This is a genomic window from Streptomyces gelaticus (genome assembly GCF_014649535.1).
In the GTDB taxonomy this organism is placed as follows: domain Bacteria; phylum Actinomycetota; class Actinomycetes; order Streptomycetales; family Streptomycetaceae; genus Streptomyces; species Streptomyces gelaticus.
The window spans coordinates 284,919-342,589 of record NZ_BMTF01000007.1 but is presented as its reverse complement, the minus strand read 5'-3'; the positions used below and the strand labels follow the sequence as shown (position 1 = coordinate 342,589).

Here is a 57,671-nt window from a genome sequence, read left to right as displayed (position 1 = left end):
ATCTGTCACCTTGTCGGTCACATTGCCCGGTATTCCTGCGGAGAAGCCGCCGTCGACACCCGATGACCGCTTCTTTCCGTCGGGCCCTTCTTCTACGGTGTTGCGCCAGTCCGGCTGCTTTTCGTCTGCTTCGAAGGACGAGCTGAACGTCCGGTCCCCCGAAGAGGGCCGGCCCTTTTCCTGTGGGGTGGCCGGCTGCGCGGCGGCCACGGCGGGGGCGGTCACGACCAGGACCAGTGAAGCCGCGATCAGTGCGGCCGTACGGCTCTGTCTCTTGCGAGAACCATGTCGGGGCTGCATGTCGAGCTGTTCCTCCCGGGGGAAGTGCATCTGGACAACGTTGTCAGAGCAATGCGCAAGGTCCAGTAGGGAGTCAAGTGCCAGGTGGTGTCAAGGGCATTGGGTGGGAATGGCAAGCCGAATCGACCGGAATGCGGAAATCGTTACAACCGGATCGGAAGCGTGCGCGGGCCATGTATCCGCGAGGTCTCAACTCGGGAAAGACTGCTGTTCAAACTCGCATTCGATCTTGCTCAGTCGGCCGTGAGTGGACTATACCTGTCGGCGTCTGCACAGCCGTTCCGGCGGCGCGGGCAAGGGGGACAAGGGGGAACGGTCGAGGACGGCACGACGGGTGCTTCCGACGCCCGATCCTCCTGAGCCCCCCACTGCACCTGGCTAGCCTGAAATCAGCACCACCCAAGCGCAACTGACCGCGGTGGCGGGGCCCTTCGCCTGAGGCGAATATCGACGGGCGACCGGTACACACCGCCTGAGTCCTGGAGAAGGCGAGGACTTGAGCATGGGATCCACCTCCGCCCACAAGAATGAGGGCCTCGGCCGTCGCGATGTGATCAAGCGATCGGCCGCACTCGGCCTGATCAGCGTTCCGACGATGGGCTTCCTGTCGGCGTGCGCCAGCGGCGACAGCAGCAGCGACAAGAAGGTCGAGAAGGGCAAGGTCACCAAGGCCAACCCGCTCGGCGTCAATGAGACGGCCCCGCTCGAGGTGGTCATCTTCGACGGCGGCTTCGGCCAGCAGTACGCGATCGACGCGGAGAAGAAGTACAACGCGGCCTTCCCGAAGGCGCCGAAGGTCAAGCACGTCGCGACCCAGAAGATCCAGTCGCAGCTGCAGCCCCGTTTCAACGGTGGCACCCCGCCGGACCTGATCGACAACTCCGGCGCCGAGCAGATGGACATGGGTGTCCTGGTCGGCAAGAAGCAGCTGCTCGACCTGACGCCGCTGATGGACGCCCCCTCCATCGACGACCCGAGCAAGAAGGTCCGCGACACGCTGCGCCCCGGTGTCCTGGAGATGGGCCAGTTCGACGGCGACCCGGTCTGGATCATGTACTACGCGTACACCGTGTACGGCGTCTGGTACTCGCAGACCGCGCTGGAGAAGCTCGACGCGCAGTACCCCGAGACCTGGGACGACATGCTCGCCCTCTGCGCGAAGGCGAAGAAGCAGGGCATCGCGGGCTGGACGTACGCCGGTAAGTACCCGTACTACCTGCCGTTCTCGCTCTACCCGTTCATCGCCAAGATCGGTGGCCGGGAGGTTCTCGACAAGATCGACAACCTGGAGCCGAACGCCTGGAAGGACCCCGCGGTCAAGGCGGCGTTCGAGGCGTACTACGAGCTGTACAAGAAGGGGTACATCCTCAAGGGCACCCCCGGTCTGACCCACATCCAGTCGCAGACCGAGTGGACCAAGGGCAAGGCGCTCTTCCTCCCGAACGGTTCGTGGGTGGAGAACGAGGCCGCGCCGACCACGCCCAAGGACTTCAAGATGATGGTCGCGCCGCCGTCCGGCCTGGACGCGTCCGACAAGATGCCCTTCGGCACCATCTGGGCGTCCGGCGGCGAGCCCTTCATCGTCCCGGCCAACGCGAAGAACCCCGAGGGCGGCATGGAGCAGCTGCGCATCATGCTCTCCGAGGAGTCCTCGAAGAACTTCACCAAGCAGGTCAAGTCGCTCAGCGCCTTCAACGGCGGCACCGACGGTCTGACCCTGTCGACCGCCATGCAGTCCGGTGTCGACGTGCTGAAGAAGGCCGGCGACAACGTGGTGAACCCGCGCCTCCAGGACTGGTACGTGAAGCTCCAGAAGGAGCAGATCGGTGTCGCCGGTATCGGCGAGATGATGGCCGGCCGTGCGACCCCGGCGGAAGCCATCAAGAAGATCCAGGCCTTCGCCGACGCGGCGGCCAAGGACCAGTCCATCAAGCACTACAAGCACCAGTGAGCAACCGTCACCAGCGGCGGCACCCGCGGAAAGATCGGGGTCGGTAAACGATGCAGCACGGCAAGTACCGTTTCATCGTGGGATTCTTGATACTCCCACTCGCGTTGTACGCGGTCTTCGTCATCTGGCCGTTCATCCAGTCCATCTACTACTCGTTCACGGACTGGACCGGCCTGAGCCCGGACTTCAAGATGGTCGGGTTCGACAACTACACGAGGATGCTGAAGGACGACATCTTCTGGAAGTCGTTGCAGCACAGCGTGTTGCTCGTGCTGCTGCTGCCGCTGGTGACGCTGGGCCTGGCGCTCTTCTTCGCCTTCATGCTCAATGTCGGAGGCCGGCGGCGCAAGAACGCCGCGGTCTCCGGCGTGCGGGGTTCGAGTTTCTACAAGATCGCCTATTTCTTCCCGCAGGTGCTCTCGATCGTCATCGTGGCCCTGCTCTTCCAGTTCGCTTTCAACCCCACCAGCGGGATGCTGAATTCGACGCTGAAGTCGATCGGTCTGGATTCCGTACAGCCGGACTGGCTGGGTGATCCGAGCCTCGCGCTGGTCTGCGTCATGACGGTGCTGGTCTGGTCGACGGTCGGTTTCTTCGTCGTGCTGTTCTCGGCCGGAATGGCGTCCATCCCGAAGGACTTCTACGAGGCGGCGCTCCTCGACGGCGCCAACCGCTTCACCACGTTCTTCAAGATCACCCTTCCGCTGCTCTGGGACACGGTGCAGTCGGGCTGGGTGTACATGGGCATCCTGGCCCTCGGTGTGGAGGCCTTCACTGCCGTACAGGTCATGACCGTGGGCCCCGGCGGCCCCGACTACTCGACCACGGTCCTGCCGCTGTACGTGTACCAGACGGCCTTCCGCGACGGGCAGGCCGGCTACGCCACGACGATCGGTGTCGGACTGCTCATCGTCACCATGGCCTTCGCCGCCATCGTGATGCGACTGGGCCGGCGCGATCGGCTGGAGTTCTGATGCTGCGATTGACGGGAGACGGTCCCCGGACCCCCAGCAGGCACCACAGGTCGGCCTCCGTGTCCGGCTCGACAGTACGAGGTGAGTACACGTGAAGACGACTGACACCCCTGCCGCCGCACCGGCCGCCGACCCGGCCCCGGTGGCCAAGGCGCCCGCACCCGCCGCCAAGGAGAAGAGCGGCGAGGGCCAGGTCCTCAACGTCTTCTCGCACGGCGTGCTGATCATCTGGGCGATCCTCGTCGTCCTGCCGCTGCTCTGGGCGGTGATGGCGTCGTTCAAGACGGACGACTCGATCCTGTCGACGCCGTGGGCGCTGCCCGACAAGCTGCACTTCGAGAACTGGTCGCGTGCCTGGAGCCAGGCGCACATGAGCGACTACTTCTTCAACACGGTCGTGGTGGTGGGTTGTTCGCTCGTCGGCACCCTGTTGCTCGGCTCGATGGCGGCGTACGTACTGGCGCGGTTCGACTTCCCCGGCAACCGCTTCGTCTACTTCCTGTTCATCGGCGGGATGAGTTTCCCGATCATCCTGGCGCTGGTCCCGCTGTTCTTCGTCATGAACAACATGGCCCTGCTGAACACGCGGCACGGACTGATCATGGTCTACATCGCGTACTCGCTGCCGTTCACCGTCTTCTTCCTCACCTCGTTCTTCCGGACGCTGCCGACCTCGGTGGCGGAGGCGGCGATGCTCGACGGGGCCTCGCACACCCGGACGTTCTTCCAGGTGATGCTGCCGATGGCGAAGCCCGGCCTGATCAGCGTCGGCATCTTCAACTTCCTGGGGCAGTGGAACCAGTACATGCTGCCGACGGTGCTCAACACCGAACCGAAATACCGGGTGCTCTCCCAGGGCCTGGTCGAACTGGCCACCAGCCAGGGGTACAAGGGCGACTGGTCCGGTCTCTTCGCCGGTCTGGTGATGGCGATGCTGCCGGTCCTCGCCGCCTACATCATCTTCCAGCGCCAGGTCGTCGCCGGGCTCACCGCGGGCGCGGTGAAGTAGCAGCCAGGCACTGCCCCGTACACACGAACCGCCCGTCGGCCACGCGCCGGCGGGCGGTTCATGCGTGTACCGGGGCCGTTGCGGTGCGGGCTACGGGCTCATCCGGGGCTTCGCTTGCTCAAGGTCTTGACGGGGAGTACCGCAAAACGCTCAGCTTGGAGTTCACATGTTGGAGAAAACGGTAGGAGTGAGAGAGTCGATGGAGACTCCGGGGTCGCAGACATCTCTGCATCGCGCCAACCTCGAGCGGGTCGTGCGCGCGGTGCGCATGGCGGGCTCGCTCACCCAGGCGGAGATCGCACGGAGCACCGGCCTGTCAGCGGCCACCGTCTCCAATATCGTTCGTGAACTGAAGGAAGGCGGCACGGTCGAGGTCACCCCCACCTCGGCGGGCGGCCGCCGGGCCCGCAGCGTCTCGCTCAGCGGCGACGCGGGCATTGTGATCGGGGTCGACTTCGGCCACACGCATCTGCGGGTCGCGGTCGGCAACCTCGCCCACCAGGTGCTCGCCGAGGAGGCGGAGCCGCTGGACGTCGACGCCTCCTCGGCGCAGGGGTTCGGGCGGGCCGAGCAGCTGGTCAGGCGGCTGATCGAGACGACCGGGATCAGTCCGGACAAGGTGATCGGGGTGGGGCTCGGTGTTCCCGGCCCGATCGACGTGGAGTCCGGCACGCTGGGCTCCACGTCGATCCTGCCGGGCTGGACGGGCATCAACCCCAGCGAGGAGCTCGCGGGCCGGCTCGGTGTGCCGGTGCACGTCGACAACGACGCCAACCTCGGCGCGCTCGGCGAGCTGGTCTGGGGGAGCGGCCGCGGGGTCAAGGACCTCGCCTACATCAAGGTCGCCAGCGGTGTCGGCGCCGGTCTGGTGATCGACGGGCGCATCTACCGGGGACCGGGCGGCACGGCCGGCGAGATCGGGCACATCACGCTCGACGAGTCGGGCCCGGTGTGCCGCTGCGGCAACCGCGGATGCCTGGAGACCTTCACGGCGGCCCGGTACGTGCTGCCGCTGCTCCAGCCCAGCCACGGCCCCGACCTCACCATGGAACGGGTGGTCGAGCTGGCCCGCGAGGGCGATCCGGGCTGCCGTCGGGTGATCGGTGACGTGGGGCGGCACATCGGCAGCGGGGTGGCCAACCTCTGCAATCTGCTCAACCCCAGCCGGGTGGTCCTCGGCGGATCGCTCGCAGAGGCGGGCGAGCTGGTGCTCGCGCCGATCCGGGAATCGGTCTCCCGCTACGCCATTCCGAGCGCCGCCCGGCAGCTCTCGGTGCTGCCCGGGGCGCTGGGCAGCCGGGCCGAAGTACTGGGCGCACTGGCCCTGGTGCTCTGCGAGATGGGGGATTCGACCCTTTTGGGGAGCGCTCTGCCGAAAGGCACTGCTGCCTTCACTTAGATAACGGATGGCACCGTTGTCATCTCGTTAAGGATTTACTCCTTGACGCTGACGTCGCAGCCGAGTTGACTTCCAGCCACCTCGGCCGCGACGTCGCGGCCACGTCAGGGAGGCAACCCCGCATGAACGCAACGACGCGACGCATCGTCATCGGCGCGGCCGCACTTTCCATGGCCGTGTCCCTCGCCGCCTGTGGCAAAGCGGGTGATGACAAGGACTCCGGCAGTGGCGGGGACGGGAAGACCATCGGTCTGCTCCTGCCGGAGAACAAGACCACTCGTTACGAGACCTTCGACCGCCCCATCATGGAGGCGAAGATCAAGCAGTTGTGCAGCGACTGCGAGGTCAAGTACAACAACGCCGCGCAGGACAGCGAGACCCAGAAGAAGCAGTTCGACGCGCTGGTCACCCAGGGTGTGAAGGTCATCATCCTGGACACCGTCGACTACAAGGCCGCGAAGTCCTGGGTCCAGCAGGCCGCGAAGAAGGACGTCAAGGTCGTCGCCTACGACCGTCTCGCCGAGGGCCCGATCTCCGCCTACGTGTCGTACGACAACGAGAAGATCGGCCAGCTCCAGGGCGAGGCCCTGGTCAAGGCGATGGGTGCCAAGGCCAAGGACAGCAACGTTGTCATGATCAACGGCTCGCCGACCGACCCGAACGCGCCCTTCTTCAAGAAGGGCGCGCACAGCGTCCTCGACAAGCAGGTCAAGAAGGTCGTCTACGAGCAGGACATCCCGGACTGGTCGGCGGACGAGGCCAACAAGAAGATGGGTGCGGCCATCGACTCCCTGGGCAAGGACGGCTTCCAGGGCGTCTACTCCGCCAACGACGGCATGGCCGGCGGCATCATCACGGCCCTGAAGAAGCAGGACGTCAAGGTTCCGGTCGGCGGTCAGGACTCGGAGCTCGCCGGTCTGCAGCGCATCCTCGCGGGCGAGCAGTCCTTCTCGATCTACAAGCAGATCAAGCCGGAGGCCGAGACCACCGCCGAGATCGCCGTCAAGCTGCTCAAGGGCGAGAAGATCGACGACCTGGCCCCGGTCAAGGTCGACAGCCTCTCGGGCGAGTTCAAAGGCATTCCGTCTCGTCTGTACGACGCCTCGGTCGTGACGAAGGAGAACATCGCCTCCACGATCGTCGCGGACAAGGTCTACAAGGCCGAGGAGATCTGCACCGCCCAGTACAAGGCGGCCTGCGACGCCGCCGGCATCAAGTAGCCCCGCCGGCAGGCGTCACCCCGGTCCGGTCCGGCACCCGCCCCGTCCATGCCCCGCAGCAGGGGCGGGTGCCGGACTTCTCACCGGTCCCGGTCACCGCACGCGGCCGTCCTCCGGGAGCCCACCCGGATCCTCCGGCCGGCGCGCAACCCCCTCGCGGCACGGTCCCGGCGCGTGGTCGTCCCCCGGCGACGACGTTCCGGGGCGGACCCCGCAGACGTGCCGGCCGTCCCGGCGGCCCGGTGACCGGCACCGCCCCCTGTGCTCAGCAGTACCATCCCCGCCGGTCAGGCGGCGAAGGAGATGATTCACGTGTCCGCTACGCCCGTGCTGGCGTTGCGCGGAATCTCCAAGCGGTTCGGCGCCGTCCAGGCGCTCACCGATGTGGACCTGGAGATTCGTTCCGGCGAAGTGGTCGCCCTGGTCGGCGACAACGGCGCCGGCAAGTCGACGCTCGTCAAGACCATTTCGGGTGTCCACCCGATCGACGAAGGCGCCATCGAGTGGGAGGGCAGGACGGTCCGGATCAACCGGCCCAACGACGCCCAGGACCTCGGAGTCGCGACCGTCTACCAGGACCTGGCCCTCTGCGACAACCTCGATGTGGTCGCCAACCTCTTCCTCGGCAGCGAGCTGCGCAAGGCATCCGTCCTCGACGAGATCGCGATGGAGAAGCGCGCCAAGGAGCTGCTGGACACCCTGTCCATCCGGATACCCAGCGTCCGCATCCCGGTCGCCTCGCTCTCCGGTGGTCAGCGCCAGGTCGTGGCCATCGCCCGCGCTCTGATCGGTGACCCCAAGGTCGTCATCCTCGACGAGCCGACCGCCGCCCTCGGCGTCGAGCAGACCGCCCAGGTCCTCGACCTCGTCGAGCGGCTGCGCGAGCGCGGTCACGGCGTCATCCTCATCAGTCACAACATGGCCGATGTGCGCGCCGTCGCCGACAAGGTGGCGGTGCTGCGGCTGGGCCGCAACAACGGAGTCTTCGACGTGGCGACCACGTCCCACGAGGAGATCATCTCCGCGATCACCGGTGCCACGGACAACGCCGTCACGCGCCGCCAGGCCCGCACAGCCTCGAAGGAGGACGCGAAGTGAGCGACCTCGCCAAGACCCCCAGAACTCCTGAGTCCTCCGAGACCCCTGAGACCCCCAAGGTCTCCATCGAGAAGCCCGCCGCGGCTGAACCGTCGGCGGCGCCCGTACCCGCGGTGGACCCGCGCCTGCTCGTCCGCGAGGAGGGCTTCGCGGGCTACTGGGCCGAGTTCACCCGCAAGGTGCGCGGCGGCGAGCTCGGCTCACTGCCGGTCCTCGTCGGCCTGATCGTCATCGCGATCGTCTTCCAGTTCCAGAACAGCAACTTCCTCTCCGCCAGCTCCCTGGCCAACGTCGCCGTCTACAGCTCCGGCCTCGGCATCATGGCGGTCGGGATCGTCTTCGTACTGCTGCTCGGCGAGATCGACCTGTCCGTCGGCTCGGTCGCCGGTGTCGGCGCTGCCGTCTGGGCCGTGCTCAACGTCAACCACGGCTGGAACGACTGGACGGCGGTGCTCGTCGCCGTCCTCTCCGGCATGGTGATCGGCGCGCTGCACGGCTTCTTCTTCGCCAAGATCGGGGTGCCGGCCTTCGTCGTCACCCTGGCCGGATTCCTCGGCTGGAGCGGTCTGCAGGAGTGGATGATGGGCGGTGAGGGCTCGATCAACACGCCGTCCGGCAGCATCGTCGAGAACCTCACCAACTACTTCTTCGAGGACAAGGCCGTCGCGTACGGTGTCGCCCTGGTCGCCGTCCTCGCGTACGCCGCCTCGCTCCTGGTGGACAGCCGGCGCCGCGCCGCCGCGGGCCTGCCCTCCCGGCCGACCACCGAGATCGTGCTCCGTACCGGGATCGTCGCGATCCTGTGCTTCGCCGTCGCCTACGTCCTGAACGAGCCCTCCGGCGCCCGCGGCCTGCCGCTCGCCCTGGTGCTCTTCCTCGCCGTGCTGGTCGTCGCGGACTTCGTGGCCCGCCGGACCACCTTCGGCCGCCAGGTCTTCGCGGTGGGCGGCAACCCGGAGGCGGCACGCCGCGCCGGTATCGACGTCGACCGGATCCGGATCACCGTCTTCGCGCTCTCCGGGATGCTGGGCGCCTTCGGCGGCCTCTTCATCGCCAGCCTCTCCGGCGGCGCCACCAAGAGCGCGGGCGGCGGAAACACGTTGATGCTGGTCATCGCGGCCGCCGTCATCGGCGGCACCAGCCTCTTCGGCGGCCGGGGCAAGGTCTGGTCCGCGCTGCTCGGCATGATCGTGATCCAGTCCATCCAGCAGGGCCTGAACATGATCGGCATGGCCAACGCCATCCAGTACATGATCACCGGCGCGGTGCTGCTGGCCGCCGTGGTCATCGACTCCGTCTCCCGCCGCACCCAGAAGACCGCGGGCCGCGCCTAGGAACCACGGACACCACCGCGCACGGTCCGGTGCCCGGCGACCCGCATCGGGCGCCGGGCACCTCCGGGCGCCGGGCACCGCGTGGGACAACAGCACATTCCATGCCCGCTGCCCGCGCGGACGGGCGGAACATTAGACTCATCGGATCGGCATGCTCGACCAGCTCAAGACGCAAGGAGGCACGGGTGGCTCTGCTGACCCGCATCGGTGGACCGCGTGACCTGGACCGGCTCACTCCCGAGCAGCTGGACCAGCTCGCCGAAGAGATCCGGACCTTCCTCGTCGACGCCGTGTCGAAGACCGGCGGCCACCTCGGCCCCAACCTGGGCGTGGTCGAGCTGACCATCGCCCTGCACCGGGTCTTCGACTCGCCGAAGGACAAGGTGCTGTTCGACACCGGTCACCAGAGCTATGTGCACAAGCTCCTCACCGGCCGCCAGGACTTCTCGAAGCTCAAGAGCAAGGGCGGCCTCTCCGGTTACCCCTCCCGTGCCGAGTCCGAGCACGACATCATCGAGAACTCGCACGCCTCCACGGTGCTCGGCTGGGCCGACGGTCTCGCCAAGGCCAACGAGGTGCTGGGCAAGGACGACCACGTCGTCGCGGTCATCGGTGACGGAGCACTCACCGGCGGCATGGCCTGGGAGGCGCTGAACAACATCGCCGCCGCCAAGGACCGCCCGCTCGTCATCGTCGTCAACGACAACGAGCGCTCCTACGGTCCGACCATCGGCGGCCTCGCCAACCACCTCGCGACGCTGCGCACCACCGATGGCTACGAGCGCTTCCTGGCCCGCGGCAAGGACATCCTGGAGCGCACCCCCGTCGTCGGCAGGCCGCTGTACGAGACGCTGCACGGGGCCAAGAAGGGGCTGAAGGACTTCATCGCCCCGCAGGGCATGTTCGAGGACCTCGGTCTGAAGTACGTCGGCCCGATCGACGGCCACGACATCGAGGCCCTGGAGTCCGCGCTCCAGCGCGCCAAGCGCTTCGGCGGACCCGTCATCGTGCACTGCCTCACCGAGAAGGGCCGCGGCTACACCCCCGCCCTGCTCGACGAGGCCGACCGTTTCCACGCCGTCGGCAAGATCCACCCCGACACCGGCCTCCCGGTCGCCACCTCGGGGCTCGACTGGACCTCCGTCTTCGGCGAGGAGATGGTCAAGCTCGGCAAGGAGCGCGAGGACATCGTCGCGATCACCGCGGCCATGCTCCAGCCGGTCGGGCTGACCAAGTTCGAGAAGGCGTTCCCGGACCGGATCTACGACGTCGGCATCGCCGAGCAGCACGGCGCGGTCTCCGCGGCGGGCCTCGCCACCGGCGGACTGCACCCCGTCTTCGCGGTGTACGCCACCTTCCTCAACCGCGCCTTCGACCAGGTCCTGATGGATGTCGCGCTGCACAAGTGCGGTGTGACCTTCGTCCTGGACCGGGCCGGGATCACCGGCACCGACGGCGCTTCGCACAACGGCATGTGGGACATGTCGATCCTCCAGTGCGTGCCCACGCTCCGGATCGCCGCCCCGCGCGACGCCGACCAGGTCCGTGCCCAGCTCCGCGAGGCCGTCGAGGTCGACGACGCACCGACCGTGGTCCGCTTCTCCAAGGGCGCGGTCGGCCCGGCGGTCAAGGCCGTCGGCCGGGTCGGCGGCATGGACGTGCTGCGTGAGCCGGGCACCACCCGGCCGGACGTCCTTCTGGTCTCCGTCGGCGCGCTCGCCCCGATGTGCCTGGAGATCGCGGATCTGCTGGAGGCCCAGGGCATCTCGACGACCGTCGTCGACCCGCGCTGGGTCAAGCCGGTCGACGAGGCGATGGCCCCGCTCGCCGAGCGGCACCGGGTCGTCGTCACCGTCGAGGACAACAGCCGGGCCGGCGGCGTCGGCTCCGCCGTCTCCCAGGCCCTGCGCGACGCCGGGGTCGACGTACCCCTGCGTGACTTCGGCATCCCGCCGCGCTTCCTCGACCACGCCTCCCGCAAGGAGGTCATGGCCGAGATCGGGCTGACCGCGCCGGACATCGCCCGCCAGGTCACCGGCCTCGTGGCCAGGCTGGACGGCCGCTTCGAAAGCGGCGACGACCCCCGCTCCGTGATCGAGCCCGCCCGCGACTGACGCCGCGACCGGGAGCCCGCGAGAGCGCGCACCGGTACGGCCGATGGGCCGGTCGAGTCACCCTGTACGGGTGGTCCGACCGGCCCATTCGCGTGAAATCGTCCGATGCGGAGCCCGGCGCCGCCGGTGCGGTCCCAAATCATGGCGTACACGACGAGTGCGTGGAGGTACGCCGGTGACTGCCCAGCAGGACACACCACCCAGCAGCGACGGACTGTTCCGGACCAAGACGGTCGAGCAGTCCATCCGCGACACCGAGGAGCCGGAGCACGCGCTCAAGAAGTCCCTCTCCGCTCTGGACCTCACGGTCTTCGGAGTGGGCGTCATCATCGGCACCGGCATCTTCGTCCTCACCGGCAAGGTGGCCAAGGAAACGGCGGGTCCCGCCACCGCGCTCGCCTTCGTGGTCGCCGGCGTCGTCTGCGCGCTGGCGGCGCTCTGCTACGCGGAGTTCGCCTCCACCGTCCCCGTGGCCGGCTCCGCCTACACGTTCTCGTACGCCTCGCTCGGCGAGCTGGTCGCCTGGATCATCGGCTGGGACCTGGTGCTGGAATTCGCCCTGGGCACGGCGGTGGTGGCGGTCGGCTGGTCCGGGTACGTCCGCTCCTTGCTGGACAACTTCGGCTGGCACATGCCCGTCCTGCTCTCCGGACCGGATGTGGCGAAAGGATTCGGCTTCGACATCCTGGCCTTCGCCCTGGTGCTCGTACTGACCGTGGTGCTGGTGCTCGGCATGAAGCTGTCCGCCCGGGTCACGACCGTCGTGGTCGCCATCAAGGTCACGGTCGTGCTGATCGTGATCGTCGCGGGCCTGTTCTTCGTGAAGGCCGCCAACTACTCGCCGTTCATTCCCGAGGCGCAGCCGCAGCCCTCGGGGGCCGGACTGACCGCGCCGCTGGTCCAGCTGATGTTCGGTTACGCGCCCACCAATTTCGGCGTCATGGGCATCTTCACCGCCGCCTCCGTCGTCTTCTTCGCTTTCATCGGCTTCGACGTGGTGGCCACCGCGGCCGAGGAGACGAAGCTCCCGCAACGTGACATGCCACGTGGCATCCTCGCCTCGCTCTTCATCTGCACCGTGCTCTATGTCGCCGTATCGCTGGTGGTCACCGGCATGGAGCACTACAGCCAACTGTCGGTGGAGGCCCCGCTGGCCGATGCCTTCAAGGCCGTAGGCCATCCCGTCTACGCCGGACTCATCAGCTTCGGAGCCGCGATCGGCCTCACCACCGTCTGTCTGATCCTGCTGCTGGGACAGACCCGGGTCTTCTTCGCGATGAGCCGGGACGGGCTGCTGCCGCGGTTCTTCTCCAAGACGCACCCGAAGTTCGGCACGCCGTACCGTCCGACCGTCCTGCTCGGTGTGATCATCGCGATCGTCGCCGGTTTCACCAGCATCAACGAGCTGGCGACGCTGGTGAACATCGGGACGCTCTTCGCGTTCGTCGTGGTCGCCCTGGGCGTGATGGTGCTGCGCCGTACCCGCCCCGAACTCCACCGCGCCTTCCGCACCCCGTGGGTACCGCTGATCCCGATCCTCTCGGTGGCCGCGTCGGTGTGGCTGATGCTCAACCTGCCCGCGGAGACCTGGCTGCGTTTCGGCATCTGGATGGCCATCGGCGTGGTCGTCTACTTCGCGTACGGGCGGGGGCACAGCCGGATCAACGAGGGCCTCGGCCGGCCGTAGCCCCGCCCGTACGCGACATGTCCGCCGGCGGTCGACGCAATTGCCGCGTCCCGGCCGCGCCTCCCGCTTCGTCAGCCGCCCATGGCGGGGGACTTCTTCGCGGACTCCGGGATCGTGCCGTCCTTGCGGATGGCCTTCCAGAGGTCGTCGGCCTGCGGCTGGGCCGCCACCACGCGGTTGGGGTCCTGCTTGTCGTACGCCACCGGCAGCATGATCGTCTCCATGGTGCCCGGGTCCACGCCGTTCATCGACCGCGCGAACTCCGCGAGCGAGGTGAGCGAGGCGAGCCCCGCGTCGGTGGTCAGCGACTTGGTGGCCGAGCTGGCGATCTTGTAGGACTTGGCCGGACTGCCCAGCAGGTCCTGCGACTTGACCTCGCTCAGCAGGGCGAGGAGGAACTGCTGCTGAAGCCCGATCCGGCCGAGGTCGCTGCCGTCCCCGATGCCGTGGCGGGTACGGACATAGGCGAGGGACTCGGTGCCGTCGAGCTTGTGCGGGCCCTTGGCGAGGTCGAGACCGGACGACTTGTCGTGGATGTCCTGCGGAACATCGACGGTGACGCCCCCGATGGCGTCCACAAGATCCTTGAACCCGGCGAAGTTGATCTCCAGGTAGTGGTCGATCCGGACCTCGGACATCTTCTCGACGGTCTTGACCACGCAGGCCGGACCGACCTGCGAGTAGACGGAGTTGAACATCACACGGTTCGCCGACGGCACCGTGGATCCGTCGGCCTTGGTGCACTCGGGCCGGGTCACCAGGGTGTCACGGGGTATGGACACGGCGACCGCCCTGGACCGGCCCTCGGGTATGTGCACCACCATCGCGGTGTCGGACCTCGCACCGCTGACGTTGCCGCCGCCGCCCAGCTCCTTGTTCTCGGCGCCGGCCCGCGAGTCGGAGCCGAGCACCAGCAGATTCTGACCGCTGGTCGGCAGCTTCTCGGGGCGGTCGTCGCCGAGCGCCTTGTCGATGTCCACGCCCGTGATGTTTCCGTCGAGGCGGCTGTAGAGCCAGTAGACGGTGCCGCCGGCGGCGAGCAGCAGGATGAGCAGGACGCTGAGAGTGATCTTGAGGCCGCGGCGGCGCTTGCGGGGTGACCCCCGCCGCTTCCGTCCGCCACCGGAGGCCGGACGACCGTCGTGCGTGCCCTGTGTCATGGCGTCGTGGCTCATCCTGGTCGAGTCCTCAAATCTCATGGCCCGAGGTGGGCTGTGAAGTGCGTGGGACTCGGGTGGGGGGTGTGGCCGGTCCGTGCATGCATGACTGAGCGTGCACTATAGAACAGAGGATCGTGCGAATGGGTGTTTTGATCCCTGGAATCATGATCTGCGCTGCTCGAACTACTATTCGCTCATGACTTGGTTGATCACGGGTGGAGCGGGCTTCATCGGGGCGCATGTGGTCCGCGCCATGCGCGAGGCCGGTGAGTCGGTCGTCGTGTACGACGACCTCTCGACGGGCGACCGCGCACGCCTGCCTGCGGATGTCCCGTTCGTCCAGGGGTCGACGCTCGACGCGGCCCTGCTGCGGAGCACCCTGACGGAACTGCCGGTGCGGGGCGTGGTCCATCTCGCCGCGAAGAAGCAGGTGGGGGAGTCCGTCGAGCGCCCGCTGTTCTACTACCGGGAGAACGTGCAGGGCCTGCAGACCTTGCTGGAGGCCGTGGCCGACAGCGAGGCGCGGGCGTTCCTCTTCTCCTCGTCGGCGGCCGTCTACGGAATGCCCGACGTACGGGTGGTGACGGAGACCACTCCGTGCGCCCCGATCAACCCCTACGGCGAGACCAAGCTGACCGGCGAGTGGATGGTCCGCGCCGCCGGAAAGGCGCACGGCATCGCCACCGCCTCGATGCGGTACTTCAATGTCGCCGGCGCGGCCGCCCCGGCCCTCGCCGACACGGGCGTTCACAACCTGGTTCCCATGGTTTTCGAGAAGCTGACACAGGGGGCGGCCCCGGTGGTCTTCGGCGACGACTACGACACCGAGGACGGCACCTGCGTACGCGACTTCATCCACGTCGACGACATCGCCTCGGCGCACCTCGCTGCTGCGCGAGCGCTCCTCGACCGGGAGCCCGGCACCGATCTGACCGTCAACATCGGCCGGGGCGAGGGCGTCTCGGTGCGCGAAATGATCGAACTGATCGGTGAGGTGACGGGATACGGAGCAGATTCGGCGCCGGTATCGGCGCCGCGCAGAGCGGGCGACCCGGCGAGGGTCGTCGCCTCGGCCGACCGGATCCGCACCGAGCTGGGCTGGTCCGCACGGCACGACGTGCGCGAGATGGTCGCCTCGGCATGGGAGGGCTGGTGCCTCAGGCACCCCGCGGCGCGCCGTCCCGCCGCCGCGGCCACCTCGACCTGAGCATGGCATGGCTTGTTTATGATGTCTCGATCCAGATGCCCGTGACCTGCGCGGGCCTGCTCACAGGGGAGGGTGACGAACGGCGATGCGCAGCACCTCCCCACGTGAAGCCGAGCAGCGGAGCGAGCCCGTCACGGAGGCGTCCGGGCGGCTCGCCCACGTCCTGGGCGGCCCCTGGCTGCTGACCGGGCACGACGGCAGGCTGACCGCGTACGTCCATGTCGACGGTGCCGTGCTGCGATGGACCGAGTCCGCCCCCGGCGGTCGGCGGTGGGCGGGACCGGACGTCCTGCCCGCGAAGGACATCGACCGGCTCACCGTGGTGCAGGGGCAGAATCGTTACGCCTATCTGCTGGGGCGCCGGGTCCGGCAGCGGGCCGACGGCTGGACGAACGTGGACATCATGTACGCCACGCAGTATCAGACGGGCCGTCCGGTGACGCAGTGGCGCTCACTGGGCAACCCGTTCAAGGAGATCGACCGGGCGGTCGAGACAGGCGCCCCGGCGGGCACCGTCACGAGCGACGGCGCACTGCACGTCTGTGTCCCGACCGGGCCGGGCTCAGTGGCCCTGCGCCGCGAGGACAAGCGTGGCCGGTGGGAGGCATGGACGCAGCTCCAGGTCTCCGGCTGCACCGACGGGCCCGCGCCCGCGGCGACCTCGTCCGGCCTGGTGGAGGTCCTGGTCCCCACCCGCACCGCCGCGCTCCAGCTCCGGCAGTCGGAGCCGGGCGGCGCCCTGGTGCGCGGATACGACGTGCCCGTGCCTCCCCTGCCCGGATCGGTGACCGCCCTGGCGACCGCCCCGGGCAGGCTGACCCACTACCTCACCGACGCCCGGGGCTCCGGTGCTGTCGCGATCCGGGCGGGCAGCTGGCCCGTACCGCTGGGGGGCAACCCCGGGGACGGCCGGATCGCCGCGGTCCGCACGACGGTGGACGGCTTCGACTGCACGGTGCTCGCGGTCCGCGGGGCCGACGGAACGGTCCACCTCGGTGTCTGTGCGACCGAGGGCGAGCAGGCCGGATTCTGGTGGACCGGCACCGGAATGGTCTGCACCGGCGATCCGGCCCTGGCGGCCGACGGTCACGGAAGAGCGGTTGTCGCGGCCGTCGGCGCCGACGGCCGCCTGGCCGTCGCACGCCAGGAGGACGGCCAGGGGCTCACCCTCGGCGACTGGAGCCTGGTATGAGTGCCACGGGTCCGGCGCAGCGCGTGACGATCGTCGCCATCGGCCCTCGCGAGGCGGTGGAGCTCGTCGCGGCGCAAGGGGCCGGTGCCGAGCTCACCGTCCTGTGCGTCGAGGAGGGCGGCAAGGACGGACGGGCGGCACTGGACCGCGCGCTCGCGGACGCCGGACGGCGCGGCTGCAAGGTCGTGGGTTCCCCGCGCACTGTCGGTACGCAGGACGGCGGCGACGGGCTGCTCCGGGAGCTGCGGGCACTGCGCCCGCAACGGGTGCGGCTGGCGGATCCCGATCCGACGCATGTCTCGTACGACGAGGAACGCGATGTCCCCGTGCACGACGAGCCGGCCGGGAACGCCGACGCCGCGCTCGCCGCGCTGACCGCGGCCCGCGCGTACCAGCTGGAATCCGGGGCCCCGGTCTTCGTCGACTGCCACCGCGCCGGTGCGGGCCAAGGGCCCTGCGCCGCCCCGCAGCCGCGCTACCCGGACCCGGCGCACTGGCTGACCGAGGGATTCGACGGCAGGCTCACGGCCTTCCTGCCCTCCGCGGCGGGCGTCGTGCGGTGGACGCAGCGCGAGCCGGGGGGTGCGGCCTGGCAGGGACCGGAGCTCCTTCCCGGCCCGCGGCTGATGCCCGGCCTCCGGGTGGTCCGGGACGCGCACGGCTTCCCGCATCTCTTCGCACTGCGCAGGACCCCGCTCAAGGACGGCGGCGACGACCTCGCGGTGGTGCGTGCCGCCCAGTACCGAACCGGCCACCCGCTCACCCCGTGGCACTCGTTGGGCAGCCCGAATCCCGGCAACAGACACCGGAGCCGGGAGGTCGGCTTCCCGGCGGCAGCGTTCGACGGCGCCGGCGGCCTCTTTGTCTTCGTACGCAACTTCGGCCACAGCGTGAGCTGCCGGCACCAGGGGGCCGACGGTGTCTGGACTCCGTGGCAGCACCTGAGGGGCGTTCGTGTCGCCGACGAACTCGTCGCGGTGACCACGGCCGGCGGGGAGGTCGAACTCTTCGCGCGGGCCCGGGACTCCGCCGCGGTGCTGCGCTGGCACCGCTCGGGGCCCGACGGTGCGTGGACCGAGGACCGGTCGGTGCCGCTCTCTCCCCGTCCGGGATCGATGGCGGCCGGGCCGGAGCCGGGCACGATTCTCTTCCGCGACCTTGGGACCAACGAGCCCTGCGTCTGGTGGCCCGGCGCGGCGGGCCCGGTGCCGCTCGGCGGCACCGAAGGAGCGGGCCCCGTCACCGGCACCCGGGGTGTCGAGGTGGACGGCTGGGCGTACTCCCTGCTGATCCGTTCCGGTCCGGGGGGCACCTGCGCGGTGGGGATGCATGTCGAGGGCCGGGCCGACGCGGGCGTGTGGTGGAACGAGGTCCCCGCGGATTCTGCGGTGATGCCCGCAGTTGTCCAGGATCGTGCGGGCATTGTTACTTTGGCGACGCTGGCCGGATCACAGCTGGCGCTCTCTCACAGAGAGTCACCGTCCGGCGGGTTCGAGTTCATTGACTGGTACACAGTGTGACGGTTCGCGTCTCTTGATGATTTTTTTAGCCACAAGGTTGGCCGAAACCTGTTCAGATTTTGATAAAGTCTGTGAATCTTCAATGTGAAGGGTTCGGGGGAGTCTCGTGAACATTCGACTGCCCCTCGGCTCTGTATGGATGGACGGGGGCCTGCCGCTGTCGTTCTCGTGACTGAGGGGTTATGGCCAAGCTGTCCTTGCGTGCTGTCCAGAAGCTCACCTGCAAGAAGCGTGACGCGTGGTGGACGGTGATTCTGGTCGACCCCGTGGCCACGCGGATGCTCATCGTGATGGCGCGGTTCAACTTCATCACGCCCAACCGCGTGACGTGGGCGGCGCTGTTCGTCGGCCTCGGTTCCGCCGGATTCTTCCTCAAGGGCGACACACAGTCCCTGATCATCGGGGCGGCGCTCTACCACCTGAGCTTCATCCTCGACTGCATCGACGGGAAGCTCGCGCGGCTCAAGGGCAACGGCACCGTCTTCGGTGGCTGGCTCGACTACGTCTTCGACCGCATCAGGGTGCTCTTCTGCGCCCTCGCCCTGATGGGCGGGCAGTACCTGCGCAACGGTGATGAAAGGTTTCTGCTCGCCGCGCTGATGGTCGTCTTCCTCGACATGCTCCGGTACGTCGACGCGCTGCAGATCTACAAGATGCGCATGTCGATGCGGACGAAGATCGAGAAGGTCACCCAGGAACGCCGCGAGGCGGAACGCGCGGCCGCAGGCGAGAACCAGGCCGAGCCCGAGGCACAGCAGATCCGGTTCATGGAGGACCTGCTGCGGGAGAACCCCGAGGCCGAGGCCGAACTGCTCAAGGAACAGGCGGGCGCCGGTCAGGTGGTCGACCTGCACGCCCAGTTCCGCCACCGGTTCCCCTGGTACCTGCGGGTGCGGCAGGCGCTGCTGCGCAGCCGTATCAGGCCGCACCTCATCAGCGGCATCGAGTTCCAGATGTTCGTCTTCATCGTGGGGCCCCTGATCGGTCGGATCCTCCTGACCACCGTGGTCTCCGCGATCCTGCTGGGGATCTTCGAGCTGATCATCATGTACAAGTTCTGGCTCTCCACCCGCGACTTCACCCGTGTGATGGCCGAGCTGTCGCAGACCCCGTCCGGCGCGGGCTCCATCGCCCCCCACCTCCACCGGGGCCGGCACCGCCGCGGTGTGCAGGGCGACCCGCTCGCCGACCCGGCGTTCCAGGCACCGCCGCCCTACGAGGACCCCGGATTCCAGCCGTACCCCGAGCCCTACCCCTCGTACGGGACGCAGGTCCGGCCGGCCCCGGAGCAGCCGACGCAGATGTACCGGCCGCTGGGGACGCAGGGGCACGACCACCCGGCACAGGGGCAGCAGCAGGTCTACGCCCCCTATGCCGTGCCGCCCACGCATGGATACCCGGGCGATCGAGGGGGCGTCGGATGAACCACGAACAGGACACGCCTGACGTCTGGGTCACGGTGGTCATCCCCGCGTACAACGCGGCCACGACGATCGGCAAGGCGCTCCAGTCCGCCGTCAACCAGACGTACGAGCTGGTCGAGGTCCTCGTCGTCGACGACGCCTCCACGGACAACACCCTCGATGTCGTCAAGAACTTCGCCGGGACCAACCACCGTGTCCGGGTGCTCCGCCGGCCCACCAACAGCGGCGGCGTCGGTGCGCCCCGCAATCTGGGCATAGCCCAGGCCGCCGGCCGGTACGTGATGTTCCTCGACGCCGACGACGAGCTGCCGCCCCGCGCCTGCGAGCTGCTGCTGGCCGGCGCGCTGGAGAGCGGCAGCGACATCACCGCGGGCAAGGCCGTCCGGGTCAACCGGGCCACCGGCGAGAGCGAGGGCTGGGCCCCCGAGGTGTACGCGCTGGCGCGCACCGTGCCCGGTCTGGTGGAGTTCCCGCTGATGCTCGCCGACCCGATCGCGGCGGCCAAGCTGTACCGGGTCGACTTCCTCAGGTCGGGCGGGGTCTGGTTCCCGGAGGGGGTCTTCTACGAGGACACGTACTTCTCCACCGTGGCGGGCTGCCTCGCCGACGGGATCACCGTCATCACCGACCCCGTCTACCGGTGGATGTGGGAGCCCGAGGGCGGATCGATCACCGGCCGCACGGGCGAGCTGCGCTCCATCAGCGACCGGGTCGCGGTGCACCGGGCGACGGACGCGTTCCTGCTCGACCGCGGCCTGTGGCAGCTCAAGGTCCGAAAGGACTCGAAGTTCCTCGCGCACGACCTGCGCCTGTACATGCGGGCGCTGGCCGAGGGGGACCCGGAGTTCCAGCAGGGCTTCGCCGAGATCGCGAGCAACTACCTCTTCTCCATCAGCGACGAGGCCTTCGAACTGTGCGACCCGGTCGACCGGGTCAGGGCCTACCTCGTCATGTACCAGGAGATCGAGGCCGCGCTCACCACGCTCGACTACGTGCAGCGAAAGAGTGTGCTCTCCTCCTTCCTCGTGGAGGAGGACGGACGGGTGTACTGGTCGGGCGACCATCTGCACCTGCCGGACGCCCGGCGCATGCTCGACGTGACGGAGCTCGGCCTCTCGGCGGCCAGGCTCGCCCAGGAACCGCTCTTCGCCCAGCTCGACGAGTGGTCCGTGCGCGACGGGAAACTCCGCTTCGAGGGCAGGCTGGTCAACCGCTTCGGGCGGATCGAGCCCGGACACGACGTCAAGCTGACCCTGGCCGTGCGCAACCGCCATACGAAGAAGGACGTCACGGTCCCGGTCGACGGCACCGAGATCGGCGAACGGTACGTCCACTTCGGGGGGACCGTCGACCTGCCCTCCGTCCTCGGCGACGAATTCTCCGAGAGCACGGTCTGGAACGTATCGGTCGTCGTCGAGTGGAACCGAGCCAGGTCCCGCTCCCCGCTCAACGTACGGGACGTGGAACTCTCCGGGCTGGCCTTCTCGGCGAACGGGGAAGAGCTGGAGGGCTACCGCACGGTCAGCGGCAACCTCGCCCTGCGGGCGGCGACGGCGGGACGCAGGACCTTCGAGTCCGCGCAGAACGACCCCGACGCGCCGTGGATGTGGTGGCGCGACCGGCTCCACCCGCCGATATACCGCCTCGACCACCCCTTCGAGATGGCCGTCGTCGTGCCCTGCTACAACGTGGCCAAGTACCTCGACGACTGCCTCGGCTCGATCGCGGCCCAGGAGGGCTTCGCCGCCACCCAGGTCATTCTGGTGGACGACGGCGCCACCGACGAGACGCCCCGGATCCTCGACAACTTCGCGCAGTACTACGCCAACGTCACGGTCGTCCACCAGACCAACGGCGGACTCGGGAACGCCCGGAACAACGGCCTGGACCGGGTCACCGCACCGTATGTGACCTTCCTCGACTCCGACGACATCCTCGGCGAACGGGCCCTGTCGCACATGCTCCAGGCGGCCTGGCGGGACGGCTCAGAGCTGGTCGTGGGCGACCTGGTGAACTTCCCCGACCGGCCCTACGGACCCTGGAAGCAGTACTTCGGCCAGGGCGACCGCCTCATCGAGGACTTCGCCTCGGTACCCGACCTGATCTTCAGCGGATCCGCGTGCAACAAGCTGTTCAGCACGCAGCTGCTGCGAAGGCTCGGGGTGCGCTTCGGCGAAGGAGTCCACTTCGAGGACTCCTGGGTCACGCTGCCGAGCATGCTGCGGGCCAACGCCATCAGCCTGGTCGACCGTCCGGTGTACTACTACCGCGGGCGCCCCGACGGCTCCTCCATCATGGACTCCCTGTGGAGCAAGCCGGCGAACTACCGGGACCACCTGCGGCTCAACCACTTCCTGCTGGACTACACCGCGGCCGAGCGGGCCGACATCCGGCACATGTTCCAGCGCTATGTGACCCGCACCTACAAGGGCTTCCTGTGCAACGCCCGTAACGTCATGGGCAGGACACAGCTGGAGGAGATGTTCCCGGACATCTGCCGCCACTACGCGCAGATACCCGACGACGTCATCCTCGAATACGCCACCAACCCCGCTCAGCAGCTCGACCACTACGCGGCCAAGAGCGGGAACTTCGAGCTCTTCTGCAACCCGGAACCGGCGCTGGAGAACGCCCCGCTGGCGCTGGAGATCGACGACGACGGCTTCCACCGCACCTTCCCCGGAGGCGCCCGGAACACCCGGACCGCCCGCGTCAACGACCCCAACGTCGTCGTCGAATCGGTCCGCACCCGGGGCGATGTGCTGGTCGTGGAGGGCTGCCTGGCCTTCCCCGGCATGAACATCAGCGGCCCCATGGAGAACCCGCTGGAGTTCGTCTACCAGACCGCGCACGCCAAGATCGTCGTGCCCCTGTGCCAGGTCGCCCGCCGCGACCTGTGGAACACCCGCAACGGCCGTGACCTGTACGCCGGCTGGTACGCCGAGATCCCGGTCAAGGACCTCGCGCGCAGCGGATTCGGGGTCGGCGACTTCCGGCTCCGAGTGCACCGCGTGGATCATTCGAGGCAGCGCAACGTCGTCATGAAGGCGCGCCTCCCGCTGCACCGGCTGAAGGGCCCCGGCCGGATCGCCGGCTACCCCTACATGCTGACCATCGGGGGCCAGGACGCGCTGCACCTGCGCCTCGTCGACCGGAAGGCCGGCGCGCGGGCGAAGCACCTGCTGTGGCGGATGTCCCGTGAGATCCGCATTCTCAGGACCCGCAACCCGGGCTGGCGGATGCGTCTGGCCTACTGGCTCGTTCATCCGTTCCTCAACCGCCGTGAGATCTGGCTCATCGGCGAACGGTCGGACACGGCCCAGGACAACTCGTACCACTTCTTCAAGTGGATGCGGACGCACCGCAAGCGGCGCAAGGCGTACTACGTCATCGACGGGAACTCGCCCGACTACAAGAAGGTCGCCCCCTACGGCAGGGTGATCAAGCTCGGTTCCTTCAAGCACCGGATGTATCTGCTGCATGCGACCAAGCTGATCGGCTCGTACGACTCCGAGTCGTACCTGCTGCCCGAGGGCTATCGCAAGGTGCTCTTCCTGCACCGGTTCGGTGAGCTGCTGAAGTACCAACGGGTCTTCCTCCAGCACGGGATCATCTACAACGACGTGACATCGGGTGTGGACCAGCGGATCACCAGTTACGACATGATCGTGACCACGGGCCGTCAGGAACGCGCCTATCTGGCGCGCGAGGCCGGCTTCGGCGACCGCGCGGTGCTGGCGGGCCTGCCCAGGTTCGACGCGCTGCGGCGCGAGCCGAGAGAGCGTCCGCGCATCCTGCTCATGCCGACCTGGCGGCAGTGGATCGTCACGGCCTCCTACAAGAAGTCCGCGGGTCCGGCCAAGACGGCCTTCACCCAGTCCGAGTACTTCCGGTTCTACCGGTCGCTGCTCTCCGACCGGCGGCTCGTCGCGGCCCTGGAGCACTTCGGCGTCGACCTGGAGTTCTTCCCGCACTACGAGATCCGGCCCTACCTGCACAACTTCCGGATCGATTCCCCCGCGATCGAGGTCGCCGACCCCGGGACGCGCAATGTCCAGGAAGCCATGAAGGAATGCTCCCTCATGGTCACGGACTACTCGTCCGTCTTCTTCGACGTGGCCTACATGGGGATCCCGCTCGTCCATGTGCCCTTCGACGAGGAGGACTTCTACGGACGGCACTACAAGCGGGGCTACTTCAACCTGACGGAGCACGGCTTCGGCCCGGTCTGCCGTACGGTCGACCAGGCCGTCGACGAGATCATCGCCTCGATGGCCAGGAACTTCACGGTCGAGAGCCCCTACCGCGAGCGCGCGGAGCAGTTCTTCGCGCACCGCGGAGCGGGCAACTGCCAGCGTGTCTACGAGGCGATCGACGACCTGGGGACGGCGAGCGCCGCCGATCTCGGCCCCTCGGGGCCGGTGGCCGCGCTGCCCGCCGCCCGTGTGCACCCGGACGACGACACGCGGAGCGCACCGGACGCCGGCCGGACGGCCGTGCACACGGCGGGCCGAGGGACGTACGAGGAGGGGTGGGACCGTGCGGTCTGACTGGCAGGGCGGGCCCCGCCGGATCTTCCTCGCGGGCGACTCCGCCGCGGTGACGCGGGAGGCGAGCAAGGCACCCATGACGGGCTGGGGCCAGGTGCTCCACTTCTTCCTCAGCTCGCAGGAGGTGGAGATCGTCAACTGCGCACGGGCCGGAGCGAGTGCCCGCACCTTCAGCGAGCGGGGCAGGCTCGACTGGATCCTCCGGCACATCCGCCCCGGGGACTACCTGTTCACCTCCTTCGGCATCAACGACGCCAAGCCGGAGGAGTGGCTCCGCACGGAGGCCTACGGCGACTTCCCGCACCATCTGCGCAAGTTCGTCGACGGCGCGCGCGAACGCAATGCCCACCCGGTGCTGATCAGCCCGCCGGAACGGGACACCCACGATGTGCACGGCAACATGCCGAGGAGCATCACGGAGTACCCGATGGCGATGCGCGACCTCGCGGCCGAGTGCAGCGTTCCGTACATCGATCTCTACGGCCAGAGCCACAGCTGGTGGGAGGGGCTGGGGCCGGAGGGCGTACGTCCCTTCTTCATCCACCTCGAACCGCAGGAGCACCCGAACTACCCGGAGGGCTTCCACGACCCCGGTCACATGACGCCGCAGGGGGCCATCGCGTGTGCACGCTATGTCGCCTACGCGCTGGTGGAGCAGCGGATCGTGCCGCCGCACTGGGCCATCAACCTCGACCGCGCGGACTTTCCTCCGGAATGGGTGACCTGGCTCGACGAGGAGACACATGCCGAGCTGACCAAGTCACGCACACTGGGCTCGAACTGAGAGTCGGACGATCATGAGCACCTTCACCCTCACCGGAATGCGCAGCGTCCAGCAGGACAATCCCTCGGTCGTGGCGCACATGGAGCTGCGGTCCGACGCGGACCCCCGGCTGCCCGTCGAGCCCGGCCGGCAGATCGACTTCGAGTGGATCCTCACCCCGCAGGGCGACGGCACCCGCTACTACGGGTACCTCATGGCCGACTCCTTCGACTCGGTCGCCACCATCGAGAACATGGCGGGCATGAGCCTGCTGCCCTCGGGCGACCGGTATGCGACATCGACGGGCCCCGGTGTCGAGCGCGTCGCCCGGTTCACGCTCCGGGTGAACCGGCACGTCGCGCCCGACGCCTTCCTCGTTCCCGTCCTTCGCGCGGGCATCATCGCCGACGGCGGAAAAGGCCTCACCTCCACCACGTTCTCCCTGAAGAACTACGGGTACAGGATCGCCCCGCTGCCTCCGCAGGGACGGAGCATGACGGTGGTGCCCGGACACCGGGGAGTACTGACCGACCTCACCGCCGGGATGGGCGAGGACGTCCGGCTGGTCGGTGTCGGACCCGCCCGGCACGGGGTGACGAGTGCCGAGGTGGACGGAGCGGTGTCGTACCAGCCGTTCTCCCGGCATCTGGGCTACGACTGGTTCGACTATGTGCTCGACGCCGGCGGTGGACGCCTGGTCTCCGGCCGGGTGACGGTCCATGTCGGAGACCTCGGCGCGACACCCGGAGTGCTCGGAGGGTGGGCACCGGCAACGTGAGGCCGCACCGGGAACGCCTCGTGCGGTGGTGCGCGGTCCTGCTGGCGCTGGCGGCTGTCGCCACCGGCTGCACCGGGCACGGTCCCGCCCGGCGCGACGACCTGCCGGGAGCGTCCCCGTCCCCGTCGGCCGGGGCATGCGGGCAGAGCCTGCCGTGCGGGGTGGAAGCGGAGTGGACCACCCGTCGGCTGGCGGACGGGGCGCAGGTCTCCATCGGCACGGTGACCGTCCGCCCGTCCGCCCGGGTCACGGTGAGGCCGGTCGTCGGCGGCCATCTCGCGACCACCGAGACCGTGCACCGGATGGCGCGGCGCGAACGAGCCGTGGCCGCGGTGAACGGCTCCTTCTTCGACACCGCCGACTCCCCGGTCTTCAGTGGCTATCCAGGAGATCCACTGGGCGTTCTCGTGGTCGACGGCCGGCTGCTCAGCGAGGCGGCGAACGGCCGGACCGCACTGATCCTGCCCCCTCCCGGCGGCCGCCCCCGCATCGACGAGGTGCGTTCCGTGATGGGGCTGACCGCCCCGGACGGGGCGGCACGCGAGCTGGACGGGGTCGACCGGGTACCGGGCAGAATCGTCGGCTGCGGGGGCACCGGCGGGGACCGGTCGGCCGCTACGGGGCTGCCGGAGCAGCGGCCCCGGCACAACCGACTCTGCCTGGACGAGAGCGAGATCGTCGCTTTCACGCCCGACTGGGGCGCGCATTCACCCCCCGGCGCACCCGGCAGCACGGAGGCCGTGCTCGACGAGGGCGGGCGCGTGACGGAGCTCCGCAGCCCCGCCGGCGGCGAGATCCCGCGAACCGGCTCCACCCTCACCGGGATCGGGGAGGGCGCCGACTGGCTACGGAGCCACGCACGTCAGGGACTGCCGGTCGTCCGGCGGACACACGTGACGGACGGGAGCGGACGGAGCATTCTCGCGCCGGGAGGGTCCGTGCTGGGAGCGGGCCCCGCGCTGCTGCGCGGCGGAGAGCCATGGATCAACGGCGTGGCCAACGGCTTCACCGGCGACACCTCGTCCGAGCGCCAGCCGCGCACGGTCGCCGCCGTCAAGGCGGACGGCACGCTCCTCCTCACCGTCTTCGACGGCCGAAGCCCCGCCAGCGCGGGCGTCACGCTGCGGGAAGCGGCGGAAGTCCTGCGCTCCCTGGGAGCACGGGACGCCATCAACCTCGACGGCGGAGGCTCCACCACGATGGTGGTGAACGGACGGCTGCGCAACCGGCCCAGGAGCGCTCAGGGAGCACCGGTCCGGGAACGCGCGGTGGCCGATGCCCTGGCCGTCGTACCGCGCTGACGCACACCTGTGTCACGGCACAGGGCGGGGCGTACGGGGCCTCTCCCGGGCGGACCCACGCCCCGCCAGGAACGGGCCGTACGGAGAGGTCTCCGTACGGCCCGTTCCGGTACTGCCGGCCGGCGGTGTTACGCCGGAACGCTCGCCACACCCGGCGCGAGGAACTTCTTGCCGTTCACCCGCTCCGAGACGCCCTCACGGTCCAGGTACGGCGTGATACCGCCCAGGTGGAAGGGCCAGCCCGCGCCGGTGATCAGGCACAGGTCGATGTCCTGGGCCTCGGCGACGACGCCCTCGTCCAGCATCAGACCGATCTCCTGCGCCACCGCGTCCAGGACCCGGTCGCGGACCTGCTCCTCGGACAGGACGACATCGCCCTGCTTCAGGAGCGCGGCGACCTCCGGGTCCAGCTCCGGCTTTCCGGAGTCGTAGACGTAGAAGCCGCGCTTGCCGGCCTTGACGACCGCCGCGAGGTTCTCGGAGACGGTGAAACGGTCCGGGAAGGCGCGGTTCAGCGTCTCGGAGACATGCAGACCGATGGCCGGGCCGACCAGCTCCAGGAGGACCAGCGGGGACATCGGCAGGCCGAGCGGCTCGATGGCCTTCTCGGCGACCTCGACCGGGGTGCCTTCGTCGATGACGTTCTGGATCTCGCCCATGAAGCGGGTGAGGATGCGGTTGACGACGAACGCCGGGGCGTCCTTCACCAGCACCGCGGTCTTCTTCAGCTTCCGCGCCACACCGAACGCCGTGGCCAGCGAGGCGTCGTCGGTCTGCTCGCCGCGGACGATCTCCAGCAGCGGCAGGATCGCGACCGGGTTGAAGAAGTGGAAGCCGACGACCCGCTCGGGGTGCTTCAGCTTCGACGCCATCTCGGTGACCGAGAGGGACGAGGTGTTGGTGGCGAGGATCGCGTGTGCCGGGGCGACCGCCTCGACCTCGGCGAACACCTGCTGCTTGACGCCGATCTCCTCGAAGACGGCCTCGATGACGAAGTCGGCGTCGGAGAAGCCCTCCGCCTTGTCCAGCACACCGGAGACCAGGGCCTTCAGGCGGTTGGCCTTGTCCTGGTTGATCCGGCCCTTGCCGAGCAGCTTCTCGATCTCGGCGTGGACGTAGCCCACACCCTTGTCGACGCGCTCCTGGTCGATGTCGGTCAGCACGACCGGCACCTCCAGGCGGCGCAGGAACAGCAGCGCCAGCTGCGAGGCCATCAGACCGGCACCGACGACGCCCACCTTGGTGACCGGGCGGGCCAGGTTCTTGTCCGGGGCACCGGCCGGGCGCTTGGCGCGCTTCTGGACCAGGTTGAAGGAGTAGATCCCGGAGCGCAGCTCGCCGCCCATGATCAGGTCCGCGAGGGCCTGGTCCTCGGCATCGAAGCCGGCGCCCAGGTCGCCGTCCTTCGCCGCGGCGATGATCTCCAGCGCGCGGTACGCGGCCGGGGCGGCGCCGTGCACCTTGGAGTCGGCGATGGCCTTGCCCCGTGCGACGGCCTGGTCCCAGGCGTCACCGCGGTCGACCTCGGGACGCTCCACCACGACCGTGCCGTTCAGCACGTTCGCGGTCCAGATCAGCGACTGCTCCAGGAAGTCCGCGCCGTCGAAGAGCGCGTCGGCGATCCCGAGCTCGAAGACCTGCTTGCCCCCCAGCTGGCGGTTCTGGTTCAGCGAGTTCTCGATGATGACCGAGACCGCGCGGTCGGCGCCGATCAGGTTGGGAAGCAGCGCGCAGCCGCCCCAGCCCGGGACCAGGCCGAGGAAGACCTCGGGCAGCGAGAAGGCGGGCAGCGCCTTGGAGACGGTGCGGTACGAGCAGTGCAGACCGACCTCGACACCGCCGCCCATGGCCGCGCCGTTGTAGTACGCGAACGTCGGGACCGCGAGGCCGGACAGGCGGCGGAAGACGTCGTGGCCGCCCTTGCCGATGGCCAGCGCGTCGTCGTGGTTCTTCAGCAGCTCGACGCCCTTGAGGTCGGCGCCGACCGCGAAGATGAACGGCTTGCCGGTGATGCCGACACCGGTGATCGCACCCTCGGCGGCCTCCTTCTCGACCTGGTCGACGGCGGTGTTCAGGTTCGCCAGCGACTGCGGTCCGAAGGTGGTCGGCTTGGTGTGGTCCAGGCCGTTGTCCAGGGTGATGAGGGCGAAGCGGCCCGCACCGGCCGGGAGGTCCAGGTGGCGTACGTGCGCCTGGGTGACGACCTCGTCGGGGAACAGCTCGGCCGCACCCTTCAGAAGCTCAGTGGTGGAGCTCACTTGTTGCCTCCGTCTGCCTTGTCGAAGTGCGGGTTCTCCCAGATGACCGTCGCGCCCATGCCGAAGCCGACGCACATCGTCGTCAGGCCGTAGCGGACCTCCGGCTGCTCCTCGAACTGGCGGGCCAGCTGCGTCATCAGACGCACACCGGAGGAGGCCAGCGGATGACCGTAGGCGATGGCGCCGCCGTACTGGTTGACGCGCGCGTCGTCGTCGGCGATGCCGTAGTGGTCGAGGAACGCGAGCACCTGGACGGCGAACGCCTCGTTGATCTCGAACAGGCCGATGTCGTCGATGGTCAGACCGGCCTTGGCCAGGGCCTTCTCGGTCGACGGGATCGGGCCGTAGCCCATGACCTCCGGCTCGACGCCCGCGAAGGCGTACGAGACGAGGCGCATCTTGACCGGGAGGCCCAGCTCGCGGGCGACGTCCTCGGCGGCGAGCAGCGAGGCGGTGGCGCCGTCGTTGAGACCGGCGGCGTTACCGGCGGTGACCCGGCCGTGGGCACGGAACGGGGTCTTCAGCCCGGCGAGCGACTCCAGGGTCGTACCCGGGCGCATCGGCTCGTCGGCGGTGACCAGGCCCCAGCCGGTCTCGCCGGCCGAGCCCGCGGCGGAACCGCTGTCGGCCGCAGCGGTGCGGCGCACCGAGATCGGCACCAGGTCCTGCTGGATCTTGCCGTCGGCGTACGCCTTGGCGGCCTTCTCCTGCGAGCGGACCGCGTACTCGTCGGCGCGGAGCTTGGTGATCTGCGGGTACCGGTCGTGCAGGTTCTCCGCGGTCATACCCATGAACAGGGCGGACTCGTCGACCAGCTTCTCCGACACGAAGCGCGGGTTCGGGTCGACGCCCTCACCCATCGGGTGGCGGCCCATGTGCTCGACACCACCGGCGACGACGACGTCGTATGCGCCGAAGGCGATGGAGCCGGCCGTCGAGGTGACGGCGGTCAGGGCGCCCGCGCACATGCGGTCGATGGAGTAGCCGGGGACGGACTGCGGCAGCCCGGCCAGGATTCCGGCGGTACGGCCCAGCGTCAGGCCCTGGTCGCCGATCTGCGTGGTCGCGGCGATGGCGACCTCGTCGATCCGCGCGGGGTCCAGGTCCGGGTTGCGGCGCAGCAGCTCCCGGATGGCCTTCACGACGAGATCGTCGGCGCGGGTCTCGTGGTAGATGCCCTTCGGGCCCGCTTTGCCGAACGGGGTACGGACGCCGTCGACGAAGACGACGTCCCGGATGGTACGAGGCACGGTGGCTCTCCTCCAGGGTGCGGGATGGCACTGCTGCGCGGCACGCCCCGAAGCGCGCCGCCCCCATCATGCTACTTGCGGGTAACCAGACTGCCCACCCCCCACGGCGGGAGCGGCGAAGGTCACATGCGGGCGGGCCGGGCGCGCGGGCCCCTCCGCCCCGGACCGCGGCGCAGGTGCGTGGGGACCGGGCCCGAAAACGCCGATCGCCGGACAGGCTGAAATCAGCCCGTCCGGCGATCGGGAACACCACCCGGCCACCGGCCGCACAACCTGGCGCGATTACGCCCCCGGCCAAGGGCCTCAGGCCGCCGGCGTCAGCGCGCGGAACAGCAGTGGCGCCACCTGCTCGATCTGCCAGCGCCGCGCCCCGTACCCGGCGAGCGCGGTCTCCACCGCGTCCGGGGTCACATTCCTGGGCGGCTCCCAGCAGACCCGGCGCACCGTGTCCGGGGTGATCAGGTTCTCCTGCGGCATGTGCAGCCGCTCTGCCAGCTCCGACACCGCGGCGCGGGCGGCCGAGAGCCGGGCTGCCGCAGCGGGGTCCTTGTCCGCCCAGGCACGGGGCGGCGGCGGACCGGCGAGGGTCTGGCCGGGCTGGGGGAGTTCTGCGTCCGGCAGCGCCTTGGCCCGGTCGACGGCCGCCTGCCACTGCTCGAGCTGGCGACGCCCCATCCGGTGGCCGAACCCGGGCAGCGCGGTCAGCGCCTGGACGTTCGGCGGGAGCGCGAGCGCCGCCTCGACGATCGCGGCGTCGCCCAGCACCTTGCCCGGCGAGATGTCACGGCGTCGCGCGACCTGGTCACGTGCCGTCCACAGCTCCCGTACCACCGCCATCTGGCGGCGGCGGCGGACCTTGTGCATGCCCGACGTGCGGCGCCACGGGTCCTTGCGCGGGGGAGCGGGCGGGGCCGAGGCGATCGCGTCGAACTCCTCGCGGGCCCACTCCAGCTTGCCCTGCCGGTCGAGCTCGTCCTCCAGGGAGTTGCGCAGGTCGATCAGCAGCTCGACGTCGAGCGCCGCGTAGCGCAGCCAGGGGTCGGGCAGCGGGCGGGTGGACCAGTCGACGGCGGAGTGGCCCTTCTCCAGTGAGTATCCGAGCACGTTCTCGACCATGGCTCCCAGGCCGACGCGCGGGAAGCCGGCCAGCCGCCCGGCCAGCTCGGTGTCGAAGAGCCCGGTGGGAGTCATCCCTATTTCGCGCAGACAGGGCAGGTCCTGGGTGGCGGCGTGCAGAATCCACTCGCTGCCGGTCAGGACCTCGCCGAGGCCCGACAGGTCGGGGCAGCCGACGGGGTCGATCAGTGCGCTGCCCGCGCCGTCGCGGCGCAGCTGCACGAGGTAGGCCCGCTGGCCGTAGCGGTAACCGGAGGCCCTCTCGGCGTCGACGGCCACCGGGCCGGAGCCGGCCGCGAAGGCGGCGATCACCCGGGCGAGGGCCTCCTCGGACGCCACCACCGGGGGAATGCCCTCGCGAGGTTCGAGCAAGGGGATCGGCGCCGGGGCGACGTCGTCCGGGGGGGCGCCCCCGGTGGTTCGCAGTGAAGTGTCTGCTGCGGTCTCTTGGGCGTCGGTCACGTGTCAAGGGTATCCGTGTATGCACGGCGCCCGTCGACGGAACGTTCCGCCGACGGGCGCCGATGAATGCAAACCGGCCGGTCCGTGCCTGCGCGGGCCGGCCGGAGCGCGGGGTCAGTGGATGATTCCCGTGCGCAGGGCGACGGCCACCATTCCCGCGCGGTCTCCGGTGCCGAGCTTGCGGGCGATGCGGGCGAGATGGCTCTTGACGGTCAGGGCGGACAGGCCCATGGAGACACCGATGGCCTTGTTGGACTGGCCCTCGGCCACCAGCCGGAGGACCTCGACCTCGCGGCCGGACAGTTCGCGGTAGCCGCCCGGGTGGCTCGGGGTGCCGGGGGGCCGACGGTGCATACGGGCGGCGTTGGCGCCGATGGGGGCGACGCCGGGACGGGTGGGGTGGCCGATATTGGTACGTGTGCCGGTGACGACGTACCCCTTCACTCCGCCCGCGAGGGCGTTGCGTACGGCGCCGATGTCATCGGCGGCGGAAAGGGCGAGGCCGTTCGGCCAGCCGGCTGCTCGGGTCTCGGACAACAGGGTCAGCCCGGAACCGTCGGGCAGGTGGACGTCGGCTACGCAGATGTCGCGCGGATTGCCGACGCGGGGACGAGCCTCCGCGATGGACGACGCCTCGATGACGTCACGTACTCCGAGGGCCCACAGATGGCGGGTGACGGTGGAACGGACGCGCGGGTCGGCCACGACGACCATGGCCGTCGGCTTGTTCGGGCGGTAGGCGACCAGGCTTGCGGGCTGCTCTAGGAGAACGGACACCAGGCCTCCTGGGGAGTGGCGGGACGGGCCGGCTCGGGGATGAAGCCGGGGCGAACCGTGCTTGAAGGGTCATTGACCTCTTCGGCAGCCGAACCGTGCTCCTTTAGGGGAAGATCACGATTTCGTGAGTAACAATTCGGGCAAATCGGACATGTGATCGATTGTACGAAAAGAACGCCGGTGACTGGGCGACGAATGTGACGCACAGTTACCGGCGGGGGAAGGTTTCGGCCAGAAATGAAGTTCGGCGAAGAAGTCAGGGAGAAAGGTCAGCAGACCTGCGGGCCGCGCCGCTGGGGGAGGTTCACCACCGCCGCGTCGACGGGGCCCGACGGCGGCAGCCCGGCGATCTGGCACAGCAGATCGCCCCACGCCATGAGGTGCGCCCCCGTGTCCGGCACTCCGCCGCGGCCCTCGCGCGGTGTCCAGGACGCCCGGATCTCGATCTGGGTCGCCGGACGTCTGGAGCCCAGCGCGCCGAAGTAGTGCGACCCCGCCCGGGTCACCGTGCCGCCCGCCTCCCCGTACGACAGGCCGCGGGCCTCCAGCGCGCCGGTCAGCCAGGACCAGCACACCTCCGGCAGCAGCGGATCGGAGGCCATCTCAGGCTCCAGCTCGGCCCGCACCAACGTCACCAGGCGGAAGGTGCCCTGCCAGGCGTCGTGCCCGGCCGGGTCGTGGAGCAGCACGAGGCGGCCGTCGGCGAGATCGTCCTCGCCGTCGGCGACCGCGGCCTCCAGGGCGTACGCGTACGGAGCGAGCCGCTTGGGCGGCCGCGTCGGCTCCACCTCCAGCTCGGGGCGGAGCCGCGCCGCATGCAACGCGTCCACCGCCGACCGGAATGCGGGCGGGACGGAAGCACCCTCCTCGCTGTCCTTGCTGTCAGCGCCATCTGTTTGATCGGAGAACTGTCCCTGAGCCGGAGCCATGCGGGGAAGAGTAGGCGGAACCGGCGCTTCGCGCAGGGAGGGACACCCGGGCGGGCCCGGGTGCATACGGCTTCGTGCGAAGATTCCTGGTGTGAGTGCCAACGATCGCCCCATGGGCCAGCAGACGAAGACCTCCGCCACCCATGAGTCGGCGTTCCTGAAGGCGTGCCGCCGCGAGCCCGTGCCGCACACGCCGGTCTGGTTCATGCGCCAGGCCGGGCGCTCACTGCCGGAGTACCTGAAGGTGCGCGAAGGCATCCCGATGCTCGACTCCTGCATGATGCCGGAGCTGGTCGCGGAGATCACGATGCAGCCGGTCCGCCGGCACAAGGTCGACGCCGCGATCTACTTCAGCGACATCGTCGTACCGCTCAAGGCCATCGGGATCGACCTCGACATCAAGCCCGGCGTCGGCCCGGTCATCGCCGACCCCATCCGCACCCGCGCCGACCTGGCCCGGCTGCGCGACCTCACGCCCGAGGACGTCGGCTACGTCACCGAGGCCATCGGCCTGCTCACCGCCGAGCTGGGCGCCACCCCCCTGATCGGTTTCGCCGGGGCGCCCTTCACCCTCGCCAGCTACCTCGTGGAGGGCGGCCCGTCCCGCAACCACGAGCACACCAAGGCCCTGATGTACGGCGACCCGCAGCTCTGGGCGGATCTGCTGGACCGGCTCGCCGAGATCACCGGCGCCTTCCTCAAGGTGCAGATCGAGGCGGGCGCCTCGGCCGTCCAGCTCTTCGACTCGTGGGTGGGCGCGCTGGCCCCCGCCGACTACCGGCGCTCGGTGCTGCCGGCCTCGGCGAAGGTCTTCGAGGCCGTCGCCCCCTACGGCGTCCCGCGCATCCACTTCGGCGTCGGCACCGGTGAACTTCTCGGCCCGATGGGCGAGGCCGGTGCGGATGTCGTCGGCGTCGACTGGCGCGTCCCGCTGGACGAGGCCGCGCGCCGGGTCGGGCCCGGCAAGGCCCTCCAGGGCAACCTCGACCCCGCGGTGCTGTTCGCGCCCACGGCGACGGTGGAGGAGAAGACCCAGGAGGTGCTGGACGCGGCCGCCGGCCTCGAAGGCCATGTCTTCAACCTGGGGCACGGCGTGATGCCGACGATGGACCCGGACGCGCTGACCCGGCTCGTCGAGTACGTGCACACCAGCACCGAACGCTGAGCCGCCGGGGCCGGGCACCGGCACTCCGGGCCTGCCGGACGGCCTTCGGCCGGGCGGTCGAGGGCCGTCCGCCGGGCGTTCAGCCGGTGCCCGCCCGGCGCACCGCGGCCACCGCCTTGCGGGCCGCGACCAGGACGGGGTCCCAGACGGGGGAGAACGGCGGGGCGTAGCCCAGATCCAGGGCGGTCATCTGCTCCACCGTCATCCCGGCCGTGAGCGCCACGGCCGCGATGTCCACACGCTTGGCCGCGCCCTCCCGGCCCACGATCTGCACCCCGAGCAGCCGGCCCGTGCGGTACTCCGCGAGCATCTTCACCGTCATGGGCCGCGCCCCCGGGTAGTAGCCCGCCCGGCCCGTCGACTCGATCGTCGCCGTGACGAACCGAAGGCCCACCGCGCGGGCGTCCTTCTCGCGCAGCCCGGTGCGGGCGATCTCCAGGTCGCACACCTTGCTCACCGCCGTGCCGACCACCCCCGGGAACGTCCCGTAGCCGCCGCCGGCATTGGACCCGATGATCTGGCCGTGCTTGTTGGCGTGGGTACCCAGCGCGATGTGGCGGGTGCGGCCCGCCACCAGGTCCAGGACCTCCACGCAGTCGCCGCCCGCCCAGATGTTGTCGTGCCCGACGACCCGCATCGACAGATCGGTCAGCAGGCCGCCGTGCGGGCCCAGCGAGAGGCCGGCGGCACGCGCCAGCGTCGTCTCCGGCTCCACCCCGATGCCGAGCACCACCACGTCCGCCGGGTAGGAGGCGTCGCCCGTGGTGACCGCGCGGACCCGGCCGTCCGGGCCGGTGCGGATCGCGGTGACCTCGGCCCGGTTGACCGTGGTGATGCCCAGCCCGTCCATCGCCTCGTGCACCAGCCGCCCCATGTCGGGGTCGAGCGTGGCCATCGGCTGCTCGCCGCGGTTGAGCACGGTCACGTCGAAGCCGTGCTTCAGCATCGCCTCCGCCATCTCCACACCGATGTAGCCCGCCCCGATGACGACCGCCCGCCTGCTGCCGGGCGCCCGGTCCAGCGACTCCAGCAGCGCCCGGCCGTCGTCCAGCGTCTGCACCCCGTGCACCCCGGGCGCGTCCGTGCCGGGCAGCACCGGGCGCACCGGCCGGGCCCCGGTGGCGATCACCAGCTTGTCGAAGCCCGTCCAGTACGCCTCGCCGGTGCCCAGGTCCACCGCCCGCACCCGCTGCCCGGCGACATCGATCTCCGTGACCTCGGTGCGCATCCTGAGGTCGATGCCGCGGGCCCGGTGCTCCTCGGGCGTACGGGCGACGAGAGCGTCCCGCTCCGCGACGTCGCCGCCGACCCAGTACGGGATGCCGCAGGCGGAGTACGAGGTGAAGTGGGACCGCTCGAAGGCGACGATCTCCAGCTCGCCGGGGCCCTTGAGCCTGCGGGCCTGGGACGCGGCGGACATGCCCGCCGCGTCACCGCCGATGACCACCAGTCGCTCCGCCGTCATGCCTGGTCCCTTCGACACCGAGTCCGAAGGGACCACGCTACGACGCCGGGGGAGCGGGCGAGGACCCGGCGGCCCCGGCCGTCCGCGACTTGCCGCGTCCGGGCAGCCGACGGCGCAGCAGCCGCCACAGCAGCACGAGCGCGGCGAGCGCGGCGAGGAACGGGGCCGCGGCGCCCGCCGCCATCGCGAGCCACAGCAGCATCGTCACGAAGGCGTGCCAGCCGCCGCCGAGCGCGTCCAGGAAGCCGGGGTCGTCGTCGCCGTCCTTCACCACCGTCTCCGGCTCCGAGAGGTCGAGGGTGACCGTGGCGAGCGACGTGCGGTCCTTCAGCGACGCCTGCTGGGCGAGCAGCGACTCCAAGGTCGCCTGACGGCTGCTCAGTTCGCCCTCCAGCGTGACCACGTCGCTGAGCTTCCCGGCCTGCTCCATCAGCTTCCGTACGCGCGCCACACTCGCCCGCTGGGTGGCGATCCGGCTCTCCACGTCGACCACCTGGTCGGTGACGTCCTTCGCCGACGAGGTGCGCGACAGCAGCTTTCCGGTGCCCGCGAGTTCCTTGAGCACCGCGTCGTACTCGCCCTGCGGAACGCGCAGCACGAGATGTGACATGTCATGCGTGTCGTCGACCCGCTCGGTCTCCTCGCTCGCCACCAGACCGCCCGAACTCTCCGCGACCGAACGGGCGACCGCGGCCGCCTTCGGCACGTTCGTCACCTCCACCGAGAGCGTGGCGGTACGGATGACATGGATGCCCGAGGGCAGGGCGTCGGACTTCTTCTTCTGCGAAGGCGCACCGCCCGCCCCCTGCTCCGCCTTCCCCGACGCCGCGTCGGCGGCACCCTGCTCGGCCGCGCCGATCGCCCTCTTGCTGTCACCGGAACTCGCGTCGCTCGCACTGTCCGACGCGCCGCAGCCGCTCAGCGCGAGGAGGCCGGCCACCAGGCCGGCCGCAAGAAGCGTGCGCGGACGACGGACGGACGAACGGCCGGGATACCGGTAGGTCTGCATGACTGCCCCCCAAGGCGGGTCGTTGACGATGCCGGTTCGACGTACCGGCCCCGGGTGCGGGTTGCCGAATGACGGTTTCGAAGCAGTCACGTTCGGGACTCGGAAAGGGTTTGAGAGAGTGGGGGCATGCAGCGTTCACACAACCGCGCGGTCCCGGGCACCGGACATGTCGTCGTCATCGGCGGAGGCATCGCCGGTCTCGCCGCCGCCCACCGGCTCCTGGGTGCCGGACTGCGCGTCACCCTGCTCGAAGCCACCGAGCGCCTCGGCGGCAAGCTCATGACCGGTGAGATCGCCGGGACCCAGGTCGACCTGGGCGCCGAGTCGGTGCTCGCCCGGCGCCCGGAGGCGGTGGCTCTGGCACGCGACGTCGGGCTCGGCGACCGGCTCCAGCCACCCGCCACGGCCGCCGCGTCGGTCTGGACGCGCGACGCCCTGCGGCCCATGCCCAAGGGCCATGTGATGGGAGTGCCCGGCGACCCGGCGGCGCTCGGCGAACTGCTCTCCCCGGAGGGTCTCGCCCGCATCGCGCAGGAGCGCGACCTCACCCCGACCCCGGTCGGCGACGACGTCGCCGTCGGCGCGTACGTCGCCGACCGCCTGGGCCGCGAGGTCGTCGACCGGCTCGTGGAGCCGCTGCTCGGCGGGGTGTACGCGGGCGACGCCTACCGGATCTCGATGCGCGCCGCCGTACCGCAGCTCTTCGAGGCGGCCCGGGAGGGCGGCTCGCTGCTCGACGGGGTCCGGCGCATCCAAGAGCGGGCCGCGGCCCGGCAGCAGACCGGACCGGTCTTCCAGGGCATCGACGGCGGCATCGGCACCCTGCCCGGCGCGGTCGCCGACGCCGTACGCGCGGCGGGCGGGGAGATCCTGACCGCCACCCCGGTCCTCGGCCTGACCCGTACCGCCGAAGGCTGGGACATCCGCACGGAGGGCCGGGTGATCGCCGTCGACGGCATCGTGCTCGCCGCCCCGGCCTGGTCCGCCTCCACCCTGCTCGCCGCCGAGTCCCCCGTGGCCTCCGCCGAGCTCGCCGGTGTCGAGTACGCGTCGATGGCGCTCGTCACCATGGCCTTCCGCCGCTCCGACGTCGCCACCACGACCGCACTCGAAGGCCGCTCCGGCTTCCTCGTCCCCCCGGTCGACGGCCGCACCATCAAGGCGTCCACCTTCTCCTCCCACAAGTGGAACTGGGTCGCCGATGCCGCCCCGGACCTCTTCGTGCTGCGCACCTCCGTCGGCCGCTACGGCGAGGAGGATCACATCCACCGCGAGGACCACGAGCTCGTCGATGTGTCGCTGAGCGACCTCGCCGAGGCGACCGGACTGGCCGCGAAGCCCGTGGACACCGAGGTCACCCGGTGGACGGGCGGACTGCCGCAGTACCCCGTGGGCCACCTCTCCCGGGTCGCCAGGATCCGCGACGAGGTCGCCAAGCTGCCCGCACTGCGGGTCTGCGGAGCGGTCTACGACGGCGTCGGCATCCCGGCGTGCATCGCGAGCGCCCACCGCGCCGCGGACGAAATCGCGGCCGAGCTCGGTGGCGGCTTCGGGGAAGAGATCATCGCCACGTCGACCCTGGTTACGGGCACACGGAGCGAGGCGGGACAATAGCCGTATGAGTGCGCCTGAGACTGTGAAATCGAGCAAGGGTCCCAACGCGGGTAAGAAGGCCAAGGACCTCAACGAGGTCATCCGCTACACGCTGTGGTCCGTCTTCAAACTGCGTGACGTCCTGCCCGCGGACCGGACCGGTTGTGCCGACGAGGTCCAGGAGCTGTTCGACCAGCTCGCGGCCAAGGACATCACCGTCCGCGGTACCTACGACCTCTCCGGCCTGCGTGCCGACGCCGACATCATGATCTGGTGGCACGCCGAGACGGCGGACGAGCTCCAGGAGGCGTACAACCTCTTCCGGCGCACCAGGCTCGGCCTGGCGCTGGAACCGGTCTGGTCGAACATGGCCCTGCACCGCCCCGCCGAGTTCAACAAGTCGCACATCCCGGCGTTCCTGGCCGACGAGACGCCGCGCAACTACATCAGCGTGTACCCCTTCGTGCGCTCCTACGACTGGTACCTGCTGCCCGACGAGGACCGCCGCCGCATGCTCGCGGACCACGGCAAGATGGCCCGCGGCTACCCCGACGTCCGGGCCAACACCGTCGCCTCCTTCTCGCTCGGCGACTACGAGTGGATCCTCGCCTTCGAGGCCGACGAGCTCCACCGCATCGTCGACCTGATGCGTCACCTGCGGGCCTCCGAGGCGCGGATGCACGTCCGCGAAGAGGTCCCGTTCTACACGGGGCGCAGGAAGTCGGTTGCAGACCTGGTGGCCGGGCTCGCGTAGCGAGCGGGCTCCGACCACCCCAACCCGGAAGATCAGACGGCGGGCACCGGCGCTCTCGCGCTGCCCGTCGTTCCAGCGACACCGGGTTCGGCTCCGGGTGCGGCGCGCGTTCCGCGCGCCGCACCGGCGTCATCCGCACCACCCCGTGACGGACCGGCGGCAGCTACCGCAGCGGTCCGCCCGCCCCGCCGCCGAGTACGGCCCGCAGCGCCGGATCGGCCACGGCGCCCACCCCCCGTACCGCGAGCGCCGCCAGGACATCGCGGCCCGCCCCCGCGGCCGGCACCCCGTTCGCGGCCGGCAGCCGCTGACCGGCCGATGAGGTCCACGAGCCGCAGGGACGGATCTCCATCCGGGCGATGGCCGGACAGCCGACGGTCGGCGCGAACGGCAGCCCGAACCGGACGAGCAGCGACATCACCGCGTCGCCGGGCCCGTGTTCCTGACCGGGCATCAGCAGCACGGCCGCGCCCATCGCGACCATCAGCGCAAACGCGCCCCGCACCGCGCGCACCGCGCCGACGACCTCCCCCGGTCCGCCGGGCAGGCCCTAACCGCCACAACCGGACCCGCCGCCGCAGCTGCTGCCGGAGGAGCAACTGGACCCGCTGCTGCCGCCACAGCCCGAGCCGGACCCCGATCCGCAGCTCGAGCCGGAGCTGCACCCGCCACCGTCTCCGCCGCTGCCCCCGTCGCCGGAGCTCCCGCAACTGCCGTGCCCGGGGCTCGTACCGGCGCACCACACCACCGGAGCGAGGAGCAGGGCGGAGGAGGTGCCCGTGGTCGACGCCGCGTGCGTGTGCCGGCCCGCCGCCCGCCCGCCCGGCTGTATCCGGGCCGCCGCGATCAGCTGGGCCTGGAGATCGGGGTCGGGGAGGGCCCGCAGGCCCTGCGTGGCGACGAGATGGGCCGGTTGCGGGTTGCCGGCCCGGGCGGAGCGGTACTCCTCGGCGGCCCGCCGCCCCGGCCTGGTGACGCGGCCCCGGGCGATGCCGGCGCAGATGAAGCCGGTGAGGAAGCCGGGGATCAGGACCGGGAGCACCTTGAAGACGAACGGCACGGGGGAGTCCGCGGACAGTTCGTCGGACACCGACTGCGCGGCGGTCGCCACGACGGTGAGCGGCACGGCCAGTACGCAGACCAGCCCCTGGGCGATGCCCCAGCGGCGCCAGGTCCGGCCGGCGGCGGGCGCGGCCAGCAGACCGCGGGCCGCGAGTCCGTCGCCGATCTCCTGCACCGCCGGGTGCCGCATCACCGCCTCGCGCAGGGTGTGCAGCGCGCCGCTGGGGGCCGCGGCGTGCTCCTGGAGCACCGCCCGCTCCACCGGGTCACGGGCGTCGGCCCGCTGGACGGCGACGATTCCGGGACCGCCGACCGAGAGCCGTCCGTCCGCCTGCATCGCGGCGAGCGCGGTGTCCACGACCCTGCCCGGACCGCCGTTGAGGAAGGCGGCTTCGTAGAGGTCATGGACCGAGCCGCCGGAGCCGCCACGGGCCCGCGCCAGCCCCGTGATCAGCAGGATGGAGGAGACCACGACGCCGAGATCCACCAGCAGTGCGACAGTGTTCATGGCGGTCACCTTCCTGTCAGGGCCGCGCGGGCCGCTCGTACCAACCGGGTGGTGCGGCGCGGCGGGCGTGCTCCGGCCCGGTCCTGCCACCAGTGGGTGAGCCGACGCCGGGCGGCGTCGTCGGCGGGCCGGCCCGCGATCAGCAGGTCCTCGGCGAAGTCCAGTGCGTCGCGCCGGTATCCGGCGGACATGGGGCGGGTCGCGGCGTACGCGAGGAAGGCGTCCCGGTAGCCGGTGCCCAGGATCTCCGGCAGCTCGGGCGCCACCTTGGCGACGACCCCGGCCCGCTTGGCGGCCAGGGCGCGGCTCTGGACCCCGAGGCGGCGCCGGTCGAAGCCCTGCGGGGCGGGGCCGCCGGCGACCAGGGCGGAGAGCAGCGCGGTCTGGGCGGCCGCGAGCCGGTCGCGCGTGGCGTCCGCGGGTTCCGATCCGCCGGTCCGTGCTGCCGGACGGCCACCCGGCGCGGGCCGCGCCGGGCACGCCGCGGCCCGGTCCAAGGTGGCGCGGATCGTGTCCAGTTCGCCCGCCAGCTCCCCGGCGGGTGGGAAGTCGTCGTCCCGTTCCAGGAGCACGCCGGGCGGGTCGACCCGCGAGCGGAGTTCGGCGAGCACGTCGAGGACGGGGGCGGTGACCGGGTGGGCGTGGGTGTCGTGCCAGACGCCGTCCTTCTCGACGCCGCCCGCCACATGGACGTACGCGATGGCCTCCACCGGCAGCTCGTCGAGCGCGGTGGCCGGGTCCTCGCCCCGGTTGACGTGGTTGGTGTGCAGGTTGGCGACATCGATCAGCAGCCGGACTCCGGTGCGCTCGACCAGCTCCGCCAGGAACTGTCCCTCCGTCAGTTCCTCGCCGGGCCAGGAGATCAGCGTCGCGATGTTCTCCAGGGCCAGCGGCACCGGCAGTGACTCCTGCGCGATGCGTACGTTCTCGCTGAGCACGGCCAGCGCGTCCCGGGTCCGCGGCACGGGCAGCAGATGGCCCGCCTCCAGCCCCGGCGATGCGGTGCGCGGCCCCCCGGCCCGTACGAACGCGATGTGCTCGGTCACCAGCGGCGCGGAGAGCAGTTCGGCACGGGCGGCGAGATCCGTGAGCCGCCCCGGGTCGGGGCGGTCGGCCCCGCCGAGGCCCAGCGAGACGCCGTGCGGCACGACCGTGACCCCGCGCTCCCTGAGCCGGGCCAGCGAATCGGGCAGATGACCGGTGCAGATGTTCTCCGCCACCGCCTCCACCCAGTCGATCCCCGGCAGGGCCTCGACGGCCTCCGAGATCTCCGGCCGCCAGCCGATACCGATTCCCAGCCTCATGCCGTCCCCCTCCTCCACTCCGTGCAGGGCTCATGGCCCCGGAGGGCGGTGCCGAATCCGAACAGGAGGACGTTCAGAGCTTGATTTGAGGTTCCCGGTCGCAGGAGGTCGGGGCGGGGGCGGTCTTCGGGACCGCACCCCCGGGGCGGGACGCAGCCGCCCCGCCCGTGCTCAGCCGCGTCGCAGCGCGGGGTGGTCGGCGACCACTGTGCACGAGCCGGGTGCGATCTCGGTGAACCCGGCGTCACGCACCACCGGGAGCCCGCTCCCCGTGAGTTCCCGCCAGCGGTCCACCTCCGCGGTGGCCACCGAGAGCGGGAAGCCCGCCTCGCGCCACGCCTTGCGCTCCGTCTCCGACAGCTCCCACCAGGCGAGCTGCGCACCGTGCCCGGCCTGCGCCATCGTCTTGCCCGCCGACATGTCCAGCTCCGGGTTGAGCCACAGCACCGGAGCCGAGGGATCGGGCGCGGCCGGCGGCTCGGGGTCGTCCAGATCCGTCCCCGACACCTGGAGCTTCGCCAGCTCCTTCGGCCAGCCGTCCAGCGGCACCGGAGGGAAGACCCGCACCTCGGCGCTCTCGCCCGTGACCGTGATGCCCGGCAGCGCGGACGCCTTGCGCCACTCCGCGCCGCGCGCCCGCCGCACGACCTTGCGGATCCGTGCGTCCTGCCAGTCGCGCATCGCCCGCGCCCACTCGCCCTCGCCGTCCGAGCGCTCGTCGGAGAGCATCACGAGCACGGCGCGGGCGGCGGTCCGCAGGGCGTCGGTACGGGCCGGGGGAGCGGTCTTCTCGATGTGCACGACCAGCGGCAGCACGTACTGCGGCGCCTCGTCGCGGCTCGTCGGCTCAGGCCTGAACGGGCTGTCCGCCGCGGGCGAGTGGGGCGTGGCCGGGGATCCGGACGGGGATACGGAGGTGTCATCGCTGCTCACCCGTCCAGTCTGCCAGCCGCCCGGAAGACGATTCTTGGCGGAATGAACCGCTCCGGGTGAGGATGCACCGCATGAAGAGCGATCTCTTTTCCAGTGAGAACATGGCCCAGCAGGCGACGGTCCCCGGAATGACCCTGCAGAACGCCAAATCCATCAAGTACGCCGTCAACGGCGAGATGCACGCCCGTCAGGGTTCGATGATCGCCTTCCGTGGCGATCTCCAGTTCGAGCGCAAGGGCCAGGGCATAGGCGGCATGCTCAAGCGCGCCGTCACCGGCGAGGGGCTGCCGCTGATGGCGGTCCGCGGCCAGGGCGAGGCGTGGTTCGCGCACGAGGCCGCCAACTGCTTCATCGTGGACATGGAGCACGGTGACGTCCTCACGATCAACGGCCGCAACGTGCTCTGCTTCGACGCCACGCTCTCGTACGAGATCAAGACCGTGAAGGGCGCCGGGATGACCGGTGGCGGGCTCTTCAACAGCGTCTTCACCGGGTACGGCAAGCTCGGCCTGATGTGTGAGGGCCACCCCATCGTGATTCCCGTCGCGCCCCATCAGCCGGTCTTTGTCGACACGGACGCGGTCGTCGGCTGGAGCGCCAACCTGACCACCTCGCTGCACCGCTCGCAGAGCTTCGGCTCCATGATCCGCGGCGGGTCCGGGGAGGCCGTCCAGCTGCGGCTGGACGGCGAGGGCTTCGTGATCATACGACCCAGCGAGGCCAAGCCCGAGAAGGCGACGGCCAACTGAAGCTGAGAGGCGTGGGCCGGCGGTACGGCCTCGGCGGACCCTGGGTGCTGCGCGGGGTCGACATCGACCTGCCCGCGCACACCCTGATCCGGATCGAGGGCGCCAACGGCACCGGGAAGTCGACCCTGTTGAGGCTGCTCGCCGGCATCGACTCCCCGACACAGGGCCGAATCACCGGCCAAAGGCCGCGCACGGCCTACGTCCCCGAGCGCTTCTCGGCCGCGTTGCCGTTCACCGCGGCCGGGTATCTCGTCCACCTCGGCCGCATCCACGGCCTGCGCACCCCCGAGGCGGCGGACCGCGCGCAGTCGTGGCTCGCCCGCTTCGGGGCCGCGGACCATGCCCGTACCCCGCTGCCCGAACTCTCCAAGGGCACCAGCCAGAAGGTCGCCGTCGCCCAGGCGTTCCTCGCCGAGCCGGAGCTGCTGATCCTGGACGAGGCCTGGACCGGGCTCGACACGGCGGCCCGCGACGAGCTCGACCGGGCCGTGGCCGAACGGGTCGCGGCCGGCGCCACCGTCGTCTTCGTCGACCACGACCCGCGCAGGCTCGCCGAGTCGGTCGACACCGTGTTCCGGATCGAGCGGAACGGCCTCCGCACCGCGTCCGGGGCGCGGACCGCACAGACGGGCCCGCGGGTACGGATCGAGGCCGAGGGCCCGCCCGGCGCCGCGCTCCCCGCCGGACTGCCGGGCGCGCCGGAGCACACGCCCACGGCCGACGGGGGCGTCCGGTTCACCGTCGCGGCCACGCACTCCGACGCGCTGCTGTGTGCCCTGCTCACCGCCCGGCCGCCCTGGCACATCCGGCAACTGGCCGCCGCCCCCGGCCCCGTGCAGGACCCGGCGGCCGACGGGCCCGCGCACCGCACCCCGACCCCCGAGGCACCATGAACGCCCTCCTGCGTTACCAGACCGCCCTGTTGGTGCGCTCCCAGCGCTGGCTCGCCCCGGTCCTGCTGTACGCGGCCTTCGTCGGCGTCGGCGTGCAGTGGGGTCAGCCCGTTCTCGACTCGCTCGGCTACGCCGCCGCCGGGCTGCTGCCCGTCACCGCCTGGCTCGTACAGCTTTGTGTCAACCAGGAGCCGCCCGCGGCCCGGGCCGTCATCGCCGCGGCGGCGGGATCGCCGAGGGCGCATCTGGCCGCGCTGCTCGCCGGGACCGGCTGTGCCGGGCTGCTGGGCGTGGCCGCCACCGCGGTCGTGCTGCTGATCAGCAGGCCGGCCGGCACCGACGGCGCCGTCCGGGTGGCGCTGCTGCCCGCCGGGACCGCCGGGCTGCTCGCCGCCGCCTGCTGTGTGCTGCTGGGAGCCGCGGTCGGCGCGCTCTGCACCCGGCCGTTGCTGCACCGGCGGGGCTGGTCCCTGGCCGCCACCGTGTTCGCCTCGCTGCTGGCCCTGGTGACCGGCGGTTCGCCCGCGAACACCGCTGTGACGGGCCTGGTCACCGGGTCGCGGACGGGCACGGTGCACCTGCCCGTCCTGCCGTTCGCCGTTGCCGTCGTGCTCGCCGCCGCGGCGGCAGCGCTCGCCTGCAGGCCGGCCTTCCTGCGCGGCTGAACTACGAGGTGCCCGCCGTGCGGATCAGGTCGGAGACCTTCACGAAGCGGTACCCGTGCCTGCGCAGTTCGGGGACCACCTGGCGTACCGCCTCGTCGGTGACCGGTGCTGCGCTGCGGGTGCAGTGCATGACGACCGGTGAGCCCGGTCTCACCCCTTCCAGTTCCTGCGCGGTCACCGCGTCCGCGTCCGTCGCGAAGGCGTCGCCGCTGATGACGTCCCACTGCACCGCCGTCACCTTCTCGGGCGCGAGCGCGCGCAGCGACGCATCGTCGTAGCAGCCGGGGAAGCGGAAGCAGAGCACCGTATTGCGCACCCCGGCCTTCCGGAACGAGGCGAAGGCCCGCCCGGCATCGGCGCGCATACCGTCCTTCGCCAAGGCCGGCAGCCCGTAGCAGGGGGACGTGAAGGCGTAATGGCTGTACGAGTGGTTGGCGACCTCGAACAGGGGGTCGGTGGGCCAATGCCCGCCGGTACGCGGGCCGTTCGGGCGTGCCGGGGGGTGGACAACGACGGTCCGCCCCCCGGCGCCTCAGCGCGTCAGCGCCACGGCCCCGTCACCGCGAACGTCGTCCCCGGTGTGTAGCAGTTCACGTACATCGTCGCGCCGTCCGGAGCGAACGTGACCCCGGCGAACTCTCCCCACTCGGGTTCCTGCGGCGTCCCGATGTTCTGCCGGCCCCGCGCCATCGCGTAGACCTCACCGCCCCGCGTCAGGCCGAACACATGCTGCGCACCGTCGCCGTCCTCGCACACCATCAGCCCGCCGTCGGCGGCGAGGCAGATGTTGTCCGGGGACTCGCCCGGCAGTTGCACGTCCGTGCCGGGGCCGAAGACGATCACGAGCGTGAGACGGCGCCGCTTCGGCTCGTACCGCCACACCTGGCCGTAGTGGTCGGCGGCCGACCCCTGCGAGCTGCGCGCGAAACTGGAGACGAAGTAGACCGAGGAGCCTCCCCAGTAGCAGCCCTCCAGCTTCTGCGCGTGCGTGATGCCCTTGGGACCGAAGTCCTGGAACCGGATCGGCGTCCCGGCCGCCAGCGGATCGGGTACGGGGACCCACTCGATGCCCTCGAAGCTCGCCCCGGTCTCCTGGACCGCGGACAGGTCGGGCACGCCCGGCACGCGCATGGCCTCCAGATGGCCGCCGGCCCGCAACGAGCCGGTGCCGCCGAGCGGTTTGTTCGGCAGGAAGCGGTAGAAGAGCCCGAACGGCTTGTCGAACGCGTCCTCCGTCTCGTAGACGATCCCGTTCCTCGGATCGATCGCGACGGCCTCGTGCTGGAAGCGGCCCATCGCGGTGAGCGGCACCGCCCCGGTGCGGCGCGGATCGGCGCCGTCCACCTCGAAGATGAAGCCGTGGTCCTTGGTGTAGCCGTTGGTGCCGGCTCTGTCCTCGGTCTCCTCGCAGGTCAGCCAGGTGTTCCACGGAGTGCGGCCACCCGCGCAGTTCACCGCCGTGCCGGCGATGGCGACGCGTTCGCCGAGGACGTTGTTGCGGCCGTCCAGTTCCAGGGCCGTGCAGCCTCCCTTGCCCATCGGGTCGTAGGTGAGGCCCTCGACGGTCGGCACCGGGATCCTCCCGGTGACGCGGTTCTCGTGATTACGGACCAGATGGACGTGACCGTGGCGGCCCGCGAAGGCGGCCATGCCGTCGTGGTTGCTGGGGACCTGGCCCTCGCCGGAGCGGAGCGGATCGCCCTCCCGGGACAGGACCCGGTAGCGGAAGCCCTTCGGGAGGTCGAGCAGACCGTCCGGGTCCGGCACCAGCGGGCCGTACCCGCTGTGCCCCCGGGCGGCCGCGGTACCCGCGAAGAGTTCGGAGAACGCCCCGGTGAAGGCGATGGAGGCGACGGCCGCGCCGCTGCCGGCCAGAACCTGGCGACGGGTGGCGGTCGGCTGTGACGTTTCTTCGGTCAGGCGTGACGTTTCTGATGACATGAGGCAACTCCCTGCTGGCGGACAGGAGAAGTGACCCGCATGTGTGTAGCACGCGTTTCGTCGCGCGGGAACCATGCGGGTCACTGGGCCCCAGGTATGTCCCGGGTCGGGAGTGGCCCCTGTGGTCAGGCCAGCGAGGCGGAGAGCGTGATCGTCGTGCCGGTCAGGGCCTGGCTGACCGGACAGTTCGCCTTGGCGCTCTCGGCGGCCTTGACGAAGTCCGCTTCGTCGAGACCGGGCACCTCGCCCCGGACGGTGAGGTGGATGCCGGTGATGCCGGTGCCGGGCTGGAGGGTGACGTCGGCCGTGGTGGTCAGCTGGGTCGACGGGGTGCCGGCCGCGGCCAGGCCGTGGGCCAGCGCCATCGAGAAGCAGCTGGAGTGGGCCGCCGCGATGAGCTCCTCGGGAGAGGTCTTGCCGTTCGCCTTCTCCGCGCGGGACGGCCAGGAGACATCGAACTTGCCGATGCCGGAGGAATCGAGGGTGACGACCCCCTTGCCTTCGAGCAGGTTGCCTTCCCAGACCGTGTGAGCCTGACGCGTGGTTGCCATGCCGGATCCCTTCGAACGGTGTGCGAGGTCGATGCGGGAGCCCCGGGGCGCCCGAAGGCGCCTCGGGTGGTACGTCCCGAACCTACTGCGCCACCAGTCCCTTCGCGTCGCGTGCCAGCGCGGTCAACCGGGAGATTGCCCGGAAGTACTTCTTCCGGTATCCGCCGTTCAGCATCTCCTCACTGAACAGCCGGTCGAACGGCAGCCCGGAGGCGAGCACCGGGATCTCCCGGTCGTACAGCCGGTCCGCCAGGACGACCAGCCGCAGCGCGGTCGACTGGTCGGGCACCGGCTGGACGTCGGTGAGGCAGACCGCCCGCAGGCCGTCCGTCAGCGCGCCGTAGCGGCTCGGATGGACCCGGGCGAGATGGTCGAGCAGCGAGGGGAAGTCGTCCAGGCTGGCGCCCTCGGTGGCGTAGGCGGCCCTGGTGACCTGCTCGTCGGAGTACGGCGGCGGGGCCTCGGGCAGTCCGCGGTGGCGGTAGTCCTCGCCGTCGATCCGCAGCGGCCGGAAGTGCGCGGACAGCCCCTGGATCTCCCGCAGGAAGTCGGCCGCGGCGAACCGGCCCTCACCGAGCTTGCCGGGCAGCGTGTTGGAGGTGGCGGCGAGCGCGACGCCCGCCTCGACCAGCCTGCTCAGCAGCGACGACACCAGCACCGTGTCGCCCGGGTCGTCCAGTTCGAATTCGTCGATGCACAGCAGCCGGTGCCCGCTCAGGGTCTGCACGGTCTGCTGGAAGCCCAGCGCGCCGACCAGGTTGGTCAGCTCGACGAAGGTGCCGAACGCCTTCAGGGAGGGGGCGGCGGGGGTGGCATGCCAGAGGGAGGCCAGCAGATGGGTCTTGCCGACGCCGTAGCCGCCGTCGAGGTAGACCCCGAGCGGCGCCGACGGGGCCGCGGGCTTCCTGCCGAACCGCCCGCCCGTCGCCCGCCACCGCCCCACGAGGGATGCGCTTCGCGCTCTTCCGGTTTTGCCCGAGCCGCTGGCGTGTGCGCCGCCGAGCCCGGCCGCGAAGCCGCTCAAAACCCCGACCGCCTCCGTCTGCGTCGGCTGGTTGGGGTCCGGCACATAGGTGTCGAAGCGTACGGAGTCGAAGCGCGGCGGCGGCACCATCTCGGCGACCAGCCGGTCGGCGGGGACGTGGGGCTCTAGGGCGCACAGGGACAGGGGGGCCGTTTCGGCTATGGGGCTCTGCCCCGGCAGGGCTGTGGAGGACGACACAACTCTCAACCTTAAGCGCCGTGCCAGACTGCAGAGCATGCGACGCCTCTTCCCTGTGACCGACCTGACACCGGCTGACCACGAGGAGGAGTGGAGTCTGGACGCCCTGGCCGACGCCTACGCCTACCCCGAACAGGACGGCCCCTGGCTGCGCGCCAACATGGTTTCGACGCTCGACGGGGCGGCCCAGCACGACGGCCGCTCGCAGCCGATCTCCTGCGCGAGCGACATGCGGATCTTCGGCACCCTGCGCGGTCTGGCCGACGTGGTGCTGGCCGGGGCGGAGACCGTACGCCTGGAGGGCTACCGTCCCGCCAGGGCCCGGGACGCCTTCGCCGCCCGCCGGGCCGCGGCCGGGCAGGGGCCCGCACCCGCGATCGCCGTGGTGAGCGGCAGTCTGGACCTCGACTTCTCGTTGCCGCTGTTCACCGAGCCGCTCGTCCCGACCCTGGTCCTGACCGGTGCCGGAGCCCCGCAGGGCCGGATCGACGAGGCACGCCGGGCGGGCGCCGAGGTGGTGATCGCGGGGGAGGCCTCCCGGGTGGACCCCGCCAGGGCCGTACGGGAGCTGGCGGACCGCGGGCTCAAGCGGCTGCTGACCGAGGGCGGCCCGAGGCTGCTGGGGCAGTTCGTGGCCGCCGGGGTGCTGGACGAGCTCTGTCTGACCCTCTCGCCGATGCTGACCGCCGGGAACGCCCAGCGGATCGCGGGCGGCCCCTCGGTGGCCGTGCCGGAACGATTCACCCTGGCGTCGATGCTGGAGGAGGCCGGGTTCCTCTTCACTCGGTACCGTCGGATCTGACAATCAGCGGAATTTGTCGTTCCGGTTAGCTTCCGGTGGGCACAATTAGTCTCGCAGACCCCGTGTGAGCACGGGGAAAAATGGTTTCAGCAGTGACCGGCGACGGTCACTGAAGCAGAAGGGCGCCCGTGGTGTTCACCAGCGTTTTGATGATCGAGAAGCCTCTCACCTCCGAGGACGTCGAGTTCGTCACCACCCTGCACGGGGAGGAGCAGACCTCTTTCGTCGTGCTCATGCAGCCGCGCGGTGACCAGGCCGATGTGCTGCTGCGGGCCATCGACGACCTGGCGATGGGCGAACTGAAGGAGGCCGCCCGGGAGGGTGAGGAGCCGGAGGGCAAGAACGCCAGACAGCCCGCCGAACTGGCGCTCGAAGTATCACTGGAGGCGCTGCGCCAGGCAGGCTCCGAAGCGGTCGGACAGGTGATCGAGGATCACCCCCTGGACAAGCTGAAGTCCGTGGTCGACGACGCGGAGGCGGACGAGGTCATCGTGCTGACCGCGCCGCACTACGTCGAGGAGTTCTTCCACCGCGACTGGGCGTCCCGGGCCCGTCACAAGGTCGGCGTACCGGTGCTCAAGCTCTTCGCGCACAGCGAATAGGCTGGGCGGGCACCCCGTACCGACTCGGGTACTCGTATCGACTTCTGGGAGACACACGCATGGCACCCGGTATTCCTGCCGCCATGGAACGGCCGCACTTCATCGGCATCGGCGGCGCCGGAATGTCGGGCATCGCGAAGATCCTCGCCCAGCGCGGCGCCAAGGTCGCGGGCAGCGACGCCAAGGAGTCGGGTACCGCCGAGGCACTGCGGGCGCTGGGGGCGACCGTCCACATCGGGCACGCCGCCGGACATCTGGCGGACGACGCCTCGTGCGTGGTCGTCTCCAGCGCCATCCGCGCCGACAACCCGGAGCTGCTGCGCGCCGCAGAGCTGTCGGTCCCCGTCGTGCACCGTTCGGACGCGCTGGCGTCGCTGATGGGCGGGCTGCGCGCCATCGCGGTGGCCGGTACGCACGGCAAGACGACCACCACATCGATGCTGGCCGTCGCCCTGACCGAGCTGAACCTCGACCCCTCTTACGCCATCGGCGGCGACCTGGCCGGCCCCGGCACCAACGCCGCGCACGGCGAGGGCACGGTCTTCGTCGCCGAGGCGGACGAGAGCGACCGCAGCTTCCAGAAGTACGACCCCGAGGTCGCGATCGTCCTCAACGTCGAGCTGGACCACCACGCGAACTACGCCTCGATGGACGAGATCTACGAGTCCTTCGAGGTGTTCGCCGGCAAGATCGTCCCCGGTGGCACCCTGGTGATCGCCGCCGACCAGGAAGGCGCCGTCGAGCTGACGGAGCGGGCCCGCGCCCTCCCCTCGCTGAACGTCGTCACCTACGGCGAGTCCGAGACCGCCGACGTACGCGTCCACCGGATCACCCCGCGGGGCCTGACCAGCGAGGTCACGGTCATCCTGAACGGGAAGTACCTCACGTTCACGGTCTCCGTGCCCGGCCGCCACTACGCCCTCAACGCCGTCGCGGCCCTCGCCGCCGGTGTCGCCCTCGGCATCCCGGCCCACAACCTGGCCTCGGCCCTCGGCAAGTACACCGGGGTCAAGCGCCGCCTCCAGCTCAAGGGCGAGGCGGCGGGCGTGCAGGTCATCGACTCGTACGCGCACCACCCCACCGAGATGACCGCCGACCTCGAAGCGATGCGCGGCGCCGCCTCCGACGCCCGCCTCCTGGTCGTCTTCCAGCCCCACCTCTTCTCCCGCACCCAGGAGCTCGGCACCGAGATGGGCCAGGCCCTCGCGCTGGCCGACGCCTCCGTGGTGCTGGACATCTATCCGGCCCGCGAGGACCCGATCCCCGGCATCACCAGCGCCCTGATCATCGACGCCGCGCGGTCCGCGGGCGCCGATGTCACCGCCGTCCACGACAAGGCCGCGGTCCCCGGGGCCGTCGCGGGAATGGCGAAGCCCGGCGACCTCGTTCTCACCATGGGAGCGGGCGATGTCACGGAGCTCGGCCCGCAGATCCTGGATCACCTGTCGAGCTGAGGGAGCGACGTGTCGTACGACATCGAGAAGCCGGACGAGCAGTGGCGGGCGGAGCTGACGCCGGCCGAGTACGCGGTTCTGCGCCAGGCCGGCACCGAACCCGCCTTCGTCGGTGAGTACACCGACACCAAGACCACGGGCGTCTACTCCTGCCGCGCCTGCGGCGCCGACCTGTTCCGCTCGGACACCAAATTCGAGTCGCACTGCGGCTGGCCGTCCTTCTACGACCCGAAGGACACGGACGCGGTCGAGCTGGTCCAGGACCGCAGCCACGGCATGGTCCGCACCGAGGTCCGCTGCGCACGCTGCGGATCGCACCTGGGTCATGTCTTCGAGGGCGAGGGCTACCCGACCCCGACGGACCAGCGGTACTGCATCAACTCGATCTCGCTGCGTCTGGTCCCGGACGAGAGCTGAGAGCCGAGGGACAGGAGACGAGACGGGTGCCCCGGAACGCGTTCCGGGGCACCCGCTGTGCCGTGCGGGCTCAGTACACGTCCCTGCGCATCGGCACCAGCACCGCGACGAGCGCCGCGACCAGGGCATAGCCGGTGAGCAGCAGCCCGCCGCCGACGGGGGAGAGCAGCTGCACCGGGCCGGTCGCCAGCTCCGCGGCCACCGTGTCCGCGGCGTAGTCGAAGCCGGTCAGGGACGCCGTGGCGCCACCGGGCAGCAGGGGGTAGAGGAGCTTCACGCCCGGGATCATCATCAGCAGGAACTCGCCCGCGTACAGATAGCCGACGACGACGGCCAGCGCCGCGACCTGATGGCGGATCAGCGCCCCGGCCGCCACGCCCAGCAGGGTGTACACCGCCATCGCCAGGGCAGGCCGGAGCAGCATCATCAGCACTTCGCCGGTGGCCGTGCCGGGGGTCACCCCGCGCGCCGCGACGCCCCCGAAGAAGGCGGCCCCCGCGGTGCCGGTCAGCACCAGCCCGTACACCAGGCCGGCGACGCCGTACGCGACGAGCTTGGCGGTGAGCACCTGCCGGCGCCGCGGGGCGTGGAGAAAGGTGTACGTGACGGTGCGGTGCCGGTATTCGCCCGTCATCGCCAGGGTGCCGAGCGCGGCCGGCAGGAACACCGTGAAGCTCAGCATCCCGAGGAGGGAGCGGACGCCGTCCTCGGTGTCCAGGCCGGGCGCCGGCGGATCGAAGTTCTCCGGGCCGACCAGCGTCATCGCCCCCACCATGCCGCCGCCCAGGACCACGGCCGCGAGGAGTGCCCACAGCCACAGGCGGGTGGCGGCCAGCCGCCGGAACTCCGCCTTGATCAGTGCGTTCATCGCCGGTTCCGCTCCTCGTTCGCCAGTGCCGGGCGCCGGTCCCGGCCTGCCGCCTCGCCGTCCCCCGCCAGATGGAGGAAGAGCTGCTCCAGGCTCGTCCCGGCGGACAGCCCGTACACCCGCAGCCGCTGAGCGGCGGCCAGATCGGCGACGGCCGAGTCCGCCATGCCGTACACGCACAGCGTGCCGTCCGGCATGAGGTCCACCCGGTCGGCCGCCCCGCCCCGCGCGGTGCCGCGCAGCAGTGCGGTGCGCAGGGCCGCCGCGTCCGGGGAGCGGACCAGCACCGTGCCGGGCGAGAGCCGCTCGATCTCCGTCAGCGGTCCCGCCGCCACCAGCCGGCCCTCGCGGATCACGACGACGTCGTCGACGGTCTGCTGCACCTCGCTCAGCACATGGCTGGACACCAGCACCGTGCGCCCCTCGGCCGCCAGCCCGCGCAGCAGGCCGCGCAGCCAGGCGATGCCCTCGGGGTCGAGCCCGTTGCCCGGCTCGTCCAGCAGCAGCACCTGCGGGTCGCCCAGCAGGGCGGTGGCGAGACCGAGCCGCTGCCGCATGCCCGTGGAGAAGGTGCGGGTCGGGCGGTCGGCCGCGTGGTCGAGCCCCAGCCGGGCCAGCAAGTGGTCGACCCGCTCGGCCGGGTGGCCGCCCATGGTGCGGTAGATGTGCAGATGGTCGCGGGCCGAGTGGCCGGGGTGGACCGCGGAGGCGTCGAGGACGGCGCCCACGGTGGCGGAGGGCCTGGGCAGTTCCGCGTACCGCTTTCCGCCGATGGTGGCGGTGCCCGCGGTGGGAGCCACCAGGCCGAGAACCATCCGCATCGTCGTGGTCTTGCCCGCGCCGTTGGGGCCGAGGAAGCCCGTGACGACCCCCGGCCGCACGGTGCAGCTCAGATCCTCGACGGCGCGGATGCGGCCGAACCGCTTGGTGAGTCCGCTGACCTCTATGGGCAGGCCCTGCGGCCGTCCGTTCACCGGTGGCTCCCCACCCGCTGCTCGATGAGCTGTGCCAGCTGCCGGGCGTCGTCGAGCGAGAGGACCAGCTCGTCGAAGTCGCCGCCGGTGGCGGCGCGGTCCAGCTCCACGCGCAGTCCCGGTCCGCCCCGGTAGGCGGCCACGAGCTGGCGGGGGCCGGTGATCAGCCCCCAGGTGCCGATCTTCGCGACTCCGGAGGCATGCAGGCCCTTGCGGGTGCCGTGGGCCGCGCGCAGCGGGTTGTCGACGACGGTCACCCGGCGGACCGCGGTGAGCGGGACGGTCAGGGAGCCGCGCCGGATCCATGGGCGTTCACGACCGCTGAACTCGATGGTGAGGCCGGTGTCGGTGATGTTCATCAGTGCCATGGGGATTCACCCTCCAACGGGGCCTGAGCGTCTGTTCTATAAGATGTATAGCAGATAGAGTTGGGACGTGTACCTAGTGCTCGACCTCGACAGCGAGGTGCCGATCTATCAGCAGATCCGGGACCGGGTGGTGGAAGCCATCGCGGAAGGGGCGTTGGCGCCCGGTGCCGGACTTCCTTCCACCCGACAGCTGGCCGTCGATCTGGCGATCAACTTCCACACCGTCAACAAGGCCTATGACCTGCTGCGACGCGAAGGGTTCATCCGCATCAACCGCAAGAGCGGTGCGGCGGTCCGGCCGGACGTCAAGCAGCCGTCGGACGAGCTGCGGGCCGGCGTCGACTGGGAGGCACGCATGCGCACCCTCCTCGCCGAGCTGGATGTGCGAGGGATCGCGAAGGCGGAGGTGATGAGTCATGTCGCGGCGGTTCTGGACCGCTTCCCCGGGAGGGAGGACGAAAGGCCCTGACCCGCGGGGCCGGGCGGGGTGGCCGGGCCCGGGAGGGCGCGGCGACCGGTGCCGCGGCGCGGCATTCCCCCGAGAACGACTCACGCAACGAGACCCCGGTACGCCGTGCCGTGTGCCGGTGCGGCGTCCCGCCCCGCCGGGGGCGGCGACAAGAACGGACAGGTGAACATCTTGCTGGTCGACGCAGCTCTCAACTTCGGCATGCTCGCGGTGCTGAGCGCCGTGCTGTACGCCGCCCCCAGCCCGCTCCTCAACCCCTCCGCCGTTCCCTTCGGCGTCCGCGTACCGCCGGACAAGGCGCGCGCCGCCGCCGTCGAGGAACAGCGCGGCCGCTACCGCGGTGCGGTGCTCGTCGCCGCGGCCGTCGTCACCGTGTCCGCCTCGGCGCTGGGAGCCGCGCTCGGCACCCTCACCGCCGGAGCCGTCGGTTCGCTGCTGCTCTGCGCCCTCGCCGCCGCTCTGTGGGTACGTGCCCATCGGGGCATCGCCCGCGCGAAGGCGGAGGGCGGATGGTACGAACAGGCCCGGCAGGGCGCGGTGATGGACACGTCCCTGCGTACCGACCCGGTCCGCTTCCCCTGGGGCTGGACCGTCCCCGCGCTGGTCGTGATCGCCGTCAGCGTCGCCGCGGGCGCCGTCGTCTACCCCGGCCTGCCCGAGCGCATCGCCATGCCCGAACGCTCCCTCGGCGGCACCGCCTACCGCACCTACCCGACCAGTGTGTGGACCACCTTCGGCCTCGTCCTCGGCCAGGTCGTCCTCACCCTGATCATGGCCGCCACCGTCGCCGGCCTGCTCCGCGCCCGCGCCGACCTGGATGTGGCACGCCCCGTGGCCGGCGCCGCGCGTTACCGCCGATATCTCACGGTCACGGCCCGCTCCATGATGGGCATCGCCGCCCTGATGAATCTCATGCTGCTCGGGCTGTCCGCGCTGATGTGGAGCGACACCCGCTCCACGGCCATGACCCTGGCCGCCGCCGGTGTGCCGCTCCTTGCGGTCCTCGCCGTGACCGCCTGGCTCGTCCTGCGCGTCGGGCCCTCCGGCAGCCGGCTGCCGGAGACCGCGGACGAGGAGAACACCGGACTGGTCCCGCGCGACGACGACCGCTTCTGGCACGGCGCCGGCACGGTCTACGTCAATGCCGACGACCCCGCGGTCCTGGTGCCCAAGCGGGTCGGCATCGGCTGGACGGTCAACTTCGGCAACCCGCGGTCCCTCGTCGTCGCGGCCCTGGTCCTCGCCGTCGCGGTGGGATCGGCCGTCGTCCCGGCCGTCCGGTGACACCGGGGCGGCCGGGGCGCGGGCAGGTGCCGACGCGGGTGGCGGTGATCAGTCCTCGGACTCGTCCCCGGAGTTCTCCGGCCGCAGCAGCGGATGGGCGACACCCGGGAACACCCGGGCCTGCACGACCGGCTCCGCGGAGCCGCCACGGACCACGGTCCCGGCGACACCCCACGGCCGGCCGGGCAGCACGACGGTCAGGACGTACGAGGACGCGCAGCCCATGCAGTCGTAACGGTCGGCCCAGGTCTCCACGTCCGTGACACTGCCGGGGTAGCGCGCCACGTGGCGGTGGAGCGCGTGGCAGCGCTCGCACCGCTCGCCGGGCTCGCACGTGCCGCCGCAGGGGCACGGGACGTCGAGCGTGCCGGCGGGGCGCCAGCGCTGGGTGAGGACGGCCTCACGGGTGGCGCCCATGTCCTTCATGGCCTTCAGATTGCGGGCGGCGACGTTGTACGACTCGCCGGTCGCGGCCATCCGGTCCCGGATGACGTCCTTGCGTCCGCGGTTCGTCGTCATCTGCTCCTCCTGGGGGTGTCACGCAGCCCGCCGGGAGCGCACGAGGCCGATGGGGCACATCGACATGTGACACGGTACCGGTCACCCAGGACGGGCCACGACCTCCGTGGCCCGCGCGCGGACGCCGGGGCGCCGCTCATGGCCGCCAGGAGGCGCCGCCCGCGACCGCCGCGGGCGCAGGGGTGCCGCTCACGACCGCCGCACCCGGGCCGCCAGGCGGTTGCCGAGCCGCCGGCGGAAGCCGCCCGGCCGGTTCCATGTCCGGAACGCCTCCGCCGTGCGGCTGCTGCCCGCCCGCTCGGCGGCCTCCTCCACCGCCGCCACCTC

The 57,671-nt window shown here is 70.6% G+C and carries 50 protein-coding genes and 1 pseudogene (2 of these 51 cut by a window edge); 29 read left to right on the top strand and 22 right to left on the bottom strand.

Annotated elements, in window-relative coordinates; all coding sequences use genetic code 11:
- Nucleotides 1-300: the 5' portion of a GH92 family glycosyl hydrolase gene (locus tag IE107_RS13850; protein WP_189544040.1), read on the bottom strand. 3,564 nt of this gene lie to the left of the window's left edge; only the first 300 of its 3,864 coding nucleotides appear in the window; its start codon is at nt 298-300; its stop codon lies off the left edge, out of view.
- A gap of 502 nt (nt 301-802) precedes the next feature.
- On the opposite strand from IE107_RS13850, the gene ngcE reads away from it, so the two are divergent.
- The 9 genes from ngcE to IE107_RS13805 all read left to right on the top strand — a co-directional run bounded on the left by ngcE (nt 803) and on the right by IE107_RS13805 (nt 13,086).
- The gene (gene ngcE, locus IE107_RS13845; protein WP_189544039.1) at nt 803-2,251 is read left to right on the top strand and encodes an N-acetylglucosamine/diacetylchitobiose ABC transporter substrate-binding protein; all 1,449 of its coding nucleotides are present in this window, start codon (nt 803-805) and stop codon (nt 2,249-2,251) included.
- A gap of 50 nt (nt 2,252-2,301) precedes the next feature.
- On the top strand, nt 2,302-3,225 hold the full coding sequence (locus IE107_RS13840) for a carbohydrate ABC transporter permease (RefSeq protein ID WP_189544038.1): 924 nt from the start codon (nt 2,302-2,304) through the stop codon (nt 3,223-3,225).
- A gap of 91 nt (nt 3,226-3,316) precedes the next feature.
- On the top strand, nt 3,317-4,234 hold the full coding sequence (locus IE107_RS13835) for a carbohydrate ABC transporter permease (RefSeq protein ID WP_189544037.1): 918 nt from the start codon (nt 3,317-3,319) through the stop codon (nt 4,232-4,234).
- Nucleotides 4,235-4,433: 199 nt separating this feature from the next.
- Nucleotides 4,434-5,633: an ROK family transcriptional regulator gene (locus IE107_RS13830; protein WP_189544036.1), complete on the top strand. Its 1,200-nt coding sequence runs from the start codon at nt 4,434-4,436 to the stop codon at nt 5,631-5,633.
- 122 nt (nt 5,634-5,755) lie between these two features.
- A complete protein-coding gene (locus IE107_RS13825; RefSeq protein WP_229866903.1) occupies nt 5,756-6,853 on the top strand; it encodes a substrate-binding domain-containing protein in 1,098 nt (365 codons plus the stop codon).
- 303 nt (nt 6,854-7,156) lie between these two features.
- Nucleotides 7,157-7,951 (top strand): ATP-binding cassette domain-containing protein, encoded by a 795-nt coding sequence (locus IE107_RS13820; protein ID WP_189544035.1) that lies wholly within the window; start codon nt 7,157-7,159, stop codon nt 7,949-7,951.
- Nucleotides 7,948-9,285 (top strand): sugar ABC transporter permease, encoded by a 1,338-nt coding sequence (locus IE107_RS13815; RefSeq protein ID WP_189544034.1) that lies wholly within the window; start codon nt 7,948-7,950, stop codon nt 9,283-9,285. Before IE107_RS13820 ends, IE107_RS13815 begins: the two co-directional genes overlap by 4 nt.
- Nucleotides 9,286-9,470: 185 nt before the next feature.
- A complete protein-coding gene (gene dxs / locus IE107_RS13810) occupies nt 9,471-11,399 on the top strand; it encodes a 1-deoxy-D-xylulose-5-phosphate synthase (protein ID WP_189544033.1) in 1,929 nt (642 codons plus the stop codon).
- Between the two features lie 175 nt (nt 11,400-11,574).
- Nucleotides 11,575-13,086: an amino acid permease gene (locus IE107_RS13805; RefSeq protein WP_189544032.1), complete on the top strand. Its 1,512-nt coding sequence runs from the start codon at nt 11,575-11,577 to the stop codon at nt 13,084-13,086.
- 71 nt (nt 13,087-13,157) lie between these two features.
- Here IE107_RS13805 and IE107_RS13800 read toward each other — a convergent pair whose 3' ends face one another.
- On the bottom strand, nt 13,158-14,246 hold the full coding sequence (locus IE107_RS13800) for an LCP family protein (RefSeq protein ID WP_373302445.1): 1,089 nt from the start codon (nt 14,244-14,246) through the stop codon (nt 13,158-13,160).
- A gap of 196 nt (nt 14,247-14,442) precedes the next feature.
- Between IE107_RS13800 and galE the strand changes: the two genes are divergently transcribed.
- From galE to IE107_RS13760, 8 genes are all read left to right on the top strand, one after another.
- Complete coding sequence (galE, locus tag IE107_RS13795) at nt 14,443-15,453, top strand: UDP-glucose 4-epimerase GalE (RefSeq protein WP_189544030.1); 1,011 nt, start codon at nt 14,443-14,445, stop codon at nt 15,451-15,453.
- 85 nt (nt 15,454-15,538) lie between these two features.
- Nucleotides 15,539-16,645, top strand: a complete 1,107-nt coding sequence (locus IE107_RS13790; protein WP_189544029.1) for a PLL family lectin — start codon at nt 15,539-15,541, stop codon at nt 16,643-16,645.
- A complete protein-coding gene (locus IE107_RS13785) occupies nt 16,642-18,165 on the top strand; it encodes a PLL family lectin (protein ID WP_189544028.1) in 1,524 nt (507 codons plus the stop codon). The genes IE107_RS13790 and IE107_RS13785 overlap by 4 nt, the downstream gene beginning before the upstream one ends.
- Before the next feature lie 182 nt (nt 18,166-18,347).
- Nucleotides 18,348-19,589 carry a CDP-alcohol phosphatidyltransferase family protein gene (locus IE107_RS13780; RefSeq protein WP_189544027.1) on the top strand — a complete coding sequence of 414 codons (1,242 nt, stop codon included), beginning with the start codon at nt 18,348-18,350 and terminating at the stop codon, nt 19,587-19,589.
- Nucleotides 19,586-24,139: a bifunctional glycosyltransferase/CDP-glycerol:glycerophosphate glycerophosphotransferase gene (locus IE107_RS13775; protein ID WP_189544026.1), complete on the top strand. Its 4,554-nt coding sequence runs from the start codon at nt 19,586-19,588 to the stop codon at nt 24,137-24,139. The genes IE107_RS13780 and IE107_RS13775 overlap by 4 nt, the downstream gene beginning before the upstream one ends.
- Nucleotides 24,129-24,923, top strand: coding sequence for a rhamnogalacturonan acetylesterase (locus tag IE107_RS13770; RefSeq protein WP_189544025.1), 795 nt, complete (start codon nt 24,129-24,131; stop codon nt 24,921-24,923). The genes IE107_RS13775 and IE107_RS13770 overlap by 11 nt, the downstream gene beginning before the upstream one ends.
- A gap of 13 nt (nt 24,924-24,936) precedes the next feature.
- Nucleotides 24,937-25,680: a hypothetical protein gene (locus tag IE107_RS13765; protein WP_189544024.1), complete on the top strand. Its 744-nt coding sequence runs from the start codon at nt 24,937-24,939 to the stop codon at nt 25,678-25,680.
- Nucleotides 25,662-26,981 carry a phosphodiester glycosidase family protein gene (locus IE107_RS13760; protein ID WP_229866901.1) on the top strand — a complete coding sequence of 440 codons (1,320 nt, stop codon included), beginning with the start codon at nt 25,662-25,664 and terminating at the stop codon, nt 26,979-26,981. Before IE107_RS13765 ends, IE107_RS13760 begins: the two co-directional genes overlap by 19 nt.
- 128 nt (nt 26,982-27,109) lie before the next feature.
- Here IE107_RS13760 and IE107_RS13755 read toward each other — a convergent pair whose 3' ends face one another.
- From IE107_RS13755 to IE107_RS13735, 5 genes are all read right to left on the bottom strand, one after another.
- A complete protein-coding gene (locus tag IE107_RS13755) occupies nt 27,110-29,239 on the bottom strand; it encodes a 3-hydroxyacyl-CoA dehydrogenase NAD-binding domain-containing protein (protein WP_189544023.1) in 2,130 nt (709 codons plus the stop codon).
- Complete coding sequence (locus IE107_RS13750) at nt 29,236-30,489, bottom strand: thiolase family protein (protein WP_189544022.1); 1,254 nt, start codon at nt 30,487-30,489, stop codon at nt 29,236-29,238. Before IE107_RS13750 ends, IE107_RS13755 begins: the two co-directional genes overlap by 4 nt.
- Before the next feature lie 303 nt (nt 30,490-30,792).
- On the bottom strand, nt 30,793-32,067 hold the full coding sequence (locus tag IE107_RS13745; RefSeq protein ID WP_189544021.1) for an HRDC domain-containing protein: 1,275 nt from the start codon (nt 32,065-32,067) through the stop codon (nt 30,793-30,795).
- A 114-nt stretch (nt 32,068-32,181) separates the two neighbouring features.
- Nucleotides 32,182-32,844 (bottom strand): helix-turn-helix transcriptional regulator, encoded by a 663-nt coding sequence (locus IE107_RS13740; RefSeq protein ID WP_024488613.1) that lies wholly within the window; start codon nt 32,842-32,844, stop codon nt 32,182-32,184.
- A gap of 269 nt (nt 32,845-33,113) precedes the next feature.
- Nucleotides 33,114-33,773: a DUF3000 domain-containing protein gene (locus tag IE107_RS13735; RefSeq protein ID WP_189544020.1), complete on the bottom strand. Its 660-nt coding sequence runs from the start codon at nt 33,771-33,773 to the stop codon at nt 33,114-33,116.
- Between the two features lie 91 nt (nt 33,774-33,864).
- Here IE107_RS13735 and hemE point away from each other — a divergent pair, with 91 nt between their 5' ends.
- Complete coding sequence (gene hemE / locus IE107_RS13730) at nt 33,865-34,938, top strand: uroporphyrinogen decarboxylase (RefSeq protein ID WP_373302440.1); 1,074 nt, start codon at nt 33,865-33,867, stop codon at nt 34,936-34,938.
- Between the two features lie 79 nt (nt 34,939-35,017).
- Here hemE and IE107_RS13725 read toward each other — a convergent pair whose 3' ends face one another.
- Nucleotides 35,018-36,403 (bottom strand): FAD-dependent oxidoreductase, encoded by a 1,386-nt coding sequence (locus IE107_RS13725; protein WP_189544018.1) that lies wholly within the window; start codon nt 36,401-36,403, stop codon nt 35,018-35,020.
- 37 nt (nt 36,404-36,440) lie between these two features.
- On the bottom strand, nt 36,441-37,412 hold the full coding sequence (locus IE107_RS13720; RefSeq protein WP_189544017.1) for a DUF4349 domain-containing protein: 972 nt from the start codon (nt 37,410-37,412) through the stop codon (nt 36,441-36,443).
- 126 nt (nt 37,413-37,538) lie between these two features.
- On the opposite strand from IE107_RS13720, the gene hemG reads away from it, so the two are divergent.
- Complete coding sequence (hemG, locus tag IE107_RS13715; RefSeq protein ID WP_189544016.1) at nt 37,539-39,026, top strand: protoporphyrinogen oxidase; 1,488 nt, start codon at nt 37,539-37,541, stop codon at nt 39,024-39,026.
- A gap of 4 nt (nt 39,027-39,030) precedes the next feature.
- Nucleotides 39,031-39,759, top strand: a complete 729-nt coding sequence (hemQ, locus tag IE107_RS13710) for a hydrogen peroxide-dependent heme synthase (protein ID WP_189544015.1) — start codon at nt 39,031-39,033, stop codon at nt 39,757-39,759.
- 163 nt (nt 39,760-39,922) lie between these two features.
- On the opposite strand, the gene IE107_RS13705 is transcribed toward hemQ, so the two are convergent.
- The 4 genes from IE107_RS13705 to IE107_RS13690 form a co-directional block, all read right to left on the bottom strand.
- Nucleotides 39,923-40,264, bottom strand: a complete 342-nt coding sequence (locus IE107_RS13705) for a hypothetical protein (protein ID WP_189544014.1) — start codon at nt 40,262-40,264, stop codon at nt 39,923-39,925.
- Nucleotides 40,265-40,309: 45 nt separating this feature from the next.
- Entirely contained in the window at nt 40,310-41,329 is a 1,020-nt protein-coding gene (locus IE107_RS13700) for a TIGR04222 domain-containing membrane protein (RefSeq protein WP_189544013.1), read from the bottom strand.
- A 5-nt stretch (nt 41,330-41,334) separates the two neighbouring features.
- Nucleotides 41,335-42,633 carry an MbnB/TglH/ChrH family RiPP precursor modification enzyme gene (locus IE107_RS13695; protein WP_189544012.1) on the bottom strand — a complete coding sequence of 433 codons (1,299 nt, stop codon included), beginning with the start codon at nt 42,631-42,633 and terminating at the stop codon, nt 41,335-41,337.
- A gap of 171 nt (nt 42,634-42,804) precedes the next feature.
- Nucleotides 42,805-43,566, bottom strand: coding sequence for a peptidyl-tRNA hydrolase (locus IE107_RS13690; protein WP_189544011.1), 762 nt, complete (start codon nt 43,564-43,566; stop codon nt 42,805-42,807).
- Between the two features lie 71 nt (nt 43,567-43,637).
- Here IE107_RS13690 and IE107_RS13685 point away from each other — a divergent pair, with 71 nt between their 5' ends.
- The 3 genes from IE107_RS13685 to IE107_RS13675 are packed head-to-tail and all read left to right on the top strand — an operon-like array spanning nt 43,638 to nt 45,873.
- Nucleotides 43,638-44,315, top strand: coding sequence for an AIM24 family protein (locus tag IE107_RS13685; protein ID WP_189544010.1), 678 nt, complete (start codon nt 43,638-43,640; stop codon nt 44,313-44,315).
- Nucleotides 44,312-45,208, top strand: coding sequence for an ATP-binding cassette domain-containing protein (locus IE107_RS13680; protein ID WP_189544073.1), 897 nt, complete (start codon nt 44,312-44,314; stop codon nt 45,206-45,208). The genes IE107_RS13685 and IE107_RS13680 overlap by 4 nt, the downstream gene beginning before the upstream one ends.
- On the top strand, nt 45,205-45,873 hold the full coding sequence (locus IE107_RS13675) for an ABC transporter (protein WP_189544009.1): 669 nt from the start codon (nt 45,205-45,207) through the stop codon (nt 45,871-45,873). Before IE107_RS13680 ends, IE107_RS13675 begins: the two co-directional genes overlap by 4 nt.
- A 1-nt stretch (nt 45,874) precedes the next feature.
- On the opposite strand, the pseudogene IE107_RS13670 reads toward IE107_RS13675, so the two are convergent.
- From IE107_RS13670 to zapE, 4 genes and pseudogenes are all read right to left on the bottom strand, one after another.
- A pseudogene (locus IE107_RS13670) lies at nt 45,875-46,330 on the bottom strand (polysaccharide deacetylase family protein); the annotation flags it as partial.
- A gap of 83 nt (nt 46,331-46,413) precedes the next feature.
- Entirely contained in the window at nt 46,414-47,814 is a 1,401-nt protein-coding gene (locus IE107_RS13665) for an alkaline phosphatase PhoX (RefSeq protein ID WP_189544008.1), read from the bottom strand.
- A gap of 125 nt (nt 47,815-47,939) precedes the next feature.
- On the bottom strand, nt 47,940-48,365 hold the full coding sequence (locus IE107_RS13660; protein ID WP_189544007.1) for an OsmC family peroxiredoxin: 426 nt from the start codon (nt 48,363-48,365) through the stop codon (nt 47,940-47,942).
- Nucleotides 48,366-48,447: 82 nt separating this feature from the next.
- On the bottom strand, nt 48,448-49,587 hold the full coding sequence (zapE, locus tag IE107_RS13655) for a cell division protein ZapE (RefSeq protein ID WP_189544006.1): 1,140 nt from the start codon (nt 49,585-49,587) through the stop codon (nt 48,448-48,450).
- 37 nt (nt 49,588-49,624) lie between these two features.
- Between zapE and IE107_RS13650 the strand changes: the two genes are divergently transcribed.
- From IE107_RS13650 to msrB, 4 genes are all read left to right on the top strand, one after another.
- On the top strand, nt 49,625-50,389 hold the full coding sequence (locus IE107_RS13650; RefSeq protein ID WP_229866898.1) for a pyrimidine reductase family protein: 765 nt from the start codon (nt 49,625-49,627) through the stop codon (nt 50,387-50,389).
- Between the two features lie 149 nt (nt 50,390-50,538).
- Nucleotides 50,539-50,991 carry an indole-3-glycerol phosphate synthase gene (locus IE107_RS13645; protein WP_072486051.1) on the top strand — a complete coding sequence of 151 codons (453 nt, stop codon included), beginning with the start codon at nt 50,539-50,541 and terminating at the stop codon, nt 50,989-50,991.
- Between the two features lie 59 nt (nt 50,992-51,050).
- Nucleotides 51,051-52,445: a UDP-N-acetylmuramate--L-alanine ligase gene (gene murC, locus IE107_RS13640; RefSeq protein ID WP_189544004.1), complete on the top strand. Its 1,395-nt coding sequence runs from the start codon at nt 51,051-51,053 to the stop codon at nt 52,443-52,445.
- Nucleotides 52,446-52,454: 9 nt separating this feature from the next.
- Nucleotides 52,455-52,862 carry a peptide-methionine (R)-S-oxide reductase MsrB gene (msrB, locus tag IE107_RS13635; protein ID WP_189544003.1) on the top strand — a complete coding sequence of 136 codons (408 nt, stop codon included), beginning with the start codon at nt 52,455-52,457 and terminating at the stop codon, nt 52,860-52,862.
- 70 nt (nt 52,863-52,932) lie between these two features.
- Here the strand turns inward: msrB and IE107_RS13630 are convergent, their stop codons facing one another.
- The 3 genes from IE107_RS13630 to IE107_RS13620 are packed head-to-tail and all read right to left on the bottom strand — an operon-like array spanning nt 52,933 to nt 55,072.
- Nucleotides 52,933-53,730 carry an ABC transporter permease gene (locus IE107_RS13630; protein WP_189544002.1) on the bottom strand — a complete coding sequence of 266 codons (798 nt, stop codon included), beginning with the start codon at nt 53,728-53,730 and terminating at the stop codon, nt 52,933-52,935.
- Entirely contained in the window at nt 53,727-54,704 is a 978-nt protein-coding gene (locus IE107_RS13625; RefSeq protein ID WP_229866897.1) for an ABC transporter ATP-binding protein, read from the bottom strand. Before IE107_RS13625 ends, IE107_RS13630 begins: the two co-directional genes overlap by 4 nt.
- Nucleotides 54,701-55,072, bottom strand: a complete 372-nt coding sequence (locus tag IE107_RS13620; protein WP_189544001.1) for a hypothetical protein — start codon at nt 55,070-55,072, stop codon at nt 54,701-54,703. The genes IE107_RS13625 and IE107_RS13620 overlap by 4 nt, the downstream gene beginning before the upstream one ends.
- Before the next feature lie 67 nt (nt 55,073-55,139).
- On the opposite strand from IE107_RS13620, the gene IE107_RS13615 reads away from it, so the two are divergent.
- Both IE107_RS13615 and IE107_RS13610 read left to right on the top strand, forming a co-directional pair.
- Nucleotides 55,140-55,541 carry a GntR family transcriptional regulator gene (locus IE107_RS13615; RefSeq protein ID WP_189544000.1) on the top strand — a complete coding sequence of 134 codons (402 nt, stop codon included), beginning with the start codon at nt 55,140-55,142 and terminating at the stop codon, nt 55,539-55,541.
- A 162-nt stretch (nt 55,542-55,703) separates the two neighbouring features.
- On the top strand, nt 55,704-56,825 hold the full coding sequence (locus IE107_RS13610; RefSeq protein ID WP_189543999.1) for a DUF1648 domain-containing protein: 1,122 nt from the start codon (nt 55,704-55,706) through the stop codon (nt 56,823-56,825).
- Between the two features lie 48 nt (nt 56,826-56,873).
- On the opposite strand, the gene IE107_RS13605 is transcribed toward IE107_RS13610, so the two are convergent.
- On the bottom strand, nt 56,874-57,344 hold the full coding sequence (locus tag IE107_RS13605; protein WP_189543998.1) for a hypothetical protein: 471 nt from the start codon (nt 57,342-57,344) through the stop codon (nt 56,874-56,876).
- Nucleotides 57,345-57,533: 189 nt separating this feature from the next.
- A protein-coding gene (locus tag IE107_RS13600) for a GTPase-associated protein 1-related protein (RefSeq protein WP_189543997.1) crosses the window boundary here: on the bottom strand, nt 57,534-57,671 show its end. The gene runs 2,304 nt beyond the window's last position; only the last 138 of its 2,442 coding nucleotides appear in the window; its start codon lies off the right edge, out of view; its stop codon occupies nt 57,534-57,536.

Excerpts from the sequence above, each read along its gene's own strand:
- galE (WP_189544030.1), top strand. The coding sequence starts at position 14,443 with ATGACTTGGTTGATCACGGGTGGAGCGGGCTTCATCGGGGCGCATGTG.
- IE107_RS13725 (WP_189544018.1), bottom strand. The coding sequence starts at position 36,403 with ATGACGGCGGAGCGACTGGTGGTCATCGGCGGTGACGCGGCGGGCATG.
- hemQ (WP_189544015.1), top strand. The coding sequence starts at position 39,031 with ATGAGTGCGCCTGAGACTGTGAAATCGAGCAAGGGTCCCAACGCGGGT.
- IE107_RS13775 (WP_189544026.1), top strand. The coding sequence starts at position 19,586 with ATGAACCACGAACAGGACACGCCTGACGTCTGGGTCACGGTGGTCATC.
- IE107_RS13675 (WP_189544009.1), top strand. The coding sequence starts at position 45,205 with ATGAACGCCCTCCTGCGTTACCAGACCGCCCTGTTGGTGCGCTCCCAG.
- IE107_RS13650 (WP_229866898.1), top strand. The coding sequence starts at position 49,625 with ATGCGACGCCTCTTCCCTGTGACCGACCTGACACCGGCTGACCACGAG.
- IE107_RS13765 (WP_189544024.1), top strand. The coding sequence starts at position 24,937 with ATGAGCACCTTCACCCTCACCGGAATGCGCAGCGTCCAGCAGGACAAT.
- IE107_RS13840 (WP_189544038.1), top strand. The coding sequence starts at position 2,302 with ATGCAGCACGGCAAGTACCGTTTCATCGTGGGATTCTTGATACTCCCA.
- IE107_RS13720 (WP_189544017.1), bottom strand. The coding sequence starts at position 37,412 with ATGCAGACCTACCGGTATCCCGGCCGTTCGTCCGTCCGTCGTCCGCGC.
- IE107_RS13735 (WP_189544020.1), bottom strand. The coding sequence starts at position 33,773 with ATGGCTCCGGCTCAGGGACAGTTCTCCGATCAAACAGATGGCGCTGAC.
- IE107_RS13790 (WP_189544029.1), top strand. The coding sequence starts at position 15,539 with ATGCGCAGCACCTCCCCACGTGAAGCCGAGCAGCGGAGCGAGCCCGTC.
- IE107_RS13820 (WP_189544035.1), top strand. The coding sequence starts at position 7,157 with ATGATTCACGTGTCCGCTACGCCCGTGCTGGCGTTGCGCGGAATCTCC.
- IE107_RS13800 (WP_373302445.1), bottom strand. The coding sequence starts at position 14,246 with ATGACACAGGGCACGCACGACGGTCGTCCGGCCTCCGGTGGCGGACGG.
- IE107_RS13785 (WP_189544028.1), top strand. The coding sequence starts at position 16,642 with ATGAGTGCCACGGGTCCGGCGCAGCGCGTGACGATCGTCGCCATCGGC.
- hemG (WP_189544016.1), top strand. The coding sequence starts at position 37,539 with ATGCAGCGTTCACACAACCGCGCGGTCCCGGGCACCGGACATGTCGTC.
- IE107_RS13630 (WP_189544002.1), bottom strand. The coding sequence starts at position 53,730 with ATGAACGCACTGATCAAGGCGGAGTTCCGGCGGCTGGCCGCCACCCGC.
- IE107_RS13645 (WP_072486051.1), top strand. The coding sequence starts at position 50,539 with ATGATCGAGAAGCCTCTCACCTCCGAGGACGTCGAGTTCGTCACCACC.
- IE107_RS13825 (WP_229866903.1), top strand. The coding sequence starts at position 5,756 with ATGAACGCAACGACGCGACGCATCGTCATCGGCGCGGCCGCACTTTCC.
- IE107_RS13685 (WP_189544010.1), top strand. The coding sequence starts at position 43,638 with ATGAAGAGCGATCTCTTTTCCAGTGAGAACATGGCCCAGCAGGCGACG.
- ngcE (WP_189544039.1), top strand. The coding sequence starts at position 803 with ATGGGATCCACCTCCGCCCACAAGAATGAGGGCCTCGGCCGTCGCGAT.
- murC (WP_189544004.1), top strand. The coding sequence starts at position 51,051 with ATGGCACCCGGTATTCCTGCCGCCATGGAACGGCCGCACTTCATCGGC.
- IE107_RS13665 (WP_189544008.1), bottom strand. The coding sequence starts at position 47,814 with ATGTCATCAGAAACGTCACGCCTGACCGAAGAAACGTCACAGCCGACC.
- IE107_RS13660 (WP_189544007.1), bottom strand. The coding sequence starts at position 48,365 with ATGGCAACCACGCGTCAGGCTCACACGGTCTGGGAAGGCAACCTGCTC.
- IE107_RS13700 (WP_189544013.1), bottom strand. The coding sequence starts at position 41,329 with ATGAACACTGTCGCACTGCTGGTGGATCTCGGCGTCGTGGTCTCCTCC.
- IE107_RS13620 (WP_189544001.1), bottom strand. The coding sequence starts at position 55,072 with ATGGCACTGATGAACATCACCGACACCGGCCTCACCATCGAGTTCAGC.
- IE107_RS13695 (WP_189544012.1), bottom strand. The coding sequence starts at position 42,633 with ATGAGGCTGGGAATCGGTATCGGCTGGCGGCCGGAGATCTCGGAGGCC.
- IE107_RS13605 (WP_189543998.1), bottom strand. The coding sequence starts at position 57,344 with ATGACGACGAACCGCGGACGCAAGGACGTCATCCGGGACCGGATGGCC.
- IE107_RS13780 (WP_189544027.1), top strand. The coding sequence starts at position 18,348 with ATGGCCAAGCTGTCCTTGCGTGCTGTCCAGAAGCTCACCTGCAAGAAG.
- IE107_RS13830 (WP_189544036.1), top strand. The coding sequence starts at position 4,434 with ATGGAGACTCCGGGGTCGCAGACATCTCTGCATCGCGCCAACCTCGAG.